53 protein-coding genes (1 of these 53 running past the window's edge) are annotated in these 55,709 nt (G+C 72.8%); 32 read left to right on the top strand and 21 right to left on the bottom strand.

Annotated features, from left to right (window positions below):
- Positions 1-820: the 5' portion of an ABC transporter substrate-binding protein gene (locus VIB11_RS14845; protein WP_332032108.1), read on the bottom strand. 476 nt of this gene lie to the left of the window's left edge; 820 of the gene's 1,296 nt are visible here — the first part of the coding sequence; it begins with the start codon at positions 818-820; its stop codon lies beyond the left edge, outside the window.
- A gap of 278 nt (positions 821-1,098) precedes the next feature.
- Here VIB11_RS14845 and rhaI point away from each other — a divergent pair, with 278 nt between their 5' ends.
- The 7 genes from rhaI (at position 1,099) to VIB11_RS14810 (ending at position 9,806) form a co-directional block, all read left to right on the top strand.
- Positions 1,099-2,265: an L-rhamnose isomerase gene (rhaI, locus tag VIB11_RS14840; RefSeq protein ID WP_332032106.1), complete on the top strand. Its 1,167-nt coding sequence runs from the start codon at positions 1,099-1,101 to the stop codon at positions 2,263-2,265.
- 90 nt (positions 2,266-2,355) lie between these two features.
- Positions 2,356-4,392, top strand: coding sequence for a bifunctional aldolase/short-chain dehydrogenase (locus VIB11_RS14835; RefSeq protein WP_332032104.1), 2,037 nt, complete (start codon positions 2,356-2,358; stop codon positions 4,390-4,392).
- A gap of 3 nt (positions 4,393-4,395) precedes the next feature.
- Positions 4,396-5,817 carry a rhamnulokinase family protein gene (locus tag VIB11_RS14830; protein WP_332032102.1) on the top strand — a complete coding sequence of 474 codons (1,422 nt, stop codon included), beginning with the start codon at positions 4,396-4,398 and terminating at the stop codon, positions 5,815-5,817.
- A 71-nt stretch (positions 5,818-5,888) separates the two neighbouring features.
- A complete protein-coding gene (locus VIB11_RS14825; protein WP_332032100.1) occupies positions 5,889-6,923 on the top strand; it encodes a LacI family DNA-binding transcriptional regulator in 1,035 nt (344 codons plus the stop codon).
- Entirely contained in the window at positions 6,920-7,663 is a 744-nt protein-coding gene (locus VIB11_RS14820) for a (Fe-S)-binding protein (protein WP_332032098.1), read from the top strand. The genes VIB11_RS14825 and VIB11_RS14820 overlap by 4 nt, the downstream gene beginning before the upstream one ends.
- Positions 7,660-9,177 carry a lactate utilization protein B gene (locus tag VIB11_RS14815; protein WP_332032096.1) on the top strand — a complete coding sequence of 506 codons (1,518 nt, stop codon included), beginning with the start codon at positions 7,660-7,662 and terminating at the stop codon, positions 9,175-9,177. Before VIB11_RS14820 ends, VIB11_RS14815 begins: the two co-directional genes overlap by 4 nt.
- A complete protein-coding gene (locus VIB11_RS14810) occupies positions 9,174-9,806 on the top strand; it encodes a LutC/YkgG family protein (RefSeq protein ID WP_332032094.1) in 633 nt (210 codons plus the stop codon). Before VIB11_RS14815 ends, VIB11_RS14810 begins: the two co-directional genes overlap by 4 nt.
- Before the next feature lie 5 nt (positions 9,807-9,811).
- Here the strand turns inward: VIB11_RS14810 and VIB11_RS14805 are convergent, their stop codons facing one another.
- From VIB11_RS14805 to VIB11_RS14795, 3 genes are all read right to left on the bottom strand, one after another.
- On the bottom strand, positions 9,812-10,312 hold the full coding sequence (locus VIB11_RS14805) for a GerMN domain-containing protein (protein ID WP_332032092.1): 501 nt from the start codon (positions 10,310-10,312) through the stop codon (positions 9,812-9,814).
- Positions 10,313-10,422: 110 nt separating this feature from the next.
- A complete protein-coding gene (locus tag VIB11_RS14800; protein WP_332032091.1) occupies positions 10,423-11,772 on the bottom strand; it encodes a HAMP domain-containing sensor histidine kinase in 1,350 nt (449 codons plus the stop codon).
- Positions 11,773-11,801: 29 nt separating this feature from the next.
- The gene (locus VIB11_RS14795) at positions 11,802-12,518 is read right to left on the bottom strand and encodes a response regulator transcription factor (RefSeq protein ID WP_332032089.1); all 717 of its coding nucleotides are present in this window, start codon (positions 12,516-12,518) and stop codon (positions 11,802-11,804) included.
- A 193-nt stretch (positions 12,519-12,711) separates the two neighbouring features.
- Here VIB11_RS14795 and VIB11_RS14790 point away from each other — a divergent pair, with 193 nt between their 5' ends.
- From VIB11_RS14790 to larC, 4 genes are all read left to right on the top strand, one after another.
- On the top strand, positions 12,712-13,047 hold the full coding sequence (locus VIB11_RS14790; protein ID WP_332032087.1) for a hypothetical protein: 336 nt from the start codon (positions 12,712-12,714) through the stop codon (positions 13,045-13,047).
- The gene (locus tag VIB11_RS14785) at positions 13,041-13,562 is read left to right on the top strand and encodes a hypothetical protein (protein WP_332032086.1); all 522 of its coding nucleotides are present in this window, start codon (positions 13,041-13,043) and stop codon (positions 13,560-13,562) included. The genes VIB11_RS14790 and VIB11_RS14785 overlap by 7 nt, the downstream gene beginning before the upstream one ends.
- A complete protein-coding gene (locus VIB11_RS14780) occupies positions 13,559-13,741 on the top strand; it encodes a hypothetical protein (RefSeq protein ID WP_332032084.1) in 183 nt (60 codons plus the stop codon). The genes VIB11_RS14785 and VIB11_RS14780 overlap by 4 nt, the downstream gene beginning before the upstream one ends.
- A 108-nt stretch (positions 13,742-13,849) precedes the next feature.
- Positions 13,850-15,073, top strand: a complete 1,224-nt coding sequence (gene larC / locus VIB11_RS14775; RefSeq protein WP_332032082.1) for a nickel pincer cofactor biosynthesis protein LarC — start codon at positions 13,850-13,852, stop codon at positions 15,071-15,073.
- A gap of 45 nt (positions 15,074-15,118) precedes the next feature.
- Here larC and VIB11_RS14770 read toward each other — a convergent pair whose 3' ends face one another.
- The 7 genes from VIB11_RS14770 to VIB11_RS14740 form a co-directional block, all read right to left on the bottom strand.
- On the bottom strand, positions 15,119-15,580 hold the full coding sequence (locus tag VIB11_RS14770; RefSeq protein ID WP_332032080.1) for a DUF1622 domain-containing protein: 462 nt from the start codon (positions 15,578-15,580) through the stop codon (positions 15,119-15,121).
- A gap of 85 nt (positions 15,581-15,665) precedes the next feature.
- A complete protein-coding gene (locus VIB11_RS14765; protein ID WP_332032078.1) occupies positions 15,666-16,070 on the bottom strand; it encodes a cupin domain-containing protein in 405 nt (134 codons plus the stop codon).
- Positions 16,071-16,174: 104 nt separating this feature from the next.
- Positions 16,175-18,199, bottom strand: coding sequence for a hypothetical protein (locus VIB11_RS14760; protein WP_332032076.1), 2,025 nt, complete (start codon positions 18,197-18,199; stop codon positions 16,175-16,177).
- 2 nt (positions 18,200-18,201) lie between these two features.
- A complete protein-coding gene (locus VIB11_RS14755) occupies positions 18,202-19,593 on the bottom strand; it encodes a magnesium chelatase (RefSeq protein ID WP_332032074.1) in 1,392 nt (463 codons plus the stop codon).
- 167 nt (positions 19,594-19,760) lie between these two features.
- Positions 19,761-20,444, bottom strand: a complete 684-nt coding sequence (larB, locus tag VIB11_RS14750; RefSeq protein WP_332032072.1) for a nickel pincer cofactor biosynthesis protein LarB — start codon at positions 20,442-20,444, stop codon at positions 19,761-19,763.
- Entirely contained in the window at positions 20,437-21,288 is an 852-nt protein-coding gene (gene larE, locus VIB11_RS14745; protein WP_332032071.1) for an ATP-dependent sacrificial sulfur transferase LarE, read from the bottom strand. Before larE ends, larB begins: the two co-directional genes overlap by 8 nt.
- Before the next feature lie 207 nt (positions 21,289-21,495).
- Entirely contained in the window at positions 21,496-22,797 is a 1,302-nt protein-coding gene (locus tag VIB11_RS14740; protein ID WP_332032069.1) for a lactate racemase domain-containing protein, read from the bottom strand.
- A 248-nt stretch (positions 22,798-23,045) separates the two neighbouring features.
- Here VIB11_RS14740 and VIB11_RS14735 point away from each other — a divergent pair, with 248 nt between their 5' ends.
- Positions 23,046-23,279 carry a three-helix bundle dimerization domain-containing protein gene (locus VIB11_RS14735; RefSeq protein ID WP_332032067.1) on the top strand — a complete coding sequence of 78 codons (234 nt, stop codon included), beginning with the start codon at positions 23,046-23,048 and terminating at the stop codon, positions 23,277-23,279.
- A 22-nt stretch (positions 23,280-23,301) separates the two neighbouring features.
- On the opposite strand, the gene VIB11_RS14730 is transcribed toward VIB11_RS14735, so the two are convergent.
- Both VIB11_RS14730 and VIB11_RS14725 read right to left on the bottom strand, forming a co-directional pair.
- Positions 23,302-24,612, bottom strand: a complete 1,311-nt coding sequence (locus tag VIB11_RS14730) for a M1 family metallopeptidase (protein ID WP_332032066.1) — start codon at positions 24,610-24,612, stop codon at positions 23,302-23,304.
- A complete protein-coding gene (locus VIB11_RS14725) occupies positions 24,609-28,454 on the bottom strand; it encodes a Pls/PosA family non-ribosomal peptide synthetase (RefSeq protein ID WP_332032148.1) in 3,846 nt (1,281 codons plus the stop codon). Before VIB11_RS14725 ends, VIB11_RS14730 begins: the two co-directional genes overlap by 4 nt.
- Before the next feature lie 215 nt (positions 28,455-28,669).
- Here VIB11_RS14725 and VIB11_RS14720 point away from each other — a divergent pair, with 215 nt between their 5' ends.
- From VIB11_RS14720 to VIB11_RS14665, 12 genes are all read left to right on the top strand, one after another.
- The gene (locus VIB11_RS14720; protein WP_332032064.1) at positions 28,670-29,134 is read left to right on the top strand and encodes a hypothetical protein; all 465 of its coding nucleotides are present in this window, start codon (positions 28,670-28,672) and stop codon (positions 29,132-29,134) included.
- 38 nt (positions 29,135-29,172) lie between these two features.
- On the top strand, positions 29,173-30,054 hold the full coding sequence (locus VIB11_RS14715) for a hypothetical protein (protein ID WP_332032062.1): 882 nt from the start codon (positions 29,173-29,175) through the stop codon (positions 30,052-30,054).
- Positions 30,041-31,447 (top strand): V-type ATPase 116kDa subunit family protein, encoded by a 1,407-nt coding sequence (locus tag VIB11_RS14710; RefSeq protein WP_332032060.1) that lies wholly within the window; start codon positions 30,041-30,043, stop codon positions 31,445-31,447. Before VIB11_RS14715 ends, VIB11_RS14710 begins: the two co-directional genes overlap by 14 nt.
- On the top strand, positions 31,444-31,878 hold the full coding sequence (locus tag VIB11_RS14705; protein ID WP_332032058.1) for an ATP synthase subunit C: 435 nt from the start codon (positions 31,444-31,446) through the stop codon (positions 31,876-31,878). Before VIB11_RS14710 ends, VIB11_RS14705 begins: the two co-directional genes overlap by 4 nt.
- Complete coding sequence (locus tag VIB11_RS14700; protein WP_332032056.1) at positions 31,875-32,114, top strand: V-type ATP synthase subunit F; 240 nt, start codon at positions 31,875-31,877, stop codon at positions 32,112-32,114. Before VIB11_RS14705 ends, VIB11_RS14700 begins: the two co-directional genes overlap by 4 nt.
- Positions 32,111-32,626, top strand: coding sequence for a hypothetical protein (locus VIB11_RS14695; RefSeq protein WP_332032055.1), 516 nt, complete (start codon positions 32,111-32,113; stop codon positions 32,624-32,626). The genes VIB11_RS14700 and VIB11_RS14695 overlap by 4 nt, the downstream gene beginning before the upstream one ends.
- Complete coding sequence (locus VIB11_RS14690) at positions 32,611-34,335, top strand: V-type ATP synthase subunit A (RefSeq protein WP_332032053.1); 1,725 nt, start codon at positions 32,611-32,613, stop codon at positions 34,333-34,335. Before VIB11_RS14695 ends, VIB11_RS14690 begins: the two co-directional genes overlap by 16 nt.
- Positions 34,332-35,744, top strand: a complete 1,413-nt coding sequence (locus VIB11_RS14685) for a V-type ATP synthase subunit B (RefSeq protein ID WP_332032051.1) — start codon at positions 34,332-34,334, stop codon at positions 35,742-35,744. Before VIB11_RS14690 ends, VIB11_RS14685 begins: the two co-directional genes overlap by 4 nt.
- 49 nt (positions 35,745-35,793) lie before the next feature.
- On the top strand, positions 35,794-36,426 hold the full coding sequence (locus VIB11_RS14680) for a V-type ATP synthase subunit D (RefSeq protein ID WP_332032049.1): 633 nt from the start codon (positions 35,794-35,796) through the stop codon (positions 36,424-36,426).
- Positions 36,423-36,866 (top strand): universal stress protein, encoded by a 444-nt coding sequence (locus VIB11_RS14675; protein WP_332032047.1) that lies wholly within the window; start codon positions 36,423-36,425, stop codon positions 36,864-36,866. The genes VIB11_RS14680 and VIB11_RS14675 overlap by 4 nt, the downstream gene beginning before the upstream one ends.
- Before the next feature lie 149 nt (positions 36,867-37,015).
- The gene (locus tag VIB11_RS14670) at positions 37,016-37,432 is read left to right on the top strand and encodes a VOC family protein (RefSeq protein WP_332032045.1); all 417 of its coding nucleotides are present in this window, start codon (positions 37,016-37,018) and stop codon (positions 37,430-37,432) included.
- 296 nt (positions 37,433-37,728) lie between these two features.
- Positions 37,729-38,877: a magnesium and cobalt transport protein CorA gene (locus VIB11_RS14665; protein WP_332032043.1), complete on the top strand. Its 1,149-nt coding sequence runs from the start codon at positions 37,729-37,731 to the stop codon at positions 38,875-38,877.
- Between the two features lie 46 nt (positions 38,878-38,923).
- On the opposite strand, the gene VIB11_RS14660 is transcribed toward VIB11_RS14665, so the two are convergent.
- Positions 38,924-39,550 carry a hypothetical protein gene (locus VIB11_RS14660; protein WP_332032041.1) on the bottom strand — a complete coding sequence of 209 codons (627 nt, stop codon included), beginning with the start codon at positions 39,548-39,550 and terminating at the stop codon, positions 38,924-38,926.
- Between the two features lie 161 nt (positions 39,551-39,711).
- On the opposite strand from VIB11_RS14660, the gene VIB11_RS14655 reads away from it, so the two are divergent.
- The gene (locus VIB11_RS14655) at positions 39,712-40,647 is read left to right on the top strand and encodes an acyl-CoA thioesterase (protein ID WP_332032039.1); all 936 of its coding nucleotides are present in this window, start codon (positions 39,712-39,714) and stop codon (positions 40,645-40,647) included.
- Between the two features lie 28 nt (positions 40,648-40,675).
- On the opposite strand, the gene VIB11_RS14650 is transcribed toward VIB11_RS14655, so the two are convergent.
- Positions 40,676-40,861: a hypothetical protein gene (locus VIB11_RS14650; RefSeq protein WP_332032037.1), complete on the bottom strand. Its 186-nt coding sequence runs from the start codon at positions 40,859-40,861 to the stop codon at positions 40,676-40,678.
- Between the two features lie 485 nt (positions 40,862-41,346).
- On the opposite strand from VIB11_RS14650, the gene VIB11_RS14645 reads away from it, so the two are divergent.
- The gene (locus tag VIB11_RS14645; protein ID WP_332032035.1) at positions 41,347-42,861 is read left to right on the top strand and encodes a M1 family metallopeptidase; all 1,515 of its coding nucleotides are present in this window, start codon (positions 41,347-41,349) and stop codon (positions 42,859-42,861) included.
- Between the two features lie 66 nt (positions 42,862-42,927).
- A complete protein-coding gene (ppsA, locus tag VIB11_RS14640) occupies positions 42,928-45,252 on the top strand; it encodes a phosphoenolpyruvate synthase (protein ID WP_332032033.1) in 2,325 nt (774 codons plus the stop codon).
- Between the two features lie 27 nt (positions 45,253-45,279).
- On the opposite strand, the gene VIB11_RS14635 is transcribed toward ppsA, so the two are convergent.
- Positions 45,280-45,906 (bottom strand): ATP-binding protein, encoded by a 627-nt coding sequence (locus VIB11_RS14635; protein WP_332032032.1) that lies wholly within the window; start codon positions 45,904-45,906, stop codon positions 45,280-45,282.
- A gap of 76 nt (positions 45,907-45,982) precedes the next feature.
- On the opposite strand from VIB11_RS14635, the gene VIB11_RS14630 reads away from it, so the two are divergent.
- Positions 45,983-46,393 (top strand): TIGR03668 family PPOX class F420-dependent oxidoreductase, encoded by a 411-nt coding sequence (locus VIB11_RS14630; RefSeq protein ID WP_332032031.1) that lies wholly within the window; start codon positions 45,983-45,985, stop codon positions 46,391-46,393.
- Between the two features lie 299 nt (positions 46,394-46,692).
- Complete coding sequence (locus VIB11_RS14625; RefSeq protein WP_332032029.1) at positions 46,693-47,028, top strand: carboxymuconolactone decarboxylase family protein; 336 nt, start codon at positions 46,693-46,695, stop codon at positions 47,026-47,028.
- 34 nt (positions 47,029-47,062) lie between these two features.
- Here VIB11_RS14625 and VIB11_RS14620 read toward each other — a convergent pair whose 3' ends face one another.
- From VIB11_RS14620 to VIB11_RS14610, 3 genes are all read right to left on the bottom strand, one after another.
- Complete coding sequence (locus VIB11_RS14620) at positions 47,063-47,680, bottom strand: hypothetical protein (protein ID WP_332032028.1); 618 nt, start codon at positions 47,678-47,680, stop codon at positions 47,063-47,065.
- Between the two features lie 205 nt (positions 47,681-47,885).
- Positions 47,886-48,755 carry an ABC transporter permease gene (locus tag VIB11_RS14615; protein ID WP_332032026.1) on the bottom strand — a complete coding sequence of 290 codons (870 nt, stop codon included), beginning with the start codon at positions 48,753-48,755 and terminating at the stop codon, positions 47,886-47,888.
- Positions 48,752-51,493: an alpha/beta fold hydrolase gene (locus VIB11_RS14610; RefSeq protein WP_332032024.1), complete on the bottom strand. Its 2,742-nt coding sequence runs from the start codon at positions 51,491-51,493 to the stop codon at positions 48,752-48,754. The genes VIB11_RS14615 and VIB11_RS14610 overlap by 4 nt, the downstream gene beginning before the upstream one ends.
- Positions 51,494-51,648: 155 nt before the next feature.
- Between VIB11_RS14610 and VIB11_RS14605 the strand changes: the two genes are divergently transcribed.
- The gene (locus VIB11_RS14605) at positions 51,649-52,254 is read left to right on the top strand and encodes a GNAT family N-acetyltransferase (protein WP_332032022.1); all 606 of its coding nucleotides are present in this window, start codon (positions 51,649-51,651) and stop codon (positions 52,252-52,254) included.
- 32 nt (positions 52,255-52,286) lie between these two features.
- Here VIB11_RS14605 and VIB11_RS14600 read toward each other — a convergent pair whose 3' ends face one another.
- On the bottom strand, positions 52,287-53,219 hold the full coding sequence (locus tag VIB11_RS14600; protein ID WP_332032020.1) for a sulfotransferase family 2 domain-containing protein: 933 nt from the start codon (positions 53,217-53,219) through the stop codon (positions 52,287-52,289).
- A gap of 233 nt (positions 53,220-53,452) precedes the next feature.
- Between VIB11_RS14600 and VIB11_RS14595 the strand changes: the two genes are divergently transcribed.
- Together VIB11_RS14595 and VIB11_RS14590 are read left to right on the top strand one after the other, a co-directional pair.
- Positions 53,453-54,238: a CPBP family intramembrane glutamic endopeptidase gene (locus VIB11_RS14595; protein ID WP_332032018.1), complete on the top strand. Its 786-nt coding sequence runs from the start codon at positions 53,453-53,455 to the stop codon at positions 54,236-54,238.
- A 49-nt stretch (positions 54,239-54,287) separates the two neighbouring features.
- Complete coding sequence (locus VIB11_RS14590; protein WP_332032016.1) at positions 54,288-55,037, top strand: hypothetical protein; 750 nt, start codon at positions 54,288-54,290, stop codon at positions 55,035-55,037.
- Between the two features lie 41 nt (positions 55,038-55,078).
- Here the strand turns inward: VIB11_RS14590 and VIB11_RS14585 are convergent, their stop codons facing one another.
- Positions 55,079-55,561, bottom strand: coding sequence for a hypothetical protein (locus VIB11_RS14585; protein WP_332032015.1), 483 nt, complete (start codon positions 55,559-55,561; stop codon positions 55,079-55,081).
- Between the last annotated feature and the right edge of the window lie 148 nt (positions 55,562-55,709).

Genomic DNA, 55,709 nt, shown 5'->3' with positions numbered 1-55,709 from the left:
GGTACTGGGCAGCCTTGCCGGAGGCCAACAGCTTCATGCCCTGGTCGAAGGTGGTGGAACCGGCGCCCCTGTTGAGCCAGCCCCTCTGCTGCGCCTCAGCCGTCTTCTCGAAGCCCTTCACCGCAGCGGGGTCTGTCGCGTACTTGACCTTGTTGGCGGTGTACTCGTCGGCGAACTCGGGGTTCGCGGTGGCGACGTTGTGGAAGTCACCCAGGACGAACAGCTGGGAGGTCCAGGTGTCCTTGAAGCTGCCGATCACCGCAGTGATCCCGGCGGCCTTGATCTTGTCGCTGTTCGACTCGAACTCGGACCAGGTCTTGGGAACCTGCAGCCCGAGCTTGGAGTAGACGTCCTTGTTGTAGAGGATTCCGCCACCCATCACGGTGCCGACCGGCGCTCCGTAGACCTTGCCGTTCTGCGTCACTGTCGGGAGGAACGACGGGTCGGTGTCCTTCAGGACCGGGTCGTTGGTCAGGTCGACCAGCGTCTTCTCCGGGCTCAGCGCCTGCAGGAGCGAGCCGGAGTTGTACCAGAACACGTCCTCCATGTCGCCGGTCGACAGCTTGGTCTTGACCAGGTTGTCACCGTCAGCGCCTCCCGGCCGGGACTCCAGCTTGACGGTGATGTCGGGATTGGCCTTCTCGAACGCAGTGATCACGGCCTTCGCGGGCTTGACCGTGGTCTCCGCGTTGTCGGTCAGCAGGGTGATCTCGGTCTTTCCGTCGCCGCCCGACCCCGAGGAACCTGCGCAGGCGGCGAGCGGGACAAGTGCAGCTGCTGCGACCAGGGCGGTCGCAAACCTCGAGCCGGGGCTCTTCATGGGGTACCTCCACAGCGTTGGGGCGTGTATCGCCTTGGTCGTTCCGAATTGAATCGCTTCATTCGATCGCTTCAAGGTAGAGGCCGCCTCTGCGAGTGTCAATAGCCTCGGACCATCTCTGCCTTGACGACCACGGCACGTGCTCAACGATGCGCCAACCGAGCCGGGCTCCCGGCCTGGGGATTGACCTGCGGTCAGAAGCTGCGCTTTACTCAGGGCCACTGTTATGAAACGCTTCATGCAGATCAGTGCCGGCACCACCCACAGACGGGATCACCATGACGACCTTCGATGACATCGCGCCGAGCCTGTCGCGTCAGGCGATCGAACTGCCCTCCTGGGCCTTCGGCAACTCCGGCACCCGCTTCAAGGTCTTCACGACGCCCGGCACGCCGCGCAGCATCGAGGAGAAGCTCGCCGACGCCGCTCAGGTGCACGAGCTGACGGGTCTCGCGCCCTCAGTCGCGCTGCACATCCCCTGGGACCGCGTCGACGACTACGACAAGCTCAGCCGCTTCGCCGCGGATCTCGGGCTGCGTCTCGGCACGGTCAACTCCAACACGTTCCAGGACGACGACTACAAGTTCGGCAGCCTCACGCACGTCGACGAGCGGGTCCGGAGCAAGGCCATCGCGCACATGCACGAGTGCATCGACATCATGGACGTCACGGGGAGCCGCGACCTCAAGATCTGGCTGCCGGACGGCACGAACTACCCCGGCCAGGGCGACCTGCGCGACCGCCAGGACCGTCTCGCCGACTCGCTCCAGCAGGTCTATGCCCGCCTGGGCGAGCACCAGCGGCTCGTCCTGGAGTACAAGTTCTTCGAGCCGGCCTTCTACGCGACCGACGTTCCCGACTGGGGCACCTCCCTCGTGCACTGCCTGGCTCTCGGGGAGCGAGCGGTGGTCTGCCTCGACACGGGTCACCACGCGCCCGGGACGAACATCGAGTTCATCGTCGCCCAGCTGCTGCGCCTGGGACGGCTGGGGTCGTTCGACTTCAACTCGCGCTTCTACGCCGACGACGACCTCATCGTCGGGGCCGCCGACCCGTTCCAGCTCTTCCGCATCCTCTACGAGGTGATCCGCGGCGGCGGGTACGACGACGACAGCGACGTGGTCTTCATGCTCGACCAGTGCCACAACATCGAGGACAAGATCCCCGGCCAGGTCCGCTCGGTGCTCAACGTCCAGGAGATGACCGCACGGGCGCTCCTCGTCGACCGCCAGGCGCTGCGCGAGGCCGAGCGCGCCGGTGACGTCCTCGCGGGCAACGGCATCCTCATGGACGCCTTCTACACCGACGTCCGCGCCGACCTCGCCGACTGGCGCGCCGGGCGCGGGCTGCCCGCCGACCCCATGAAGGCGTACGCCGAGAGCGGCTACCAGGAGCGCATCGCCGCCGACCGTTTCGGTGGCACCCCGGCCGGCTGGGGCGCCTGAACGGCCCCCTGCCAGAAGAGCCCCACCACCACCCCCACCACCCCGGACACGACCGACCCCGACCGACCACGGACCCAGAGAGACACCACCATGACGAACCCCACCGTCGCCGACCTGATCGCCCGCTCCAACCGCCTCGGCGCCGACCCGAGGAACACCAACTACGCCGGCGGCAACACCTCCGCCAAGGGCACCGAAACCGACCCGGTGACCGGCGAGCAGGTCGAGCTGGTGTGGGTCAAGGGCTCCGGGGGTGACCTCGGCACCCTGAAGGAGTCCGGCCTGGCGGTCCTGCGCCTGGACCGGGTGCGCTCCCTGGTGGACGTGTACCCGGGCGTCGAGCGCGAGGACGAGATGGTTGCAGCCTTCGACTACTGCCTGCACGGCAAGGGCGGGGCGGCCCCCTCCATCGACACCGCCATGCACGCCCTGGTCGACGCCGCCCACGTGGACCACCTCCACCCCGACAGCGGCATCGCCATCGCCACGGCGAAGGACGGCGAACAGCTGACCAAGGAGATCTTCGGCGACCGGGTCGTGTGGGTGCCGTGGCGGCGCCCGGGCTTCCAGCTCGGGCTCGACCTCGCCGCCATCAAGAAGTCCAACCCCCAGGCCGTCGGCACGATCCTCGGCGGCCACGGCGTCACCGCGTGGGGCGACTCCAGTGACGAGGCGGAGGCCAACTCGCTGTGGATCATCCAGACCGCGCAGGCCTACCTCGACGAGCACGGCAGGGCCCAGCCCTTCGGCGCGGAGGCTCGCGGGTATGCCGCCCTGCCGGAGTCCGAGCGCCGCGCCAAGGCCGCCGCGCTCGCCCCTCACGTCCGCGCTGTCGCCTCCCGGGACAGGCCGATGGTCGGCCACTTCACCGACGCCGACGTGGTGCTCGAGTTCCTGGCCAGCGAGAGGCTGGCCCCGCTCGCCGAGCTCGGCACCTCCTGCCCCGACCACTTCCTGCGCACCAAGGTCAAGCCCCTCGTCGTCGACCTCCCCGCAGGGGCGACCGTCGAGGAGACGGTCGCCCGCCTCGGCGAGCTGCACGCGGCCTATCGCGAGGACTACCAGGCCTACTACGACCGCAACGCCACGCCCGGCTCCCCCGCGATCCGCGGCGCCGACCCGGCCATCGTGCTCGTGCCGGGCGTCGGCATGTTCTCCTACGGCAAGGACAAGCAGACCGCCCGCGTGGCCGGTGAGTTCTACGTCAACGCCATCAACGTCATGCGCGGTGCCGAGTCGGTGTCCACCTACTCCCCCATCGACGAGTCCGAGAAGTTCAGGATCGAGTACTGGGCTCTCGAGGAGGCCAAGCTCCAGAGGATGCCCAAGCCGCGGTCCCACGCGGGGCGCATCGCGCTGGTCACCGGGGCAGCCTCGGGCATCGGCAAGGCCATCGCCACCCGGCTCGCGGCCGAGGGTGCCTGCGTCGTCATCGCCGACCTCGACCTCGCCACGGCACAGGCAGCCGCCGACGAGATCGGCACCACCGACGTCGCCGTCGCGGTGCAGGCCGACGTCACAGACGCCGACCAGGTGCAGGCCGCCATCGACGCGGCCCTGCTCGCCTTCGGCGGGATCGACCTGCTCGTCAACAACGCCGGCCTGTCGATCTCCAAGCCGCTGCTGGAGACCACCGAGGCGGACTGGGACCTGCAGCACGACGTCATGGCCAAGGGCAGCTTCCTCATGGCCAAGGCGGCAGCCAAGGCGATGATCGACCAGAGGCTGGGCGGCGACATCGTCTACATCTCGTCGAAGAACTCGGTCTTCGCCGGTCCCAACAACATCGCCTACAGCGCCGTGAAGGCCGACCAGGCACACCAGGTGCGACTCCTTGCGGCCGAGCTCGGTGAGCACGGCATCAAGGTCAACGGCATCAACCCCGACGGCGTGGTGCGCGGCAGCGGCATCTTCGCCGGCGGCTGGGGCGCCAAGCGGGCCGCGGTGTACGGCGTCCCGGAGGACCAGCTCGGCGCCTACTACGCCCAGCGCACGCTGCTCAAGCGCGAGGTGCTGCCCGAGCACGTGGCGAACGTCGCCGCCCAGATCACCTCCGACGAGTTCAGCCACACCACTGGGCTCCACATCCCCGTCGACGCCGGCGTCGCCGCGGCCTTCCTGCGATAAGCCATGACAGCAAGGGTGTTCGGCGCCGTCGACATCGGCGCATCGGGTGGCCGCGTCATTGCGGGCGTCGTCGACGGCGACCGGACCACGCTGCACACCCTGCACCGCTTCCCGAACGGAGCGGCGCACCGAGAGGGCCACCTGCGCTGGGACCTCACCGGCTTGTATGCCGAGGTCCTGGCTGGGTTGCGCAGCCTCGCCACGGCCTACCCGCAGGTGGAGTCGATCGGGATCGACACCTGGGCCGTGGACTACGGGCTGCTCGACGCCGACGGACGCCTCCTTGCCGAGCCGGTCTCCTACCGCGACAGCCGTACCGAGGCCGTTCTGGACCAGGTGCACGCCCAGCTGGGCCCCGCGCAGCTGTATGCCATGAACGGACTGCAGTTCCTGCCCTTCACCACGGTCTACCAGCTCGCCGCGGAGCGGCTCTCGCCGCTGTGGGACAGGGCGGCCCATGTGGTCCTCCTCCCAGACCTGCTCGCCTACTGGCTCACCGGAGAGCTGGCCACGGAGGAGACGAACGCGTCCACGACGGGCCTGCTCGACATCCGCACCGGCACGTGGTCCACGGAGGTCCTCGCCCTCCTTGACCTCCCGGCCGGCGCCCTGCCGCCCCTGCAGCGTCCAGGCGAGCTGCGCGGGACGCTGCGTCCGGAGGTGTTGGCCGCGACAGGGCTCCCGGCCACCATCGTGGTGACTGCTGTGGGCTCCCACGACACGGCGTCGGCCGTGGTGGCCGTACCGGCCACCGACAGGAGCTTCGCGTACGTCTCGAGCGGGACCTGGTCGCTCGTCGGGATCGAGCTGGACAAGCCGGTGCTCACGATGGATGCCCAGCGCGCGAACTTCACCAACGAGGGCGGGGTGGATGGCCGCACCCGCTTCCTGCGCAACGTGGGCGGGCTCTGGCTGCTCCAGGAGTCGCTGCGCGAGTGGAAGGCCCAGGGCCTGCGCCTGGACCTGGACTCCCTCCTGACAGAGGCCGAGACCCTCCCCCCGGGAGGGCCCATCGTCAACGTCGACGACGACCGTTTCATCCCCCCCGGAAAGATGCCCGCACGGATCGCCGCGGCGGCGGTGCGCGACGGGCACGACGACCCGCAGACCCCCGCGGCAGTCGTGCGCTGCGTCCTCGACTCGCTGGCGACGTCGTACGCGCTCACCGTCCGCCAGGCCGTGGAGCTGGGCAGCCAGGAGGTCGACACGATCCACATCGTGGGCGGCGGCTGCCAGAACCGGCTCCTGTGCCAGCTCACCGCCGACCTGTCCGGAATCCCCGTGACTGCAGGCCCCGTGGAGGCCACGGCCCTGGGCAACGTGCTCGTGCAGGCGAGAGCCCATGGCGCGGCGCCGGAGACCCTGGAGGAGATCCGCGCAGGGCTCGCGCGCACCGAGGACCTCCGCCGCTTCCGTCCGTCATGAGCGCCGACCCGAGGCCGAGGAGCACGGCCAGGCGACGCCCGCGGTACCTTGCATCGACGAACGGAGGTCGGATGGCATCGGTGAGCATCAAGGACGTGGCGGCCAAGGCGGGTGTGTCGCTCGGCACGGTGTCGAACGTGCTGAACCGGCCCGACACCGTGCGCCCGGCCACGCGGGCGCGAGTGGAGGCGGCCATTGCCGAGCTCGGTTTCGTCCCCAACGCCTCGGCCCGTCAGCTGGCCGCCGGGCGCAGCCGCACCATCGCCTATCTCGTCCTCGATGCGGGCAACCCGTTCTTCACCGACGTCGCCCGGGGTGTCGAGGAGGTCGCCCGCGCCAGCGGGCTCTCGCTGTTCATGTGCAACAGCGACCAGGACGCAGACCGGGAGGACCAGTACCTCGAGCAGCTCGCCGAGCTGCGCGTCCGCGGAGTCCTCATCACGGCCATGGACTACACGAACCCGCGTCTCAGGAAGCTCCGGAGGCAGGGAGTCCCGGTCGTGCTGGTCGACCGCGCCCCCGTCGACGCCGAGGACTGCTGCACCGTCGGGGTGGACGACGTGGCCGGTGGCGAGCTCGCGATCAGCCACCTCGTCGAGGCCGGGCACCGCCACCTGGGCATGGTCGGCGGCCCAGCCGACATCCCCCAGGTCGCCGACCGCCACGCCGGCGCCCTGAACGCCATGTCTGCCGCGGGGCTCGACCCCCAGGGCCTGGTGTGGATCCAGACCGACGCGCTCACCATCGCCGAGGGTCGCCGGGCCGGCGAGAGGCTGCTCGGGCTCTCGAAGCGACGCCGTCCCACAGGGATCTTCTGCGCCAACGACCTGCTTGCCCTGGGCCTCCTGCAGCACCTGACCCAGCACGGAGTCCGCGTGCCGGAGGAGGTGGCCATCGTCGGCTACGACGACATCGAGTACGCCGCGGCCGCCGCCGTCCCCCTCACCTCCGTCGCCCAGCCACGGCAGCTTCTCGGACGGACGGCCGCGCGCCTGCTCGCGGAGGAGAGCGACAGCGGCGCAACCCACGAGCACCAGCACGTGGTCTTCCCCCCCGAGCTCATCGCCAGGGCGTCCACGGCGGCACCGCGGACCGTGGCCTCATGAGGATCGCCCTGTTCGTGACGTGCCTCGGCGACGTGCTCTTCCCCGAGGTCGGGAAGGCCACCGTCGCCGTGCTGGAGCGGCTCGGGCACGACGTCCTCTTCCCGCAGGCCCAGACCTGCTGCGGCCAGATGCACACCAACACCGGCTACCAGGGCGATGCCGTCGGGCTGGTGCGCCACCATGTCGACGTGTTCGAGCAGGCCCTGGCCGACGGCGCCGAGGCGGTCGTGGCCCCCTCCGGGTCCTGCGCCGGCTCGGTGCGCCACCAGCACGCGGTGGTCGCCCGCCGCGCCGGCGACGAGTCCCTCGCCGAGCGCGCGGAGGCTGTCGCGGCGAGGACCTACGAGCTGTCCGAGCTGCTCGTCGACGTCCTCGGGGTCACCGACGTGGGGGCGTCCTACCCGCACCGCGTGACCTACCACCCCACGTGCCACTCCCTGCGCATGCTGCGGGTTGGCGAGAAGCCGCTGCAGCTCCTGCGCCGAGTGCGTGGGATCGACCTGGTGGAACTGCCTGCCGCGGACTCGTGCTGCGGCTTCGGGGGAACGTTCTCGGTGAAGAACGCCGACACCTCCACAGCGATGCTGGCCGACAAGATGAGCGCGGTCCTCGCCACGCGTGCGGAGGCCGTCACTGCCGGCGACGCCTCCTGCCTGATGCACATCGGCGGCGGGCTGTCCCGCCTCCGGACCGGGGTGCGCCCGGTGCACCTCGCCGAGATCCTGGCAAGCCAGTCATGAGCACCTTCCTCGGTATGCCGTCCGGCCGCGTTCCCGGGCCGCCGGCGGACGTCTCGGTGGGCCAGCTGACCGGCGACCGACCGTTCCCGTCGGCGGCCCGCGACGCGCTGGGCGACTCCCGCCTGAGGCGCAACCTGGCCCACGCCACCTCCACCATCCGCGCCAAGCGCGCCCACGTGGTCGACGAGGTCCCCGACTGGGAGCGCCTGCGCGATGCCGGATCGGCGATCAAGGCCGACACCATGGCCCGGCTGCCCGAGCTCCTCGAGCAGCTCGAGGCCAACGTGACCGCCCGCGGCGGCGTGGTGCACTGGGCGCGCGACGCCGCCGAGGCCAACGCCATCGTGACCACCCTGGTGCGCGAGACCGGGGCCGACGAGGTGGTCAAGGTGAAGTCGATGGCCACCCAGGAGATCGGGCTCAACGAGGCGCTCGAGGCCGCCGGCATCACCGCCCTGGAGACCGACCTCGCCGAGCTGATCGTCCAGCTCGCCGACGACAAGCCGTCCCACATCCTCGTCCCGGCCATCCACCGCGGCCGCGCCGAGATCCGCGAGATCTTCACCCGGCGCATGCCCGGACTCGACCTCGACGCCCTGACCGACGAGCCGGCAGTCCTCGCCGCGGCAGCCCGCGCCCACCTGCGCGAGGCCTTCCTGCGCGCTCGCGTCGCGATCTCGGGAGCGAACTTCGGCGTCGCCGAGACCGGCACCCTCGTCGTGGTCGAGTCGGAGGGCAACGGGCGCATGTGCCTGACCCTGCCCGAGACCCTCATCACCGTCATGGGGATCGAGAAGGTCGTGCCGACCTGGCACGACCTCGAGGTCTTCCTGCAGCTGCTTCCCCGCTCCTCGACCGGCGAGCGGATGAACCCGTACACCTCCACCTGGGCCGGCGTCACCCCGGGCGACGGACCCCAGGAGTTCCACCTCGTCCTGCTCGACAACGGCCGCACCCGGGCCCTGGCCGACGACCTGGGGCGCACCGCCCTCCACTGCATCCGCTGCTCGGCCTGCCTGAACGTCTGCCCGGTCTACGAGCGGACCGGCGGCCACGCCTACGGGTCGGTCTACCCCGGCCCCATCGGCGCGGTGCTCACCCCCCTGCTCACGGGAATGACCGGTGGCGACGACCCGAACGACTCGCTGCCGTATGCCTCCTCGCTGTGCGGCGCGTGCTACGACGTGTGCCCGGTCAAGATCAACATCCCCGACCTGCTCGTCCAGCTCCGGGCCGAGCACACCGAGGCCCACGCCGAGACGCACACCCTCCCCACGGCCGAGGCCGGCGCGATGCGGGCCGCGGCCTGGGTGATGCGCGACGCCGACAGGTTCGCGCGGGCGGGCCGGGCCGCGGCGGCTGGTCGGCGCGGCGTACGGAAGGGAAGACCAGTGCTCCCGCTGCCCCCGCCGCTGAGCGGGTGGACGGCCTCGCGCGACCTGCCCACACCCCCGCCGGAGACGTTCCGCGACTGGTGGGCGCGCACCCGGCCTGACCAGGACGATCGGCCATGAGCGACGCGCGCGAGGAGGTCCTGGCCCGGGTCCGGGGCGCGCTCGGCGACGCCTCGGCCGTGACCAGCCTGCCCCGCGGCTATCGCACCCGCGGAGAGCACGCTCCGGGGTCTACTGAGGCCCTCGAGCAGCTCGCGGACCGGCTCGAGGACTACCGGGCCCGCGTGCTATGCGTCCCAGCCGGCGACGAGGTGATCGGGGACGCCATCGCAGCAGCCCTGTCCGAGCTGGGGATCCGCGAGGCGATCGCCGCCCCCGGCGTCCCGGCGGACTGGCTGCGAGGTGTGCCGCGGGCTCGCACGGACGACGGCAGCACCACGGCCCGCGAACTCGACCGAGCTTCCGCGGTGGTCACCGGTTCGGTCACGGCGGTGGCCGAGACCGGGACGATCGTCCTCGACGGGAGCCCCCTGTGCGGTCGTCGGGCCATCACGCTGGTGCCGGACGTCCACGTCTGCGTCGTGCTGGCCTCCGACGTCGTGCAGACCGTCCCCGAGGGGCTGCGTCGCGTCGACCCCACCCGCCCCCTGACCCTCGTCAGCGGCCCGTCGGCCACGAGCGACATCGAGCTCAGCCGCGTCGAGGGCGTCCACGGCCCCAGGACGCTCGTCGTCGTCCTGGCGGGCTGACCCGATCAGCCCGTCGTGGGCTGGGTGCCCTCGGGCCTGCTGCCGACCAGGCTGCGGTAGTCGGCTGCGGTCAGGGGGTTCGACGTGAGCGCGCCACCCGGCAGCGGTGCCTCGAGTGGCCGCCCGGCCTCGGTCAGCACGACTCGGGACACCCCGCCGACCGACGTCACGCTGAGCACCACCTGACCGACGGCCAACGGCAGGCGTCCGGCCGACGCCACGGAGGCACTCGCCCCGACGTCGACCTCCGCCGTGTCGCCGACGAGCCGGCGCAGGCTGACTGTCACCTCCGGGCCCAGGGCTGTGGCCAGCCCCGCCGCTCGCTCCTGCTCGGACGGTCCAGCGGAGAGCTGCGCGAGGACCGCCCGGACCGCCTCCTGCGCGCCAGGGCCCGTGGTGCTCACCTCGACCGGCTCCAGACGGTCGTCATCCTGCAGCAGGTAGACGGATGGCCCCGGCCCGGCGGCCGCCGACGGCCGCGACGTCGCGGTCTCCCCGGGGCTCAAGAGGCCATAGGGTACGGCCGCGATGGGCCGCGGCTCGGACTCCGAGGGGACGCCGCAGCCCGCCGGCACCGCGACCGAGACGGCGAGCGCGAGCCGCACCAGCGCGGGCCTCACCTGCCGTCCTCCGGTCTCGTGGCGCCGGCGAGCGGCAGCGACAGGACGAACCTCGCGCCGCCGCCCGGGCTCGCTTCGCACCAGGCGGCTCCGCCGTGGGTCCTCGCCGTCTCGGCGACAAGGCTCAGGCCGAGGCCGGTGCCCGTCCGCGACCCGCGCGAGCCCGCCCGCGCGAACCGCTCGAAGATCCGCTCCCGCTCCTCGGGCGGCACGCCCTCGCCCCCGTCGTCGACCAGCACGCGCGCGGACCCGCCCCACGCGAGCACCTCCACGGCCGTGAGTCCCCCGCCGTGGAGGTCGGCGTTGTCGAAGAGGTTCAGCAACGCTCGCCTCAGCTGCATCTTGTCCCCCCGTACGCTGACCCCGGCGTCGCTCCGGGCCACGTGGACGCCCGCGCGGCGGCTGTCGAGGAGCGTGTGGGCCACCAGGTCACCGATCTCCACGACGGACTCCTCGCGGCTGGAGGCCCCCGCCTCCAGGCGCGCCAGCTCGAGCAGGTGCTCCAGGGACCGGCGCAGCCGGGCGACCTCCCCCGCGACCAGTCGCAGCGCCTGCCGGCTGGCCTCGGGGAGCTCCCTCTCGGCGGCCGACAGCACCTCCACGCTGGTCATCAGCGTGGTCACCGGCGAGCGCAGCTCGTGGCTCACGTCGGCGGCGAAGCGCGCATCCCGCTCGACGCGCTCCTCGAGGGCCTCCACCATGGCGTTGAAGGACCCGACGATCACGGTGAGGTCCGGATCCTCGGTCGGCGCCAGGCGCGTGTCCATCTCGCCGGCGGCGATCCGTGCCGCCGCGGTGGCGATGTCGTCGAGCGGCGAGACGACCCGGGCCGTGGCAGCCCTGCCGATGAGGGCCCCACCCACGGTGGTGAGGAAGGCGAACACCGCGAGCACGCTGCCCAGCGTCGTCAGGGTGGAGTCGAGCTCGGAGGTCGGCGCCACCTCGAAGAACTCCCCGTCGATCGCGGGGAGGGGCAGGCCGACCACCACCACCGGGCCGGCCCCCGTCCGGCCCCAGGAGACGGCTGCGCCCCCACCCTCGACCTCCTGCCGCAGGGTCGGCGGCACGGCGTCCGCCCCGACGCTGAGCGACGAGGAGTACCACTGGCCGTTGCGGTGGAGCAGGACGACGGACCCCGCGGCCGGGGAGATGGACCCGAGCACCTCGCTGACCTCCGCCCCACTGGTGAGGAGCCCGTCGCGCACCACGGAAGCGTCGGCGAAGGCCTGGCGTGCCGCGCTCTGCTCGCGCTGCCCGATCAGGTAGTGCCGCGCCGTGAGGTAGGTGCCGTACGCCAGGATCGCCGAGACCGCCAGCGCCAGCCCTGCGAAGGAGAGGGTCGCCACGGTGCGGAGCCCGAGGGGGCCGCGGCGCCTCACCGTGGGTCGAGCCGGTAGCCGAGCCCGCGCACGGTCACGAGGAGCTCGGGGTGGCTGGGCACCGGCTCGATCTTGGTGCGGAGTCGGCGGATGTGGACGTCGACGATGCGCTCGTCGCCGAAGTAGCCGTGCTCCCAGACCCGCTCGAGCAGGCCGCGACGGCTGAGCACGCGTCCCGCCGGGCGCGCGAACTCGCACAGCAGCCGGAACTCCGTCATGGTCAGGTGCAGGGGTTCCTGCCCGCGCCGGACCAGGCCTGCAGCCACGTCGAGAACCAGCCCGCTGCGCGAGTCGATGACGATCCGGTCGGGGTCCTCGCGGCTGCCGTCCCGGGTGATCCCCTGCGGGCGCCGCAGCAGGGCACGCAGCCGTGCGCTGACCTCCTTGACCTCGAACGGCTTGGTGACGTAGTCGTCCGCGCCCGCCTCCAGGGCGGCCACGATGTCGTGCGTGTCGGTGCGCGCGCTGACCACGATGATCGGAGCATCGCTGACCTGCCGGACCTCGCGGATGAAGGTGAAGCCGTCCATGGCACCGAGCATGAGGTCGACCAGCATGAGGTCGACGGGCCGCTCGTGGACCGCAGCGAGTGCGGACTCCGCGGTGCCGTGGGGCACAGGGTCGTACCCCTCTCCGCCCATGGCCAGCGCCAGCGACGACCGGATCCCGTCGTCGTCCTCCAGAACCAGGATGCTGACCGACACGCTCGGCATTCTGCCACCGGCCGAGCGGCCCCCGACGCACCCGAGGGCCGGCAGAGGGGGTTGTCATGAAACCGCAAAGAAAACCAGCGAGGTCCTGTCACACAGCGCTGGCAGCCTTCAACACGCAGGGGGTCGCAGCCGCAGAGAGCGGCGGCGCAGGGCGCCAGGCACCACAAGGAACGCTGACCGGTGAGGGGGCGGCATGACCATCCAGGCGACGGGCAGGGCGCACCCCGCCGACCACGACGGCGACGGCCTGGTGGCCCTGCGCGACCACTCCCTCGCCCAGGACCTCCTCACGCTCCGGGCGCGCGTCGGCGAGTGCCTCGTCCACCGCCGGGGCCGCGTCGCCGTCGACGTGTCGGCCCTGAGTCGGATGTCGTCGGTCACCGTCGCAGCCCTGCTCTGGTCGCGGCGCACCTGCGCGGCGGCTGCCGTCCCCTTCGCGGTCGAGGAGGTCGGGGCCGCCGCCCACCGACAGGTGCTGCAACGGTGCGGGCTCCTGGACGACCCAGCGGAAGGAACCCCACGATGGTGATGCAGCTGACCGAGCGCGACGTCCTCCGCACCGACCATGCCGTGGGCGGGTGGCAGATCACCGCGATCGAGTGCCGGCGCGGCCTGGCGCAGGTCGAGAGCCACCACCCCCACCTGACGGAGATCGTGGTCGCCGATCTCCCGCGGGGTCGTGCCTCGGGCCGCGACTGCTTCACCGCGGTCGCGTGCACCGATGACGGCGACGCCCTCGTCATGTCGCGACAGGCGCCGCCAGCGGTTCTCGTGACCCGGAGCGGCCACCGGCCGGTGCCCGGCCACGGCGAGGGCCAGGAGCTCGTCCACATCGGCGGCGACCAGCGCCTGCTGATCCTCTCCGCGGCGGCCTTCGACGCCCTGCCCGAGAGCCTCGGCCGGACCCTCCACGGGCCACCGAGCATCGTGCTGGATGCCGACCCCTTCACGCTGCTGCACAGCCTGTTCCGCGAGATCGGCGCGGGTTCGGGCGCCATCATCGGCCGCTACCCCCACTCACCCGGACGACAGGAGAGACCATGAGCGTCATGACCGCCTTCGCCGCCGCCCTCGAGGAGGAGCGCTTCCTGGCCATCGCCGAGCTCAGGGCTGCCGAGGCGACGGGCGACGAGTCGGCCATGGCCATGGCGGCGGCGCGCCTGGCCGACCTGCGCGAGCTCGCAGCCCGCAGCCTGGAGCGGCTCACCCCGTCGCCGGGCTAGCCGACGCATCGCCCCACGACGGATCGGCGCACGACGGATCGGCGCACGACGGATCGCCGCACGACGGATCGCCGCTGACCGGCAGCGCGGTCCACTACGTTGGGTCCCATGCCGCAGACCGCCGGGAGCGCCGACCTGCACGCGTGGCTCGACCTCGGCGCGGGGGTGGCCGGCGACATGCTCCTGGGGGCCCTGGTCGACGCGGGTGCCCCCCTGGACGACGTCCAAGGGGTCATCGACACGGCCCTGCCCGGGGCGGTGCGACTGACGTCCTCCACTGTGAGGCGAGCCGGTCTGCGTGCGACCAAGGTCGAGGTCGAGGTCCTGGCCGGTGACCAGCCGCACCGGCGCTGGTCCGACATCCGCCACCTCCTCGAGCGGTCCGGCCTTGCGGACCGGGTGCGCGACAGCGCCCTGGCTGTCTTCGCCTGCCTGGCCGACGCGGAGGCTCGTGCCCACGGCATCCCTGCCGAGGAGGTCCACTTCCACGAGGTCGGCGCGTGGGACTCCATCGCCGACGTCGTGGGGTCCTGCGCTGCGCTGGACCTGCTCGGCATCACGTCCGTGACTGCCGGGCCGCCGGCCCTCGGCTCCGGGACCACCCGCTCCGCCCACGGCGAGATGCCCGTGCCCGTGCCCGCCGTCCTCGAGCTGTCCCGCGGCTGGGACGTCGTCTCCGGTGGCTCCGGCGAGCTCGCCACCCCCACCGGCATGGCCCTGGTCCGGGGCCTGGCCAGCGAGTGCCGGCCGCTGCCCCCGCTCCGGGTACAGCTGACCGGGGTCGGGGCGGGGACACGGGACACCCCCGGCCGCGCCAACGTCGTCCGCGTCGTGGTGGGCACCCCGGCCGACCGGCTGACGGGGGAACGCCTCTGGGTCATCGAGGCCAACGTGGACGACCTGGACCCGCGGGTCTGGCCGGACGTCCTGGCCCGGCTCATGGCGGCTGGGGCTGCGGATGCCTGGCTGACGCCCATCCTGATGAAGAAGGGCCGGCCCGCACACACCGTCTCCGTGCTGTCCGCGCCGTCGCTGGCCCCGTCCCTGCGTGACCTGCTCCTCACGCTGACGACCACCTTCGGCGTGCGCGAGTATGCCGTGAACCGCCTTGCGCTCGAACGCGACTGGCGCTCGGTGACGGTGCGTGACGGCTCCGTGAGGGTGAAGCTCTCGCTGGACGGCAACGGCCTGATCCGCCATGCCACACCCGAGCTCGAGGACGCCGCCGGCCTGGCCGAGAGACTCGGCCTTCCCCTGCGCCAGGTGCTGGACGAGGCTGGGGCGGCCGCCCAGGCGAAGGGCCTGGGGCCCGGCGGGTCGCTGCCGAGGTAGCTGTCACGGCGGAGCCGGCGTCGAGGCCCGCCCAGGTCGGGTGCGTCAGCCCCGTCCCTCGCCGGCCGCGGTCTGCCCGGTCGCGTCTCGCGGGTCCACGCCGTGGTCCTGCGTCCGCCCCCGGCCACCGGCTGTGGTGCGGGCGAGGAGGCCGGCGCCACCGCCCAGGGCACGGCGCCAGGGCAGGGTCCCCTCGATCTCCACCTCGAGCGAGAAGCTGAGGAAGGTGCGGATGAGCACGATCAGGCCCAGCACGACGACGTTCTCCAGAGTGGTCGCGACCGCCACGGTCTTGATCAGGTCCGCGGCCACGAGGATCTCGAGGCCGAGGAGCAGCGCCGCGCCGAACGACGACCGGAGGACGCGGTAGGCCTCCTGCCCGTGCCGGGTGGCCCGCCAGACCCTGCCCGCGAGGGCCAGCGACCAGAGCAGGCCGACCACGAGGACGAGGACCCCACAGGCCTCGAAGGCACGCGTGACGTCCTCCATGAGGGTGGTGAACGACATGACACCTCCCGTGGGTACGCGGCGCAGGTCCCATGGTCCGCCTTCTCACCGCCTCCGGAAGCGTCCGATGACGTAGGCGCGGGACCTACCGGGCCGCTGGCCCGTCGACGTTGAACACCGCCTCCCCGCTGCCGGCGCGCACCACGATGAGGGTGGACTCGACGTCGGTGGGGTTGCCCTCGCGGTGGATGGCGTGCGGGGCAACGTAGACGAAGTCGCCCGGGGCGGCGTCGAGCGCGCGGTCCCCGCCCGGGCCGAACTCCATGTGCAGGGCCCCCGACATCACGTAGATGCTCGACTCGTGGTCGCCGTGGTGATGCCAGCCCGACACCATGCCGGGGCCCGTGGTCACGTAGCCGGCCCACATCCCCTCGGTCGACACCGCCTGCTCACGCAGCATGCCCGGCGTCGGCTGCCCCTCCGTCCGCTCCGATGGCGTGACCCGCCACACTCGCTGACCGTTGTCCACCACCTGGTCGTCGTCGCCCATCGCGTCCCTCCCATCCACAGGCACCGAGAAAGCCGGGACACAGCCAGCATCATCCCTGCGTCGGGTCCGGTCAACGATGCCGGAGCCCGCCCGCCGGGGCCGCGTCAGCGCCGCCCGCGCCGCGTGCTGAGGTAGTCCGCGACGACGTACTCGCCCAGCCGGTCGAGGCTCGGGGTGAAGACCCTCCCACCGGCGCGCCGGGCCACCGCGTCGACGAACCGCGCCAGCCCGGGGTCGTCCCCCAGCATGAAGATGTTGAGCACTGCACCGGCGCGGCGCAGCTCGTCCACCTGGGCGATGGTGGCACGCAGGGTCTGCTCCGTGGTGGGCCACTGGAACACCGGGTCCCCGTCCTCCCCCAGGTGGGCTGTCGGCTCCCCGTCCGTGACGACGAGCACGACCGGCTCGGCATCGGGGTGCCGGCGCAGGTGCCGGCCCGCCAGCATCAGGGCGTGCTGCAGGTTCGTGCCCTGGACCCACTCCGGCTCGACCTCCGCGAGCTCGACCGCCGACAGCCGCCGGGCAGTGCGGTCGAAGCCGATGATCTGCAGGGCGTCCTGCCGGTAGCGCGTCTGCACGAGGTGGGTCAGGGCCAGGGCGGTCTGCTTCATGGGTGCCCACCGGCCCTCCTGCACCATCGAGAACGACATGTCGACGCAGAGCGCGACCGCCGCCGTGGTGCGCCGCTCGGTCTCGACCACCTCGAAGTCGTCGACCACCAGCCGCACACCGCCGCGCGCTCGTGGGCCGCCGGCCCGGGGCGGTGCCCCGGCGGCCGTGACGCCTTTCGGGAGCCCGCCGCGGCGCAGGGCGTTACCCACGGTGCGGGGCGCGTCGAGCGGCAGCTCGTCCCCGAACTCCCACGAACGGGTCAGGCCGGTCGGCTCGTCCGCCTGGCCGGGCCGGTGCTCGTCGTGGTCACCGCGTCCGGATGCCTCGAGGTGGGCGAAGACCCTGCGCAAGGCGCTCTCCCCGAGGCGGCGCACCGCGCGCGGCGTGAGGCGGAGCCCGTCCTCCCCTCGGGAGAGGTAGCCCTGCCGCTCGAGCTCCCGCTCGAGCTCCCGGAGCGCCTCGAGGTCGCGGACGGCGCTGCCGCCGAGGCGCTGCTCGAGCCGCTCGACGTCGACGTCGTCGAGGGATGCCCCCGCATACGCCTGCCCGATCTGCTGCCCGAGGGCCTCGAGGTCGGCGAGCTCGGCCACGGCCTCGACGGCAGCGGTGTACCCGAGAGGTTCGCCGCCCCCGCCCGGCGCCATCCGCACCGGCCCCTGCCGGTCCATGCCGGGCCGAAGGGCCCGCAGGTTGTCAGCGAGCGCGGTCATCTGGGCGGCGAGGTCCCGGTCGGCCAGGGCCTGGGCCATGAGCTGCTCCAGCTGCTCACGCTGCGCCGGGCTGAGCGAGGCCAGCAGCCGCTCGGCCGCCGCCTGGCGTCGGGCCAGGGCGTCGACCAGCTCGTCGACATTGCGGGGCTGCTCGGGGAAGAGCTCGCCGTGGCGGTCCATGAACTCGCGGAACCGGTCGGTGGTGTCCTCGGCGCGCGCGTGGGCGGCCAGGAGGGCGTTGAGGTCCGCGAGCATGTCCTTGACCCGCGCCATCGCCTCGGGGGCCTGGCCGGCGAGGGCCTGGCTCAGGCCGGCGAACTGGGCGTCGAGCACCTCGCTGCGCAGCATCGCCAGGATCCGCTCGTATGCCGCGCGCGCCTCCTCCGAGTGCCAGGCGTGGGGCGCGAGGGCGCGAAGCGCCCCGGCCACGTCGTCCGGCAGGGTGGCAAGGTCCATCTCGGCCAGTCGGGCCTCGTCGCCGTCCTCCGCCGCCAGCGCATCCCGCTCCGCGGCCAGCGCCTGGTCGAGCATGGCCCGCACCTGGTCGAGGGTCCCGCCGAGGGCGCCTCGCCTCCGGGCGGCCTCGCGCATCCGGCGCACCCTGTCGGCGAGGTCGTCAAGACCGTCGCGCCCGCCCAGGCCTCGACGGAGCAGGTCCCGCAGGGCGTCGCGCGCGCTCGCGCCTGCCAGGACGTCGCGCCCGATCTCGTCGACCGCCGCGCGCACGTCGTAGGGCGGCTCGAGCGGGTCCGGGCCGCCACGCCAGGGGCCGTAGCGGAAGCGGCCGTGGGGCGACGGGCGGGCCATGGCTAGGCGCCGTAGACGGTCCGGCCCGCCACGGAGTCCTTCTGCAGCCGCCGCGTGAGGTGCAGGCCCTCGAGCGTGAACTCCACGGCCGAGGCCACGACGCCCGGAGAGGCGTCGTCGCCGTGGCCGAGCCGGTCGAGCACCTTGGACAGGCCCGAGACGGTGCCCACCTGCTCGAGCAGCCGCACCGCGGGCACGAGCTCCCCGGTCTCGACGACGGCGCCCTCGGCGAAGAGCCCGGTGAAGCCGCCCAGGTCGAGCCCCGCGAGCCGCTCACGGAAGGTCTCGGCCATGGCCAGGCGCAGCAGGTGCGAGAGCACGTCGCGCTCCCGGCCCTCCTCTCCCATCTCGAACTCGACCTTGCCGAGCAGGGTCGGCACGACCGCGGGCAGGTCCCCCGCCCGGGCCACGGGCTCGGGCTCGCCGGCACGGGCGGAGCGACGCAGTGCGGTCGCGGCCACCCCCTCGAGCGCGGCGATGCCGAACCGTGCCGAGATCCCGGACCGCTGGTCGACCGACGGCGACTCGCGCAGGGCGCGGGCCAGCCGCGCCACGACCTCCACGAGGTGCTCGGGCACGGTGGCAACCAGCCCGGCCTCCTGGGTCAGCAGACGTGTCTCGTCGGCGACCTCGAGCGGGTAGTGGGTGCGGATCTCGGCACCGAACCGGTCCTTCAGCGGGGTGATGATCCGCCCTCGGTTGGTGTAGTCCTCGGGGTTGGCGCTGGCGACCAGGAGGAGGTCGAGGGGCAGGCGCAGGGAGTACCCCCGGATCTGGATGTCGCGCTCCTCGAGGACGTTGAAGAGCGCGACCTGGATCCGCTCGGCGAGGTCGGGCAGCTCGTTGAGGCCGAAGACGCCGCGGTTCGTGCGCGGGACGAGTCCGTAGTGGACGGTCTCGGGATCGCCCAGGGTTCGCCCCTGGGCCACCTTGACAGGGTCGACGTCACCCACGAGGTCACCGACGCTGGTGTCCGGCGTGGCGAGCTTCTCGGCGTACCGCTCCGACCGGTGGCGCCACGCGACCTGCAGCTCGTCGCCGCGCTCGGCCAGCAGTCGTCGGCACCGTGTGCAGACCGGAGCGATCGGGTCGTCGTTGATCTCGCAGCCGTGCACGACCGGGCTCCAGTCGTCGAGCAGCCCCGCGATGGTCCGCATGAGCCGGGTCTTGCCCTGCCCGCGCTCGCCCAGGAGCACGAGGTCGTGGCCCGCCAGGAGTGCGCTCTCGAGCTCGGGCAGCACGGTGTCGTCAAAGCCCACGATCCCCGGGAAGGCCGGCTGACCCGCGCGCAGCCGGGACAGGAGGTTGTCGCGGAGCTCCTGCTTGACGGTGCGGTGCTGGTGACCGTTGGAGCGGAGCTCGCCGAGGGTCGTGGGACGCGGTGTCTGGCTCACCCGTCCCACGCTACGTCCGGCACCGGCCGGTGGCACAGCAATGGACCGGGCCGTCAGCCCTGGCGGGCGCGCGTGGGCGGAGGCGAGCGTGGCCCGCGTGCGGGAGCGGACGGCCGCCGCCGCTCCCACCGGGCCGGACGTGCAGCGGTGACCGGGGCGGCGAGACGCTAGACGGGCGCGGCGATCTGGGCGGCCATGTGCCCGGCGCCGTACCCGTTGTCGATGTTGACGACGGCCACGCCGGGCGCGCAGCTGTTCAGCATGGTGAGCAGCGGGGCGAGCCCCTCGAAGGCCGCGCCGTACCCGACCGAGGTCGGCACGGCGACCACGGGAGCGGAGACCAGCCCGGCGACCACGCTCGGCAGCGCCCCGTCCATGCCCGCGACCACCACGATCACGCGGGCCGCGCGCAGCTGCGCCAGCCGGCCGAGGATGCGGTGCAGCCCGGCGACCCCCACGTCGGCGACGAGGTCGCCCTCACGCCCGAGGTGACGTGCGGTCAGCAGCGCCTCCTCGGCGACCGGGAGGTCGGAGGTGCCGGCCGTCACGACGAGCACCCTGCCGCCCTCGGCCGCGGGCGGTTCCGGCGGCCACGCGAGTAGCCTCGCGCCTTCCGCGTAGTGCGCGTCCGGAAGCGACGCGAGCACCGCCTTCGCGTGTGCGGGTGCCGCCCGGGTGAACAGGGTGCGCAGGCCGAGTCTGGCCACCTCCGCGGCGATGGCCGCCACCTGCTCCGGCGTCTTGCCCTCGCAGTAGACGGCCTCGGGGTATCCACGACGCGCGGCACGGTCGTCGTCGAGCTCCGCCAACCCGCGCAGCGCCTCCCCCGGCTCCCAGGCTGCGTCAGCCATGGGAGACCGACACCAGTGGGAGCGTGAACGCGCCGGACTGGATCCCCGCCAGATCCACGGCCACGAAACGGAACCCGGCGCTGCGCACTCCGGCGTGGACCGCCTCGCGAAGGTGCGGGCCGACCGCCCGCTCGAGGTCGTCGGCGAGCAGCTCGACGCGCGCGACCTCGCCGTGGTGGCGCACCCGGCACTCGTGGAACCCGAGGCTGTGCAGTGCCGCCTCGGCCGCCTCGACCTGGGCGAGCTTCTCCGGCGAGACCTCCTCGAAGTGCGGGATGCGCGAGGCCAGGCAGGGGGCCGCCGGCTTGTCCGCGCAGGGCAGCCCGAGCACTCGGGCGATCCGGCGCACCGCCTCCTTGTCCAGGCCCGCGTCGGCCAGCGGCCGCAGCACCCGGTGATCCTGCGCCGCCCGGGACCCCGGCCGGTCGGGCCGTCGAGCATCATCGGCGTTCTCGCCGTACGCCACCGCGTCGAGGCCGTGTGCCGTCACGACCTCGTCGTCGATGCGGCTGAACAGCTCGTCCTTGCAGTGGAAACAGCGGTCCGGGCCGTTGGCGCGGTAGGCGGGGCTGTCCCCCTCCAGCGTGCGGACCTCGACCACCGGGACACCGATGACCCCCGCGACCTCATGGGCCTTCTCGCGTTCCGACGACGCGAGGCTCGGCGAGACGCCCAGGATGGCGAGCACCCGCCCGCTGCCCAGCGCCCGCACGGCCAGCGCCAGCAGCGTGGCTGAGTCCACACCCCCCGAGTAGGCGACGCCGAGGCGGTCGATGCCGGCCAGCCCGGCTGTCAACGCTGCCACACGGGGGCCGTCCGCGCCGAACGTCGCGTCGTGCGACATCACTGCTCACCTCACCTGGGGGCCGTCATCTGGTTCTCGGACCTGTCGAGCGACCATTGTGTGTGGAACACGCCCTCCCGGTCGACCTCGCCCCAGCCCGTGGGAGCACACCGGCGGCCACGTGGCACGCACAACGCTCGTGCCCATCCCCCATCTCTGCGCCGCTGGGTCCTGCTGACCCGGCTAGTGGTGCGGGGGATCGCCTGTTCATCGGAGCCGGAAGAGGACCTCCCCCGCCTGGGGGACGACGAGGGTGTCCGGGTCGGCCTCGAAGGCCGCGACATCCACCTCGCGTGGGTCGAGGTAGTCGAGGTTGGCTGCGCGCACGACGTCCTCGGGGATGCCCGTGGCCAGGGTCACCGTCAGCCGGAGCCTCTCTCCGCCCACCTCGTCATAGGTGCCGGCCCCACGCAGGTGCGTGGAGTGGGCGAGGACGCCCCAGTGCACGTGCTTGAACCGGTCCCACTGCTTCACGAAGTAGTCGCGGCAGTGGTAGCCGATCTCGTTGATCTCGGGGTGCATCGCGGCGATCTCGGTGACGTGCGGCGCGTAGAGGATCACCTCGCCGCCGTCGGCCACCACGGGCTCGAGCTTGTAGAACCCCTTGGCCGCGGTCCAGATGTCCTCGTACTTCTCCGGCATGATGGACAGCACCCGGCGTACCGGCGCGTCGAGGTAGCGCACATGGGTCTGCGCGGACACCTCCGCCGCGGCAGCCCACGCCGACTCGGGATCGCCGAACGAGATCGCATGCAGGACGCTGCTGCCCGACTTCACCACGAGGCAGAGGGCCAGACGCTCCGATGGGATGAGCGAGGCGGCCTCGTTGATCAGGGCCCGCACCGGCGTGATGCCGCGGGTGCCGATGATGTCGGCGCTGGTGATGAGGGCGCCCAGCCAGTGGGAGAGGTCGATGACCTCCTGCCCGGCGACGCCGGGGAAGAAGTACTTGTTGCCGCCCGAGAACCCGACCACCTCGTGGGGGAAGACCGGGCCCACCACGAGTGCCACGTCGTGCTCCACGACGTGGCGGTTCAGCCGGACGTCCACCGCCTGGTCGAGCCGGCCCTCCGAGAGCTCACTGATCCTCTCGGACGGGATCGTGCCCACGGACACGAAGGTCTGGGGGTCCCACCACTCGTGGTTCATCACGGTCACCCCCGGGTATGCCGTGTCGAGGCCGCCCTCGGGGTGGCCCAGGTGCCGGGCAAGGGCAGCGTCGTCCATGGCGGCATGCGTGCCGAGGGCGATGAGGACAGTGGTCCGGGTCGCCCGCCCCGCCAGGGCTGCGTGAATCGCCTTGAGCAGCAGAGGGAGGGGACAGCTGCGCGTCCCATCGGGCACTACCAGGCACACACTGCGACCGTCGAGGTCCACCCCTGCCAGGGACTCGGCGACGAACGCTGTCACCTCGTCCTCGCTGAGCGAGGTGCCCGCCCCACCGACCCTGCGGGCTCGGGCGGCGAGCTCGGCCGTCTCGGCGAGGTCCTGGGCTCTGGTGGGGGTCATGGCGGCACCATGCCTGCTCGCCCCGCAGGCCGGCAACTCGGTCCGCAACAGGTGGCGAGGGTGAGGGGGCGCCGCTGGCGTCGGGTGCGGACGCTCCCGCCGCTGCTGTCGTCGTACGAGGCCGTCGCCGGCCTCTTCACGCCGGCGCCGGTCACGACCGTGGCCGCGGGCGGGCCAGCCTGAGCAGGGGCACGGACTAGTCCCCCTGGGGGGGTGTCAGCACTGCCCCCGTGGGGGACAGTGCTCCCATGTCGAAGCTGGATGAGCGCCAGGCCCTCGAGGAGGTCTGCCAGAGGCTGGGGACGCGTTTCCCCCATCTGCCCGCCGCACAGGTGCGGGCCACGGTCGAGCAGGTTCACGCCCGCTTCGACGGGCCGGTTCGCGACTACGTGCCGCTGCTGGTCGAGAGAGAGGCCCGCGCCCAGCTGACGGCGATGGGCCGCCGGGGAGAGGAGGCCCAGGAAGAGGTCGTCGCCGGGTAGCCCGTGCGCCGCGCGGCCGCCGTCACGACCCCGGCAGCGCAGGCAGCGGGCCGGCGAACAGCCAGGGGTCGAGCAGGCCACCCACCGGGCGGCCGGCGTGCTGCTGGACGTGTGCCACGAACATGCCCGTGGTCACCGTGCCGTAGGCGTTGGCGCCCACCCAGGCGCGCAGCATCTCGAAGAAGGTCTCGTCCCCCAGGGTGAGCCGCAGGGCGTGGAGCACGAGTGCGCCCCGCTTGTAGACCCGGTCGTCGAACATCAGGTCTGGGCCCGGGTCGGCGAGGATGAGCTCCTGCGGCAGCCGGGCCAGGCGCCGCCAGTGCTGCTGGGCGTGCGCGTCTGCGGGGCGTCCGCCGGACTCCTCGGACCAGAGCCACTCGGCGTAGCAGGCAAAACCCTCGTGCAGCCAGATGTCGCGCCAGGACCGGACCGTCAGGCTGTTCCCGAACCACTGGTGCGCCAGCTCGTGCGCGAGCAGGCGCTCCGAGTCCCAGTCCGTCGTGGCGTAGTTGGCGCCGAAGGTGGCCAGGCCCTGCGCCTCCAGGGGGATCTCGAGCGCGTCGTCGGTGACGACGACGGTGTACCCGGCGAAGGGGTACGGCCCGAAGCGCCGTGTGAACACCGCCATCATGTCGGGCTGGCGCGTGAGCGCGGTGTCGGCCCGACGGGCCAGCGCCGCGGACCTCAGCGCGTGGATGGGCACCGGCTCGGTGGCGAGCAGGCGGCTGCCGTAGCGGCCGATCTGCACCGTGGCGAGGTACGTGGCCATCGGCTCCGGCTGGTCGTAGACCCACGTGGTCCGGCTGGCGCCCCGGTGCTGGTCGACCAGCCTGCCGTTGGCAACGACGTGGTATGCCGTGGCTGCCGCCACCGAGATCCGGTAGCTCGCCTTGTTCGACGGCCTGTCGTTGCACGGGAACCACGACGGGGCTCCATGCGGCTGCGCCGCCACGATGACGCCGTCGTGCAGCTCCTCCCACCCCGCCTCGCCGTCGATGCCCGGGACGGTGGTCGGGTGCCCCTGGTAGGTGACGGTGACCGTGAACTCCTGACCACGCGCCAGCGACTCGCGGGGATGCACGACGAGCTTGCCGGCGCGGTGCGTGTACCTGGCGCGGGCGCCGTCCACGACGACCTTGGCCACGTGCAGCGCATGGAGGTCGAGGCCGAACCAGTCGACCTCCTCCACGGCGACGGCGGTGAGAGTGGCCCGCGCCGACAGGTGGTTTCCGACGACCTTGTACTCGAGGGCAAGGTCGTAGTGGCGGACGTCGTAGGTGCAGTCGCCGTGCCCCGGGAGGTAGTCGTCGACGGCGGTCGCGGTGGGCGTCACTCGTCGTCGTCCTCGGCCCACGGACCGATGGGGTTGCCGATCCAGCGCGTCTTGTCCGGAACGGTCTCGCCTCTCATCACCAGTGACACGGGTCCGACGGTAGCGTGCCTTCCGAGGACGGTGGCCGGCAGAATGACGCCGTTGGGTCCGAGCGTCGCTCCCGAGCGCAGGGTCACGGTGCCGAGCTGGAGCCTTCGGTCGTGGAACAGGTGGGTCTGCACCACGCAGCCGTGGTTGACGGTCGAGCCGTCCTGCAGGTCCACCAGGTCGGGCTCCGGCAGCCAGTAGGTCTCACACCAGACGCCCGTGCCGATCCGCGCCCCCAGGGCCCGCAGCCACACGTTGAGCACCGGGGTCCCTGTCGCTCCGCGGGCGAACCATGGTGCGGCGACGACCTCGATGAAGGAGTCGGCCAGCTCGGTGCGCCAGACGAAGGAGCTCCACAGCGGGAAGTCGCGAACCCTGACGCGCCCCACGAGCACCCACTTGGCCACGGCGGCCACCGCCGCGGCGACGGCACCCGCGGCCAGGAGCACCAGCCCGGTCAGCCCGGCAGGCAGCCACCAGCCCGTCTGCGCGAGCAGCTCGATGGCGAGGACCACACCGAGGAAGAGCGCAACGTGGGCGAAGACCGCGAGCAGCCGGCACAGCTCCACGAGGGCGCGGGCCACCCTGAGCCGCGTCGCCGGGTGGTAGGTGCGGCTCGTGTCGCCCTCCTCGACGGGCCGTCGCAGCTCCGTGGGCGGGCTCCCGAGCCACGACGTGCCAGCCTTGGCCTTGGTCCGGCGGGGAGCGGCGGAGAGCACCGCGACCAGGCCTCGCTTGGGCACGCGGCGGCCGGGCGCGGTCATCCCGGAGTTCCCGACGAAGGCGTGCTTGCCGACCTTGACGTGCTCGACGCGCAGCCATCCGCCGCCCAGCTCGTAGCCGCCGAGCAGCGTGTCATCGGCGAGGAAGGCGCCGTCGTTGACCCACGTGAGCTTCGGGATGAGAAGCACGGTGGAGGCCTCGACGTCGGCCCCGATCCGGGCGCCGAGCGCCCGCAGCCACGCCGGGGTGAGGGCGCTCGAGTACAGCGGGAACAGCCAGGTGCGGGCCTCGTCGAGCACCCTGATGATCGACCACGCCTGCCAGGCCTGCCGTCCGTGGATGGGGTGGTGGCCGCTGGTGAGGCCCAGCTCGAGGAGCCGGACCAGCGCCCAGACGAGCAGTGCCAGCACGGCCAGGCCGACCACCACCGCGACCGGCAGCCACACCAGCGCGGCACGCGCGCCCTCCCCCAGCGACCCGGTGGCACCGAGCCAGGGCCAGACCGCCGCCAGGCCGGCGACCACCGCGAGCACGGGCAGGGTCGCGATGACGACGGCCATCGCGGCATACGCCCACAGCCACCTCGGGCGGTTGAGCGGACGGGCGTCGTCCCACGGGCCCCGGGCCCGGCCGGTGCCGCGCGCCGGGGAGCCCGCCCACGACTCCCTCTCGGGCACCTCCCCGAACACCGCACTGCCGGGCGCCACCTCCGCCCGCGCCCCGATCGAGGCGCCCGGGCAGAGCATGCTCCGTGCGCCGACGCGCGCCCGCGTGCCGACCGCCATGTGTCCGAGGTGCAGGATGTCACCGTCCAGCCAGTGGCCGCTGAGGTCGACCTCCGGCTCGATGGAGCACTCGTCGCCGAGGCTGAGCATTCCCGTCACCGGCGGCACGGCGTGCAGGTCGACGTGCTTGCCGACCCTGGCCCCGAGCGCGCGGGCATAGAGGCGCATCCACGGGGCGCCTGCGATGTTGGCCGCACCCATCTCGTCGGCCAGGCGCTCGGCGGCCCAGAGACGCAGGTGCACCTGCCCTCCGCGGGGATGCTCCCCCGGCTCGACGCCGCGCAGCAGCACCCGGGCGCCCAGGACCGTGACCAGCATCCGGCCCACCGGGGTGACCAGCGCCAGCCACCCGGCCGCGACCGCCCACCAGGGGGCTGTCGGCACCCAGGCCACCCCCAGCCAGGCCGCTGCGACGTTGTTGCCGGCCGCCACCCAGGTGACCCAGCGCAGCCCGGTCAGGGTGCGCAGCGGGACCGTGAACGCGACCTGCCCGAGCTGGGTCCGGAGCGGCACCGGGCGCACGCTGCGGTTGGTCGTGGCGGCAGGCTTTGCCATCTCGTCGAGCGCGGAGGCCATGGCGCCCAGCGTGGGCCGCTCGTAGATGTCGGCCACGGTGGCCTCGGGGAACTGCGAGCGCAGCCTGGAGACCAGGTGGGCCGCCGTCAGGCTGCCTCCACCCACGTCGAAGAAGTCGTCGGACAGGTCGGTCACGACCGCCCCGAGGATCTCCAGCCACAGCTCCTGGAGCCAGGCCGCAGTGCCGCTGAGCACCAGCGGCTCCGCCCGGGTCGCCCCCAGGGTGGGCACCGGCCAGGGCAGCGCGTCGCGGTCGATCTTCCCCGAGGTGCGCGTCGGGAGGACCTCGACCTCGGCGAGCCGTGGCACCAGCGGGGTGGGGAGCCGGGCGCGCAGCACCTCGAGCGAGGCGTCGACGTCGAAGCCGTCCTCGAGGGCGAGGTAGCCGACCAGGACGGTGTTGCCCGAGCCGGTCCTGCGAACGGCGGCCGCCGCCCCCACGACACCGGGAAGGGAGAGCAGCGCACTGTCGATCTCACCGAGCTCGATCCGGCGGCCGCCCACCTTCACCTGGTCGTCGGCCCGTCCCACGAAGACCAGCCCGGCCTCGTCGTAGCGGACCAGGTCGCCACTGCGGTAGGCGCGCTCCCAGCCCAGGGACTCCATGGGCGCGTACTTCTCGGCGTCCTTGTCGGGGTCGAGGTACCGCGCCAGCCCGATGCCGCCGATCACCAGCTCGCCGGTCTCCCCTGGCGCGACGTGTCCGCCCTCCGTGTCCACCACCGCGAGGTCCCACCCGTCCAGGGGCAGGCCGATGCGGACAGGTGGCACGCCGTCGAGCCGGGCGGCGCACGCCACCACCGTCGCCTCGGTGGGCCCGTAGGTGTTCCAGACCTCCCGCTCGGGCGACGCGAGCCGCTCCCCGAGCTCCGGGGGGCAGGCCTCGCCGCCCAGGATGAGCAGGCGGACCTCGGCCAGCGCGTCCTGCGGCCAGAGCGCGACCAGGGTCGGCACGGTGGAGACGATGGTGATCTCGTTGGCGACGAGCCAGGGACCGAGGTCCATTCCGCTGCGCACCAGCGAGCGGGGAGCGGGCACCAGGCAGGCACCGTGGCGCCACGCCAGCCACATCTCCTCGCACGACGCGTCGAAGGCGACCGACAGCCCCGCCATGACCCGGTCGTTCACCCCGATGGGGCGGTCCTGCAGGAAGAGGCGCGACTCCGCGTCCACGAACCCCGCCGCGGAACGGTGGGACACCGCCACGCCCTTCGGCAGGCCCGTGGAGCCCGAGGTGAAGATGATCCACGCGTCGTGGTGGGGTTCGGGCTCCGCCGCCGCGAGCGCCGACGTGCGGCCCCGGACGCCCGTGATCTCGAGGTCGTCGCCGATGACCGCCGCGACCTGCGCCTCCCCGAAGACCGTGCGGGCACGCTCGTCCGGGTCGTCGGCGTCGACGGGCACGTAGGCGGCGCCGGCGAAGAGGATCCCCAGGATGGCGGTGTAGAGCTCGGTGGTCCCCGAGCGGATGCGGACCCCGACCCTGGCGCCGATGCCTATCCCGAGCGCGTTCAGCTCGGCGGCCACGTCGTCCGCGGCCTCGGCCAGCTCGGCGTACGTCAGCACGTCCACGCCGTTGTCCAGGGCCGGGTGCTCGCCGCAGTCGCGCGCCGTCTGACGGAAGATCTCGACCAGCGTCCTCGGGGGTGCCGCGCGGTCGCCGCGCAGCATCGTCACCGCGCGCCCCGTCCACGGGCTCGGAGGGCAGCTCTGCTCACCTCCGCAGTATCCCGCCGCGAGGGGAACGGCGGGTGGTGTCCCTGCGGGCGGGGGACCAAAGCCCCCAGACGTCCCCTGCTCCGCCGCCTACAGTCGTGACAGGTGGGCCGGGCACCGGCGTCGCCCACGGAGCACGCAGGTCGGCCGCTCGATGACAAGGGGTGTCCATGCCTCGGGTACGTGACCTGCTGTACCGCTTCCGTCCGTCCGGGGCGCCCGGCGCCGCGACCGCAGCAGGCGTGCCCGCAGACCGTGCCCTCGAACAGGCGGTCGAGCTCGAACCGGTCTTCGGCAGCCTGAGCCAGACCCAGCACGACTGCGCCGAGATCGTGCGGTGGGCGCACCGGGAGGCTGACGCGATCCGGGCACGCGAGGCCGACGCCGCTCGTGTCGTCCTCGCCACGGCCCACTCCCTCGAGGCAGCGGAGCGCGCCGATGCAGCGGCGAGGGTCGTCGGGCTCGGGAGGGCACGGCTCGGCTCCACGACCGCCGACGCGGAGCGCCAGGTGGCGGCGGTTCGCCAGCACGCGGCCGAGGCGATGCCACGGTACGTCGAGCAGGTCGTCGCCTCCGTCCGGTCGGTCCTGGAAGACGGCGTCCCCGCCCCGCAGCACCGCGCTGGTGCGACGTGAGGGCCGGCTGGGTGGCCGCGGGTGTCCGAGCCCGCGCCATGACCAGGCGCCGCCTCGGCCGGGCCGGCTGCGTCCGGCTCGCATCGCACCCGTCGGTCGAGGCAGCGGTGGTGGAGCTGGCCCGGTCCACCTACGGGCGCCAGGTCCGCCCCGGACAGACACTGTCCGAGGTCCAGCGCGCGGTGGTCGATGTGACCGCCTGGAACGTACGGGTCCTGGCAGGCTGGGTGCCTCGCGAGGGCGTGACCGTCCTCCGGGTGCTCATCGCGGTGCTCGAGGCGGCCAACGTCCAGGACCACCTCGAGCGGCTCGCCGGTGGGCAGCCGCCCGCCCCCTTCCGCCTCGGTGGCCTGGCCACGGCCTGGCCCCGGCTCCAGCGGACCACGAGCGCTCCCGGCCTCCGGAGGGCCTTGGCGGCCTCCGCGTGGGGTGACCCCGGAGGAGAGTCCCCGCGCGAGATCACGCTGTGGCTGCGGACCACGCTCGCCGACCGGGTCGTGGCTGCGGTGCCCGAGGCCGGTGCCTGGGCGTCGGGGGCAACGGCGCTGCTCGTGGCCCGGGAGGTGGTCCTCGAGGGCCGTCGCCTGCCCGAGCGCGCGCGTCTGGCCGCCTCCCGTGTCATCGGCCCCGCAGCCGTGTCCGCGACCTCCCTTCCCGAGCTGGCGGCGGCGCTACCCGCCAGGGCCCGGTGGGCCCTGGCCGGCGTCGAGCGCCCTGACGCCCTGTGGCGTGCCGAGGCGCGCTGGTGGGCACGGGTGGACGCAGACGCGACGGCGCTCGTGCGCCATGCCGGCACCGGCCGTGGCGTGCTGGTGGGCGCCGTGGCACTCCTGGCCGTCGATGCGTGGCGGGTGCGCGCCGCCCTGGAGGTCGCTGCACGCGGTGGCGGACCCACGGAGGCCCTCGATGCGGTGGCGTGACGCCCTGGAGCCGATCGGCATGGAGCGGGTGGCCCTCCTGGCACCTCGGGACGCACTGCGACAGCTCCTGGTCGCAGTGGCCGACGAGGGGACCGTCGGACTGGCCGAGTACCCCTCCGACAACGGCTCTCTCGCAACGGGTTCGGCCACCGAGCGGCTCCGGCGAGCGCGCACCGACGCCGCGGTGGCGGCCGCGCTCGCGCCCGCACCGCCGGACCTGGACCGCTGCGAGCAGGCCGGGCGCTTCGACCTGGTCGCCGGGGAGGCGCAGCTGGAGCAGCGGGCGGCCCAGGCCGTGACCCAGGACAACGTGGTCGGGCTGGTCGGCTGGATGCCCACCAGGGACATGGCCCACCTGTCCGAGAGGCTGGCCGGCGTCGGCGGCGCCGTCGTGCCGCTGGCCCGCCCACCCGGGGTCCAGCCGCCCACCCTGCTGTCGTCGAGGGGGGTGGCCCACCAGTTCGCACCCCTGGTGGACACCTACTCGACCGTCCCCTACGCGGACGTGAACCCCTCGATCGTGGCGGGACTGGCCTACGTCGTCATGTTCGGCATGATGTTCGCCGACCTCGGGCACGGGGCCCTTCTCCTGGGGGTGGCCGTCGCCGCCCGGCTCCAGTGGTGGTCCCGTCTGGAGCCCCTGAGGCGGGTGTGGCTCTTCCTCGCCGGCGCTGGCGCCTCCAGCATGTTCTTCGGCGCGCTCTACGGTGAGTTCTTCGGGCCGACGGGTGTCATCCCCACCCTGTGGCTCGAGCCTCTGGAGCACCCCGTGGAGCTGCTCGGCGCCGCGGTGGCCGTCGGCGCGCTGCTGCTCGCCGGCGCGTACGCGCTGGGCACCGTCAACCGGTTCCGGGAGGGTGGCTGGCGGCGGGCCGTCTACTCCCCGTCCGGCCTTGCCGGCGCCACCCTCTTCCTCGGCCTCGGCGCAGTCGCCGCGGGCGTCTACCGCGAGTCCCAGTGGGTCGCGCTGTTCGGCGGTGCCCTCGCCGCGGCCGGGATCGCCATCTCGTATGCCGGCCTGCTGGCTGCCGCCGGCGGCGGCGCCTCAGGCGCCGCGGAGGCGGGCGTCGAGCTGTTGGACCTCGTCCTGCGGCTGGGGGCCAACCTCGTCAGCTTCGCCCGTCTTGCGGCGTTCGGGTTGACCCATGCCGCCCTGGGGGCCGTCATCTGGCAGGCCACGACCGGGCTGTGGGAGCAGGGTCCGCTCGGAGCCGTGGCTGGTGTCCTCGTCTTCCTTGCCGGCAACGCGGTGGCCTTCGCGCTCGAGGGCCTCGTGGCTGCCGTCCAGGCGCTGCGGCTGGAGTACTACGAGCTGTTCTCGCGGGTCTTCGAGTCCGAGGGCGAGCCGTTCCGACCCTGGCGCGTACCCCTCGACCCCACGGAGGTCCCATGATGACGTGGACGGCTGTCCTGCCCGCCCTGGTCGCAGCCCTGCTCCTCACGTCGTGGCTCATCCGACGGCGTGGTCGCCCCGCTCTACGCGTGGCGTTGGCCGCGAACGGCCTCCTGCTGGGCGCGGGGCTCGTGCTCCTGGTCGTGGCAGCCCTCGCCGAGCCGTCGTCGGCGGTGTCGTTGTCGACCACGCCCGCTCCTGCCGCGGTCGCCGCGACCACCAACGGCTCCGCCCTGATCGGTGCCGCCATCGCGGTCGCCGGCTCGTCGATCGGTGCCGCCATCGCGGTCGCCTACACCGGGTCCGCCGCCCTGGCCGCCATGAGTGAGCGTCCCGAGCTGTTCGGCCGTGCGATGGTCATCGTCGGGCTGGCCGAGGGGATCGCGATCTACGGGCTCATCGTCTCCATCATCCTGATCGGGAAGGCATGAATCCCCCGGCCGCCCGCACCGCGGTGGTGGCCATCGGCGACCAGCCGCAGATCGCCGGATTCGCCCTCGTGGGCGTCCGCCTCAGCCCGGCGGCCACTCCGGCCGAGGTCCAGGACGCCTGGCGGGCGGCCTTCCCCACCGCCGCGGTCGTGATCCTGACGGACGGGGCCGCCAGCTCGCTGGGCGACGAGCGGCACGTCCCCGACGCGCCGCTGACGGTGGTGATGCCCGCATGAGTGACCTCGTGACCAGACAGCAGACGGCGCTCCAGCCGCTTCGGCAGGCGCTGCTTGCCCGGGCCGGCGCCGAGGCAGACCGTGTGCGCGCGAGTGCCGAGGCCGACGGCGAGAACGCCGTCACAGCCGCCCGCGGCCAGGCGGACGCCGTGCTCTCGGCGGCCCGCGCCCAGGGCGAGGTGGATGGTGCAGAGGCGCTCGCGGCCGAGCAGGCCACGGTCCGGCGATCGGCCCGTGCCGCGCTCCTCGCAGCCCAGCGCGCGGCATACGAGGAGCTGCGCAGCGGCGCGGTCCGGGCCGTGCACGAGCTCCTCCGAGAACCCGGGAACCGGAGCCTCCTCTCCGCGGCGGTGCAGCGCGGACTGGGTGGGTTCGCCAGTGTGAGCGACACGGAGGACGGGGGCCTCTTCGCCCAGGCGCCCGACGGGCGCAGCATCGACGCGTCCATCGGCACGCTGGTGGACAGCGCCCTCGCGAAGCTCGACCTGGAGCCGCTGTGGACGCCCAGCTGAGTCCGCGGATCGTGCGGGTCAACGGCCCTCTCCTGGAGGTCGAGCCGCTGACCGATGTCGCCATGTCCGAGCTCGTGGCGCTCGGCGCGCAGGGCATCACCGGAGAGGTCGTGTCGATCCGGGGCTCGGCTGTCACCGTGCAGGCCTACGAGCACACCGGTGGCCTCGCTGCAGGGGACCCCGCTGCAGCCCTGGGCCACCCGCTGTCCGCGCGGCTCGGCCCCCACCTCCTGGGCGGGGTGTTCGACGGCCTGCTGCGTCCACTGTCCGGCGCCCCGACCTGGCTCGTCCCCGACGGCGGTCGGCGTGAGGCCGCCGGCACCTGGCGGTGGCAGCCCTCGGTGGTCGAAGGCGCCACCGTGACCGAGGGAGCCACGCTGGGGACCCTCCGGGGCCCAGCGAGCCTGGAGCTCCGCGTGCTGGTACCGCCCGCGGTCCGTGGCCGGGTGGACTGGCTCGCACCGCCCGGCGAGCACGACTCGCGTGACCACGTGGCCTCCGTCTCGGGGCTGCGCGTCTTCATGACGACGGAGTGGCCGGTGCGCCACGCCCGCCCGGTTCGAGAGCGCCTCGCCGCCGGCGAGCCCCTGCTCACGGGGCAGCGCGTGCTCGATGCCGTGTACCCGCTCGCGCGGGGCAGCAGCGCGGCAGTCCCGGGCGGCTTCGGCACCGGCAAGACGATGCTGCTCCAGCAGGTCGCCAAGTGGTGCGCAGCGGACGTGATCGTCTACGTCGGCTGCGGGGAGCGTGGCAACGAGATGGCGGACGTGCTGGAGGAGTTCGGTTCCCTGTCCGACCCGCGCACCGGCCGGCGGCTGGCCGAGCGCAGCGTGGTCATCGCCAACACCTCGAACATGCCCATGATGGCTCGGGAGGCGAGCATCTACACCGGCGTGACCGTCGCCGAGTACTTCCGGGACATGGGCTACGACGCGGTGGTGATCGCCGACTCGACCTCCCGGTGGGCGGAGGCCCTGCGGGAGTTCGCCTCACGCTCGGGCGCCCTGCCCGCCGAGGAGGGCTACCCAGCGTCGCTGCCGTCGGCGCTCGCCGCGTTCTACGAGCGCGCCGGCCGCGTCACCACCCTCGGGGGAGAGACGGCCTCCGTCACCATCATCGGCGCGGTGTCGCCACCCGGCGGCGATGTCACGGAGCCGGTCACCGCACAGACCGAGCGCTTCGTCCGCGGGGTGTGGACCCTCGACCGCGACCTTGCCTATGCCCGCCACTACCCCGCTGTCGCCTGGGCAGGGTCCTTCACCCGTGACGCCGACACGATCGCACGCTGGTACGCGCGCCACGGCGACCCGGAGTGGGGCCACCGCCGGGCCCGGGTCACGAGCCTGCTCGCCGAGGCGGACCGGCTCGGCGACCTCGCGGCACTGGTCGGCACCGGCTCGCTGCCCGGCCACGAGCGCGTCGTCCTGCTCGGTGGCAGGCTGGTGCGCGAGGCCGTCCTCCAGCAGAGCGCGCTCTCTGCGAACGATGCGCACTGCACCGCCGCCAAGACGGCGTCGCTGGTCGACGCCGTCCTCGCCGTCGTCGACGAGTGCGACCAGCTGGTCGGCCGCGGCGTGACCGCCTCCGAGATCGAGGAGGTGGACTTCTCCCCGCTGCTGCGCGCCGCGGACGAGACACCCCCCGACGGGGTGGATGGCGTGCTCGCCCGCCGGCAACAGGTCCTGGAGCGCCTGCGGAGCCTGCCATGACCAGCGCAACCGCCCGGGGCCGCGCCACGGGTCTCGGGGTCGTGTACTCCGACGTGGAGGAGCTGCACGGTCCGCTGCTCCTGGTGCGTGGGGTCGCTGGCGTCGGCTGGGACGAGGCGGCCCTCATCCGGGTCGGTGGAGAGGGCGCGTCCGCACGCCACGGCGTCGTCCTGGAGGTCGACCACGACCTTGCCGTGGTCCAGGTGCTGGAGGGAACCGAGGGGCTGGTCCCGCGCAGGGCCAGCGTCGCCTTCTCCGGAGAGCCGGTGCGGGTCCCCGTCACTGCGAGCTGGCTGGGCCGGGTCTGCAACGGGCGGGGGGAGCCGGTCGACGGTGGCCCGCCGGTCTCTGCCTCCCTGCGGATGCCGGTCGCCGGGCACCCCCTCAACCCGACCCACCGCGACCGTCCCGGTGACCCCGTCCTGACCGGCATCTCCGCCATCGACGCCCTGACGACCCTCGTGCGGGGGCAGAAGCTGCCCATCTTCTCGGTCGCCGGACTGCCGCACCTCGAGCTCGCGGCCCAGATCGCGGCACAGTCCCACACGGGCACGGACCCGTTCAGCGTCGTCTTCGCGGGCATGGGTCTCACCCACGCCGATGCGGATGCCATCCGCGGCGCGCTCGAGGAGCGCCTCGGCGCCGGCGAGCTCCTGCTGCTGGTCAACACCGCCGACGACCCGGTGATCGAGCGGATCCTCACCCCCCGCATCGCCCTCACCGTCGCCGAGCACCTCGCCTTCGAAGGAGGCCGCCACGTCCTCGTCGTGCTGGCCGACATGACCAGCTATGCCGAGGCACTGCGCGAGGTCTCCGCGGCTCGAGGTGAGCTCCCCGGCCGGCGCGCCTACCCGGGGTATCTCTACAGCGACCTCGCCACGCTGTACGAGCGCTGCGGGCGGGTCCGAGGCAGAGCCGGCTCCATCACGATCATGCCCGTCCTGACGATGCCTGCCGGTGACATCACGCACCCGGTCCCCGACCTCACGGGTTACATCACCGAGGGCCAGATCGTGCTGGCTGCCGACGTGCACGCGCGAGGCATCTACCCCCCCGTCGATCCTCTGGCGTCGCTGTCCAGGCTGATGCGCAACGGGGCAGGGGCTGGTCGCACCCGGGAGGACCACCTCGACCTCGCCGCGCAGCTGCTCGCCGCCCTGGCCCGCGCCCGCCAGGTGCGCGAGCTCGCGGAGATCGTCGGCAGTGCTGCCCTGAACAAGACCGACCAGCTCTACCTGGAGTTCGCCACCGCGTTCGAGCGCGGGCTGCTCGACCAGCAGCGCCATGAACACCGCTCGATGGACCAGACCCTCGACCGGTGCTGGGAGGTCGCCACCGGCCTGCCCCGCCGTGAGCTCACGATGCTGCCGGCCCGCCTGCTCGACGCCCGCGACCGGAGAGGCGGCTAGCGCCGTGCCCGGCCTGCCAGGGGTCCCCCCCGGCCGCGCTGGCCGCAACGTGCTGCGGCGACGCCTGACGGCGGCCGAACGCGGACGCGAACAGCTGGACCGCAAGCTTCGGTTCCTCTTCCCGGAGCAGCAGCGGCTCAGCATCAAGGCTGCCCGCGTCCACGCGGACTGGGAGTCGGCGTGCAGTGCCGCCCAGGCGTGGTTGCTGCGAGCGGCCGTTCTCGGCGGGCAGGACGCGATCCGCGGAGCCAGCCCGACGGAGCAGACGCGCGTCGAGGTGGAGTGGACGACGACGATGGGTCTGGGTTACCCCCGGGAGGCCACGCTGGCCCCCACGCTCGCGGCGGGCGCCTCGCCAGGGCCGGCCGCGCTCCGAGGGGCCTGCGCGCCGTCGGGCAATGCCGCGATCGCGCCCGCGACCGCCGCGTTCCACACGGCTCTCGCAGCGGGCGTACGCACGGCAGCGGCCGAGGAAGCCGTGCGACGGGTCGACGCAGAGATCGCGGTGACCCGGCGACGCCTGCGTGCGCTGGACCGGCGATGGCTTCCCCGACTCCAGCAGGAGCTGACACGCCTCGACCTCGGGTTGGAGCAGGGCGAGCAGGAGGACGGGCTCAGACTGCGTCGCGCGGCCGGTCCGCAGGCTGGAGAGCAGCAGCCCGGAAGGAGATCCCTCCCATGATCGAGCGCATCCTCCTCGCTGTCGACGACTCCCCGGACTCCCTCGCCGCCACCAGGCTGGCGCTCCTCCTGGCCAGTGAGCTGCACGCCAACGTGCGCGCTGTGCACGCCCTCGCGGACCACGAGCTCGACGCCGCGCTGGAGGCTGCGACCGGGCGTCCTCTCGGGGGCCGACGTGAGCAGTCGGTGACCCGGCTGCTGGCGCGGGTGTCGACGCTGGCACAGGCGGAGGGTGTCGAGGTCGACACGATGGTGCTGGCCGGCGGCATCGGGTCCGCCATCCTCGACGCGGCGCGCGCCTGGTCCGCGGACCTCATCGTCATCGGGAAGTCGGCCCGGCTCGCCACCGGTGAGCCGTACGTGGGTGCCCTCACCCGCCACGTGCTCGAGTTCGCGGACCAGCCGGTCCTGGTGGTGCCCTCAGCGCGGCACCGACGATGAGCGGCGGGGCTGGTGGACCTCACGTTTTGGCCCGCCCCCGGCGGCAGCCTGCCGGGCACAGCGGAGCGGTACCGTCCATCGGCCCGACGGCGCCCCGCTCGTCCCGGGGCTAGGGTGCCGACGTACCCGTCTCCCACCAGGAGGAAGCCGTGGCCTCTCGACTCAACCCGTACATCAGCTTCACCGACAACGCCCGCCCTGCCATGGAGTTCTACAAGGACGTCTTCGGGGGCACCCTCACCATGAACACCTTCGGGGAGTACGGCGCCCAGGGCTCCCCCGACGCCGACAAGATCATGCACGCACAGCTCGAGACCGAGCGCGGCTTCACCCTCATGGGCGCCGACACCCCCACCGGGATGGAGCACACTCCCGGCACGAACATCTCCATCAGCCTCAGCGGCGACGACCCCGACGAGCTGCGCGGCTACTGGCAGAGGCTGGCCGACGGCGGCACCGTCTCGATGCCTCTCGAGAAGCAGATGTGGGGAGACGAGTTCGGTATGTGCGTGGACCGGTTCGGCATCGGGTGGATGGTCAACATCGCCCAGCCCCAGGACGCGTGACGGCCCCGACGTCTTCCTGACCTCCCAGCGGGCCCGCCCCGAGAATGCCTCGGGGGCGGGGTCCGCTGGCGTCCGACCTTGGGCGTCATCGTGTTTCACCTTCCGGGCGCCGACCGGCGGGTTATGCTGTGACTGCGGCGAGGATGCGCCTGCCGCTGGACGAGCAGGAGGTGGTCGCCATGAGCGGTGAACCTCCCAGTCATCGATCCAGCCACTGAACGACCAGCCTGTGACCTGACCCCTTCCACGGGTCTGCTTGTGTCGTCTCCCATCTCAGCGCAGTTCCCGGAGCCGTCATGTCTGAGCGCAGCTTCAAGCCCATCCGCACGCTCGCGGACCGTGTGACCCGCCGCACCGGCCCGCCTGCGGGCGCGCCCCTGCGACCGGTGCCTCCTGCCGACCACGACGGGACCGGCCAGCGGCGGTCGAGCGTGGTTGACAGCGCCATCTACGTCGACGGCGCCCGCACGGTCTCACCGGAGAGCCTGTCAGAGACCTTCAGGAGCCTCCGCGAGCTGGAGGGCGCTGTTGCCTGGATCGGCCTGTACCGTCCCAACCATGACGAACTCGCCTCTCTCGCAGCCGAGTTCGACCTTCACGAGCTGGCCGTCGAGGATGCGATCGTGGCTCACCAGCGCCCCAAGCTGGAGCGGTACGGCGACACGCTCTTCGTCGTCCTGCGCGCGGCGCGCTACCTCGACGAGGCGGAGGAGGTCGAGTTCGGCGAGGTCCACGTGTTCGTCGGACCCGACTTCGTCATCACGGTGCGCCACAGCGAGGCGCCCGACCTCTCCGCGGTCCGGCGCCGGCTGGAGAGCAACCCGGACCTGCTGGCCCTCGGCCCGGAGGCGATCCTCTACGCGATCCTCGACCGGGTCGTCGACGGCTACGTCCCGGTCGTGGCGGGCCTGGAGAACGACATCGACGAGATCGAGACGGAGGTCTTCCACGGCGACCCGGAGGTCTCGCGCCGCACGTACGAGCTGACCCGTGAGGTCATCGAGTTCGAGCGCGCGACCAAGCCGCTGGCGGCCGTGACCCAAGCGCTGAGCGCCGGCTTCGAGAAGTACGGGACGGACGAGGAGCTGCGGCGCTACCTGCGAGATGTGGAGGACCACCTCATCCAGGTCATCGAGCAGGTCGACGGTTTCCGTCACCTGCTGCGCGACATCCTCACGGTCAACGCGACCCTCGTGGCCCAGAAGCAGAACGAGGAGATGAGGATCCTCACCGAGGCCAGCAACGCCCAGAACGAGGAGGTCAAGAAGATCTCCGCGTGGGCGGCCATCCTCTTCGCGCCCACCCTCATCGGGACCGTCTACGGGATGAACTTCGAGAACATGCCGGAGCTGCGCTGGCAGCTCGGCTACCCGTTCGCCGTCGTGCTCATGGGCCTGGTCAGCGTCGGGCTCCACGGGGTGTTCAAGCGCCGCGGCTGGATCTGAGGCGCGTCGCCCGCCCAGCCGCTGACAGCCGCGTGGGACGGCCGGGTCAACCGGTGCCCACGGAGTCCACGACCTCGGTCGTCGGCCTGCGCGTGATGTGCGTCGTCCCCGGGACGCCGTCCACGCACCCGAGCAGGACCTTGAAGCGAGCGACCTCGGGCAGCGCGAGGCCAACGGACCACATGCCCGCGCTGGCGCGGTGCTCCTCGTCCGTCACGAGGAGGGAGGCCGCGTCCACGTCAGGGAAGCCCTCCTGCACCCGCAGCCGAGCCTCGGCAATGGCCTCCGCGTGGTCAGGGGTGTGGCCGTTCACGAGGTCGACGCGTCGCAGCACGTCCCGGAACGCGGACAGGACCGCTTCTCTCGTCGCCGGGTCGACCGCCCTCCCGCCTGCCGTGGACAGGCCGACACTGATCTCCGCCTCGCCATGGGTGCCCGACTCGCTGCGGTGCGTCCGTGTCAGGCGCACCACGCACGGCTCCGGTCGGGGCCCATGTGTGTGCAGCACGGGCTCGAGCGCCTTGAGGTACACCGACTCCTCGAAGGGGCCGGCCCCGGGCGGGAGGTGCGTGTCGAGGAGGAACACCTCCAGCGAAGGGCCTTCGGGTGCGCTGCTGCAGGCGACTCTGATGCGCAGGACATCCACCGCGTCGAGGTCGATCGGGCCGAACATGGGGCCAGCCTCCTCCGGGCGCCATGGACGGTCAACGCCGCCATGGACGGTCAACGCCGCGGGCTGCCGGTGCCAACCGGTGTCCTCGCAGGCCGCGTGGTTGGCACACTCGGTCTGGGCGCGCAGTGCCCAGCGGACCGACGACCGGGACAGGAGACGGCATGCCCACCGGCCAGCCCGAGATCACCCTGAGGTTCCTGGCCGCCCCCACCGATGCCGGCTACTCCGGCGGGGTGAGCGGCGGCAGGGTCCTGGAGTGGATCGACAAGGCGGGATACGCGTGTGCGGTGGGCTGGAGCGGCCGCTACTGCGTCACGGCCTACGTCGGGAACGTGCAGTTCTCGCGCCCCGTCGCCGTCGGGGAGCTGGTGGAGGCAACGGCCCGGCTGGTCCACACCGGCCGCAGCAGCATGCACATCCTCGTGAGCGTCCGCTCCGGCGACCCGCAGACAGCCCGGCTGTCGAGCGCGACCGAGTGCCTCATGGTCTTCGTCGCCGTCGACGGCGAGGGCCGTCCCGTCGAGGTGCCGGCCTTCGAGCCCCAGACCGAGGCGGACGCGCGCGCTCAGGAGCTCGCCATGAGGCGGATCGCGCTGCGCCGCGAGATCGAGACCGCCATGGCGGCGCAGACGTACAGCGACCTCGGCACGGCGCCGCGTGTCGTGCTGCGTTTCCTGGCGGCCCCCACCGACGTGAACTGGGGCGGCAAGGTCCACGGCGGGATCGTCATGCGGTGGATCGACGAGGCGGCGCACGTGCTGGCGACGAGGTGGACGGGCAGCGCCGCGAACGTGGCCGTCTATGCGGGTGGCGTGCGGTTCTACCGACCCCTGCGCATCGGTCACCTCGTGGAGGTCGACGCACGGCTGCTGCACACCGGGAGCAGCAGCCTGCACGTCAGCGTCCACGTGCGTTCCGGAGATCCCGCCACGGCGGACATGGAGCTCACCACCCACTGCCTGATCGTCTTCGTGCCGCTCACGCCGGACGGGCAGGCCGCCCCGGCCCCGACCTGGGTGCCGGCCTCGCAGGAGGACGTCGCGCTGGAGCGCCACGCCCTGCACCTGATCGAGCTGCGGAAGTCGGTTCCCCGCTAGGCGCACGCGCTCCCCCTCGCAGGAGTCCCTAGCGGCGACGGCCCCCGACGACCGCGAGCAGCAGACCCGCGAGCGCGACCAGTGGCCCGACCACGGCCCAGAAGGTCACTCCGGTCATCACGCTGCCGCCGAGGTGGCCCAGCCCCTGGAGGGTCCACACGACACCCACGAGCGCCAGCACGGCGCCCGCGCCGATCGACAGACCCCTGCGCATGGGTCGAGCGTAGGACGCCGCTGCCCCGGTGCATCGGGTGGAGTGACTAGTCCGTTCGGCGTGACCGAATGACCCAGGTGGGCTCTGTCGCACGACGCACCGGACCCGCCATCATGGAGGAAGCGCCGCGGACCAGGCCCGGGGGAAGCTTGGCCCGCGGCGCTTCCATGTGCCTGGCCGGGGGTTGACGCAGGCAGACCCGCTGTTCTCGGTCATGCGGTGACTCTCGGAACGGCGGCTGTCAGAAGAATGCCACCGGCGACTTCGGGGCACCTCAGCCGTTCAGGTGGGAAGCACTCATGTGTTTGTCGACGACAGACCCCGTTCACCCCCGGATGGCGCGGCCGCTGCGGGGCGTCGACGCGACCTTTCCCCGCTGCTAGCCTCGACTGGTCGGCGTGTGACTGCAGGACCTCGTGTCATCCCGCATCGGGGCCCGGCCTTCTGGAAGTGCTTGTGGTGGGGACCACGCTAAGGGGGCACCAATGAGTGCTCGTACACGGACCACCGGAGCCGTGCTGGCAGCCCTGGCGGCTGCAGCAGTGGCCGTTCCCGGCGCGACGCCCGTCGCCGCCCTTGCGGCCGAGCCGAGGGGGGAGGCAGCGACGCCGGGCGACTCCGGTGCCGGAGATCCGTACTTCCCCTTCGCCGGCAACGGCGGCTACGACGTGAGGCACTACGACCTCGACCTGACCTACCAGCCGCCCGCACCTGAGCCGGCTCCCCTCGTCGGCCGGCTGAGCGGCGTGGCCACGATCGACCTGACAGCCACCCAGAACCTCGACCGCTTCAACCTGGACCTGCGGGGACTGGACGTGCACGAGGTCGAGGTGAACGGGAGGTCCGCGGAGGAGGTCGACCCACCGAGCCCCGGCGAGCAGGTCGAGGGCGCTGCCTACTGGCGGGTCCAGAACGACGCGCAACGCCAGTGGGAGCTGACGATCCAGCCCCGGCCACGGCTGACGAAGGGAGAGCGCGCACGGGTGGTCGTCACCTACGGCGGCGACACGACCCGGCCGACGGACATCGAGGGCGCGCTCTACGGCTGGGTGACCACCCGCGACGGCGCCATGGTGGTCAACGAGCCCGAGGGGGCCATGACGTGGTACCCCGTCAGTGACCACCCCACCGACAAGGCCACCTACGGCTTCGAGATCACGGTGCCCGAGGGAAAGGTCGCCGTGGCCAACGGGCTGCCGCGCCGGAAGCCCGTCACCAAGGACGGCTGGACCACGTGGTTCTGGAAGGCCCCGGACCAGCAGGCCAGCTACCTGACGACGGCGTCGGTCGGCGACTTCACGCTCCACACCTCGAAGACGGACCGCGGCCTGGCCGTGGTCAACGCCGTCGACAAGGACCTGACGGCCGCCAACGCCGCCACCACGAGCGCCAGCCTGGCCAGACAGGCCGACATGATCGCCTTCTTCGAGGACACCTTCACCCGCTACCCGTTCAACTCCTTCGGCGCGATCGTCGACGACGACAGTGTCGGGTACGCCCTCGAGACACAGACCCGCCCCGTGTACTCCCGAGTGGCCAGCGAGTCGACGGTCGCGCACGAGCTGGCCCATCAGTGGCTGGGCAACGCGGTGAGCCCGGAGCTCTGGCGGGGCATCTGGCTCAACGAGGGCTGGGCGTCGTACGCCGAGTGGCTGTGGGCCGAGGAGAGCGGCGGCCGGTCGGCGCAGGCGAGCTTCGAGGAGGTCATGGCCATCCCCGCCGACGACCCGTTCTGGACCGTCGTCGTCGCCGACCCGGGCCCGCTGGGACTGTTCGTCGCGCCCGTGTACGACCGCGGCGCGGCCACGCTCCACGCCCTGAGGCTCGAGATCGGCGACAGGGCCTTCTTCGCCAGCGCCCGCCGGTGGCTCCAGCGTTACGACGACAGCACGGCGACCACGGAGGACTTCGAGGCGGTGTGCGAGAAGGTCTCCGGCGAGAGCCTCGACGCCTTCTTCGACACCTGGCTGCGGACCCCCAGCAAGCCCCCGACCCCCTGACCCACCTGCCGCGTCTGGGACCTACGGCCCTTGGCTGCCGCCTCGAGGGGTGGCGACGCTGGAGCCATGAGCGAGCCCGGCGTTCCCACCGCGGTGGCGGCCCGGTCGGACCTGGTCGCGTGGTTCGACACCCTGTCGCGAGCCGACGTGTCCCGCGTGGGCGGCAAGGGCGCCAACCTGGGTGAGCTGACCGCGGCGGGCCTGCCCGTTCCACCGGGTTTCGTGGTCACCGCGCAGGCCTATCTCGACGCCATGGAGACCGGCGGGGTCCGCGCAGCACTGCTGCGGTCGGTCGAGGGCGCCGACGTCGACTCCCCCGACGGCCTCACCCGCGCGGTGCGCGAGCTCCAGGCGCTCGTCCACACCGCCGGTATGCCGCCAGTGCTGCGGCGGGCGGTCCTCGACGCCTACGCGCGGATGGGCGACGGGACGCCCGTGGCCGTGCGCTCGTCCGCGACCGCCGAGGACACGGCGTCGACGTCCTTCGCAGGGATGAACGAGACCTTCACGAACGTGCGGGGCGGTGACGAGCTCGTCGAGCGCATCGTCGACTGCTGGGCCTCCCTGTGGAGCGCCCGGGTGGTCGCCTACCGCGCCTCGCAGGCCCTGACGGCCGAGCCGGCGATCGCCGTGGTGGTGCAGCAGATGGTCGACTCCGACGCGTCGGGCGTGATGTTCACCGCCGACCCCGCCTCCGGCGACCGGGGCACCCTCGTGATCGAGGCCTCGTTCGGCCTCGGCGAGGTCGTGGTCGGCGGGCAGGTCGAGCCCGACACCTACGTGGTGTCCAAGGACGGACCGCGCGTCACGCACGTCCACATCGGCACCAAGTCCGAGCAGGTCGTCCGCGGCCCGGACGGCCACGACCAGCGACTGCCCGTGCCCACGTCGCGGCAGCACCAGCGGGTCCTGGACGACACCACCCTCGTGGACCTGGCCCGGATGGGCCTGGAGATCGAGCGCCACTACGGCGTCCCCCAGGACGCCGAGTTCGCCATCTCGGACGGACGCGTGTGGATCGTGCAGTCCCGGCCGATCACCACCCTGGAGACGGGGCCCGCGTCACCCGAGGAGGACCGCCAGGGCGGGGTGCTGGTGAGCGGCCTGGGCGCCGCGCCGGGCATCGCCACCGGCCCGGTACGCATCCTGCGCAGCCCGGCGGACGGCGCCCGGCTGCTGCGGGGCGAGGTGCTGGTGGCAACGATGACCAACCCGGACTGGGTCCCGACGATGCGTCGCGCCGCCGCCCTGGTCACCGACGGCGGTGGTGTCACGTGTCATGCCGCGATCGTGGGTCGCGAGCTCCACCTGCCCACGATCGTCGGTACCCGCACCGCCACCACCGTCCTGCGCGACGGTGAGGTCGTGACGGTCGACGGCGCGAAGGGCACCGTTCGACCCGGGGCCGGGGTGGCGGCACCTGCCGTCGACGCCGTCCCCACGGTGGTGTCGGGCGCCGCGGCTCCGGCCTCCGCTCCCCCGGCAGAGACGACGGCAACCCTGCTCTACGTCAACCTGGCGATCGCCGACCACGCCGAGGAGGTGGCGGCCATGTCTGTCGACGGGGTCGGCCTGCTCCGGGCCGAGTTCATGATCACCGACGCGCTGGCCGGCGAGCACCCGAAGCACCTGCTCGCCACCGGCAGGCGCGCCGAGTTCGTCGACCGCATGGCCGCCTCGGTGCGTCGCATCGCGCAGGCCTTCGCGCCACGCCCTGTCGTCTACCGGGCGGTGGACTTCCGCACCAACGAGTTCCGGGGGCTGACCGGCGGCGCGGAGCACGAGCCGGTCGAGGCCAACCCGATGATCGGCTACCGCGGCTGCTACCGGTACGTCCGGGACCCCGAGATCTTCGCGCTCGATCTCGACGTCCTGGCGAGGGTGCGTGAGGAGTCGCCCAACCTGCACCTCATGATCCCCTTCGTGCGCACCCGGTGGGAGCTCGAGGCCTGCCTCGAGGCGATCGACGCCCACCCGCTCGGCCGGCAGCGCGGGATGCACCGCTGGGTCATGGCCGAGGTGCCCTCCGTCGTCTACCGCATCCCCGAGTACGCCGCCATGGGCATCGACGGCGTCTCCATCGGGTCGAACGACCTCACCCAGCTCGTGCTGGGTGTCGACCGCGACTCCGAGATCTGCGCCGAGCTCTTCGACGAGTCCGACGCCGCCGTGCTCGACGCCATCCGGCGCATCATTTCCGCCTGCTCCGACGCGGGCCTCACCTCGTCCCTGTGCGGGCAGGCGCCGTCGAACCGGCCGGAGTTCGCCGAGTTCCTGGTGCGCCAGGGCATCACCTCGATCTCGGTCAACCCCGATGCCGTGCCGCGGGCACGCGCCGCGATCGCCCGAGCCGAGCGGCGGATGCTGCTCGAGCACGCTCGGCACGGCTGAGCCCGCCGGGCACCGGGCACAGGCCGGTCAGGCGCCCAGCGCAGGTCCGTGGGAGCAGCACGCGGGCAGCTCGGCGTGCAGGATCTCGATCGCGCGCGCCGCCTTGTCGAGGAACCTGTGGGAGGGCTCGACGACGAACCGGCGGGGGTGGTCGGCCCACGCCTCCAGGATGCGGGCGTCGACCTCGGCTGCGGCAGAGGGCGACTCCGTGCGCAGCGGGTTGCTGTGGTCGTAGCCCTCCCCCGGAGGCGGCGTGCGCAGGTGGATCACCGCGTCATACCGGGCGAGCTCGCGGCGGGCCTCGGTGCCGAGGGAGGACCAGAACCCGGCCGGCGGACCCGGCCAGTACGCCACCCCGTCGACGGTTCCCCGGTCGCACAGCACGATGGCCGGGTGGTGGGTGTCGGCGATGACCTCCAGCTCGCACTGCACATGGTCGATCGCCCGCTGGGCCGACTGGCGGCACACCGGGTCGTCCTCACGGGGGAACCCTCCACCGAAGACCACACCTGCCGACTCGGCCAGGATCCGCACGTGGTGACACGTCGACTGGCGGACCAGCTCGAGCAGCGCGGTCTTCCCCGCCCCCGGCCCGCCCGTGACCACGATCCGTCGGGGGGCGTGGACTCTGGTGCAGGGGCAGGGAACCGTCACCTCGCAACGATACTCAGAGGCGCGCCCCGGCCCGGGCCCGACAGCGGGGGCCGCCGGCGCGGCATACGGTGGCGGTGTGCAGTCCTGGGCCAGGGAGCGGTTCGCGGCAGCCCCGGTGGCCCGGCTGGCCACCGTCACCGCAGCCGGGCGTCCACACCTCGTGCCGGTCGCCTTCGTCCTCGTCGGGGACACCGTCTGGACGGCCGTCGACCAGAAGCCGAAGACGACGCGGTCACTTCACCGGCTCGCGAACATCGAGGCACACCCGAGGGTGAGCCTGCTGGCCGACCACTACGACGACGACTGGTCCCGGCTCTGGTGGGTGCGCGCCGACGGCCACGCGTCCGTCGTCGAGCTGGCCGGGACCGATGCCACCGCCGCCCTCTCCTCCCTGGTGGCCAAGTACCCCCAGTACCGGGCGGACCCGCCCACCGGCCCCCTCATCCGCATCGCCGTCGACACGTGGAGGTCCTGGAGCGCCGGCTGAGCAGAGCCCATCGGCCGATGGCCCGGACTGACTAGCCTCCCCCTCCCGTGGCGCGCCCCCGGCTAGTCACCCCGACGCGCCCGCGCACCGCCGCGGGCCATCCTCCCGGGCGCGGTCGGAGGAGTTACCCACATCGACCGTGCGGCCCCGCGGATGTCCACAACCTCCCCTGTGGACGGCCGCGGGACTAGTCACCACGGAGGTCAGGGAAAGGGCCCGGTGCCCGCGTCGCACGAGGACTAGTCCGTGGTTCCCGCAGTAGCCTTGTCGGCATCCCGTCGACAGAGAGGGCAGCTCACATGGGCGAGTACCTGCCGGAGGTCTACCGCGACTTCAGGGAGCGGTACGCGGCGGTCGCCGCCGCCCAGGGCGAGCTCTCCCGCACGGTGCGTGACAGCACGCCCTTCGACGAGCGCACGACCCACCTGCTCAAGTTCGCCCTCGCCCTGGGGGCGGAGGCCGACGGCGCCGTGCGCTCCAACGTCCGCAAGAGCCTCGACCACGGCATCACCTCGGACGAGCTCCGTGGGGTGGCACTCCAGGCGATCACGACCTGCGGGTTCCCGACCGCGATGGCGGGGCTGAAGTGGATCGACGAGGTGGTGGCCGGGAGGGCTCCCTCACCCGAGGAGTGAGTCGACGCCGGTGCCCCACCTCGCGGCGGGTCGTTCAGGCCGGCCCGGGCTGCTGGCCCGTCGTCGTGCTGCGTGGGGCTGGGCCTGCGACGCGGCCCAGCCATCGGCGCGTCGCGCGGGGCGACCGGAGCCGCACCACGGCCAGGTGCTGGTTCTGCGGCTCGGCGAACATCCTGGGGTACTCACGACGCTGGCCCGCGTGGGACCGGAGAGCCGTCAGCACCCCTGTCGCGGCCCGGAGCAGCTGCCTGGGCAGTCCTGCCCTCCCGCCCGTCCCCGCGGCCTGCGCGGTGAGGGTGGAGGTCCGCCGGACGGCGCGCTTCGCAAGCCTCCACCAGGAGACCACCACGCGGTAGTCGAGCCAGAGGACCGTGTCCGCCCGTGGCCAGACCAGGTCGCGCACCGCGCTCTTGTTGCCGTCGGTGACCCAGCGGTCCCCCGCGATCGCTGCAGACGTCCTCTCGCGCAGCACGGACAGCGGCACCGTGCTCAGGTCGGCCGCGAAGTACAGCGAGTCGAGCTCCACGTGCGGCGCGCCGACGGCGGCTGCCAGCTCGCGGGCCAGCGTCGTCTTCCCCGACCCGGTCCGCCCCAGGACGAGGATCCGCTCGCACCCGTCCAGGGAGGTGGCGGGATCGCGTTGCGAGGTCATCCGTGGCGCTCCTCCGGTCGGGCCCGCCGGTTCGAAGGGTTCACCGGCTCGGGCGGGCAGCCTGTGCACAGCATCCACGCGCCGCCGCCGGCGGCGCCTCCCCCAGCCGGCGGAGGGCCGGCACCTCGGCGACCGGTCCCGGACTACGCCTTCGGTGCCAGGCCGGTCCGGGTCCCCGGCGAGCGGGGCCGCGCCGGACAGCCCGCTACGACACCACGTCCTTGCGCTGGAAGTGGTGGAACGCGAGCACCAGGAACACCACGGCATACCCGAGGGCGAACAGCACGCCGCGCAGCATGTCGGCGGTGTCGGGCGGGTCCTGGAGCATCCCCACCCAGGCCATGGTGTAGCGCGTCGGCAGCCAGTCGCGGACGGCGCCGAGGGCGTCGATCTGGTCCAGGATGCTCGACACGATGACGATGAGCACCGTGCCCCCGACCGCCGCGAGCGGCGCGTCCGTGCGCACCGAGAGCATGAACGCGAGCGAGCCCACCATGGTCATGCCGACGACGAGGTATGCCGTGATGCCGGCGAGTCGCGCCAGCGCCTCGCCGGGCTCGAGCTGGAAGCCGACCGGCGTCGTGACCGGCGACCAGCCGTAGAAGACCGCGCCCACCGCCATGGACATGAGCACCAGCGTGACCAGCGCTGCCGCGGACAGGAACAGCGCGACGAGGAGCTTGCGGGCGAGCAGCCGCGGTCGCGGCACCGGGATGGCGAGCAGGTAGCGCAGCGTGCCCCAGCCGGCCTCGCTGGCCACCGTGTCGCCGAAGAACAGCGCGAAGACCACGACCAGCAGGAAGCCGGTGCTGACGAACAGCACGAACAGCACGAAGTTCAGGGAGCCGTTGGTCGCCACGTCGATGAGGCTGACGCCGCGACGCCCGTCGGGCTCGTCACCCACCGCGAAGGCCAGCACCAGGAGCAGCGGAAGGGCGAGCATGACGGCGAAGATGCCCACGGTCCGGCGCCGCCGCAGCTGGCGCCGCACCTCCACCCAGAAGCGCAGGGTACGGCCGGGGTCGAACCCAGCGGCGGCGCCCTCGGCCGCCAGCTGGTCGGCCCGCGCGGTCATGACCGCACCCCGGTGCCGGTGCTCATGCCAGTGCCGGTGCCTGTGCCTGTGCCTGTGCCGATCATGGCCAGGAAGGCGTCCTCGAGCCGGTGCCGCGAGCTCTCCGGCACCGCGGCCGAGACCTGCGCCACCGTCCCCGAGGCGATCACCGTGCCGCGGTCCATGACCACGACGTGGCTGCAGGTCTGCTCCACCTCGGCGAGCTGGTGGCTGGAGAGCAGCACCGAGCGACCCGCCACCGCGTAACCGCGCAGCACCTCGCGCATCTCGGCGATCTGCGGCGGGTCGAGCCCGTTCGTCGGCTCGTCGAGCACGAGCAGCTCGGGCAGGCCGAGCATCGCCTGCGCGATGGCGAGGCGCTGCCTCATGCCCTGGCTGTAGGTGCGGACAGGGCGCTCGATCGCGTCGCCGAGCCCGGCGATCCGCAGCACCTCCTCGAGCCTCGCGTCCGCCTCGGGACGGCCGGTCGAGGCCCAGTACAGCGTGAGGTTGGCGCGGCCCGACAGGTGCGGTAGGAACCCGACCCCCTCGACGAAACACCCCATCCGGCTCAGCACCGGCGCGCCCGGGGTGACCGCGTGCCCGAACACCCGGATCGTGCCCTGCGTCGGCCGGATCAGGCCCATGAGCATGCGCAACGTGGTCGTCTTGCCGGCCCCGTTGGGGCCGAGCAGGCCGACCACCTGGTCTCGCTCGACGCGCAGGTCCGCGGACCGTACCGCCACGAACCCGTCGGCGTACTCCTTGGCCAGCCCGTCCACGGCGACCGGCACATCCACCAGCGACGGGTCCGTGTCGGCGATGGTGCGGCGCAGGCCGAGCCGGCTCCAGACGGCCACGGCGAGGGCAGCCAGGGCCGCGAGACCGGCGACGGCCAGGGCGAGCCAGAGCCAGGGGGAGGTGTCCGAGCCGGAGGCCTCGGAGGGCACCTGCCGCACGGTGAGCCCGCCGTCGGCGAGGGCGACCCGCACGACCTGCTGGAAGGAGGGCGAGGCGTACGCGCGGTCGGTGGTGGCCACGGCCACGACCATGCGGTGGCCCGTCTCGAACCGGTGGGCCAGGGCGGGGAGCACCACGTCGACGGTCGTCGCGTCGGCGGAGGCCGGCACGGAGAAGGGAACGACCTGCCCGTGCGGAAGCCGTGGCCTCCCGTCCGGCGGGACGTCGTACACCTTGGCGAAGAGGACCGCGCCCCTCGCCGTCCCGGCGATCGTGAAGGAGACGGTGGCGCTCCCCACGACGTCGACGGGCCCGTCCAGCGGGGCCGTGGAGAACAGCGCGGCCTGCCCGGGCGGGTCGAAGGCGAGGGAGCCCAGGGCAGAGCCCACACCGGGCAGGCTGGAGAGCGAGGCGGGCGCACCCCCGGCCGGGCGGACGACGGGCTGCTCAGGGCCGCTGAGTGCGACCCGCGCCGTCGACACCTCGTCGCCGAGGGGGTAGGACGCGGCCGTCCGGGTGCGGGTCGTCGCCCGCGAGCGGGTGCTCGACAGGCCGGTCTGCTGGTCGAACGCGAAAGCCGCCGGCGAGCTGGACGGATCGGGGCCGTTGCGACGCAGGTGGTGGTCGAACCATGCCGCGATGTCCTCGCGCAGGTCCGCAGCCGCGGCGTCACTCTCCGTCGTGCCACCGGCGTCGTGCCCGCCGGCGGTCCAGCGCACCGCCACCGGGGTGCCGCGCCCGCGGATCTGGCGCGCCGTCACGTCTGCCTCGGAGAGTGGGAAGAGCGTGTCCTCCTCCCCCTGGACCAGGAACGTCGGTGCGGTGACGGCCCCGGCCACGCTCCAGGGACTGGAGGCGTCAAGGCGCCTGCGGGCGGCTTCGTCCAGGGTCCCGGTCGCGGCGGCCGCGGTGTAGACGCGGCAGATGTCACGGGCGAACCGGCCGCACACCAGCGCCTCCTCGCTGCCGGAGGAGCCCTCCCCGGCAGTCGCTCCGGGCGTCCCCGACCCCCGGGGTCGCCCGTTCTGAGCCCCGTCCGGAGCCCCGTTCTGAGCCCCGTTGAGAGCCCCGAGACCGGTGATGCTCCCGACCCCGGGCAGGCCGCCGGGGTCGAGGTCCTTCCCGACGCCGAAGAAGATGCCGGCCCACTCGCGCTTGAAGGCCCCGGGCGAGGCGTCGCTGTCCGCCGGGGAGGCGGGGCCGCCGCCCTGGGGCACACCTGCCCCGTTCGGGAAGAACACGCGGGAGAGCCGGTTCCACGTGATCTGCGGGACGATCGCGTCCACCCTCCGGTCGGTGCCCGCTGCCATCAGCGCCAGCGCCCCTCCGTACGACTCCCCCGCGATGCCGACCCGCGGGTCGCCGGCGCCGTCCCGCGCGACCTCAGGCCGGCCACCCAGGAAGGTGATGAGGTTGCGGGCGTCCGCGACCTCCCCGTCGAGCGCGTTGAGGCCGATGAGCCCCGTGCTCCTCCCGAACCCTCTGGCGCTGTAGGTCAGGACGACATAGCCCCGATCTGCGAGGTCGGCCGCGTCGCCCCGCACCGACAGCTTCGTGCCGCCGAAGCCATGGGCCAGCAGGACCGCCGGGGCGGGCGACGAGGCGCTCACGCCGTCCGGGAGGTAGAGCCGGGTGTCGAGGGAGACCGTGCCGGCCGGGGTGCGGCTGTCGACGAGCCGGTCCTCGATGCGGTAGTCGGCGCTGCGGTTGTCCGCGATCCGCCAGCCGGCGAGACCGCCGACCAGCCCCGCCAGGACGGCACCGGTCACGAGCCGGCGGCGCAGAGCAGGTCGGGCCATGGGCGCTCCGGGGGTGCGGCGCGGGTGGGCGCAGGGCAGGGGTGGTCAGCGTCTCAGCTCCACCTGAGACTCCGCTGAGCCACCAGGCGGTCCCGCGGCGTCGTCGTGGGGCGTGAGGCCTGCGGGCGGAGCCGTCGGACGGCAGAATCCCGGGCATGACGAGCGTGGAGCCGGCGATCTCGGTCCTGCCTGCCAACGAGGCGCGCTGGGAGGACCTGCAGACCGTCCTCGGCACGCGCGGCCCGGGGTCGAGGTGCCAGTGCCAGCGGTACAAGCTGCGGCGGCGGGAGTCGTTCGCCTCGTTTCCCGTCGAGGACCGTGCCGACCGGTTGCGACAGCAGACCGACAGCGGTTCCCCGGGGTCGGGCACGACCAGCGGCCTCGTCGCGTACCTCGACGGCGAGCCCGTCGGCTGGTGCGCTGTCGAGCCGCGCGCCGCCTACGAGGGCCTGCTGCGCAACTGCCGCGTCCCCTGGGAGGGACGCTCGGAGGACAAGGGTGACGAGAGCGTGTGGGCGGTGACCTGTCTCTTCACGCGGGCGGGATTCCGCCGGCGCGGCGTCAGCCGGGCGCTCGCGCGCGCCGCGGTGGACTTCGCCCGGGAACGCGGCGCCCGCGCGCTCGAGGGCTACCCGATCACCACGACGGACGTGCTCCTCGAAGAGCTGCACGTCGGCACCGAGGGCGTGTTCGCCGATGCCGGCCTCAGGGTGGTCAGCCGTCCGACCGTGCGACGAGTCGTGATGCGGGTCGACTTCTGACCCGCCGCCGGCGCTCCCGGGTCCCGGGACGGCTAGCGCTGCAGCAGGCGGAGCCTCGTGGCCACCCCGGCGAGCGCCGGCCTGCCGCCACTGGGCGTGCTCGGCCTCGTGGCCGCGGCGTGCAGCACCTCGGCCCGGACGTTGTGCTCGATCTCGCGGTTGAGCACGGGCAGCAGCGTATCCGCGAGGTTCGCGGTCAGGGTGACAGCGTCCCGGTCGAAGCCCAGGAAGTCGAAGTCTGCCGCGTACAGGTCGTGGATCCGACTCACGGTCCGGGGGCTCACCATCGTGAGGTCGACGTCGACGGGCGAGTCGTTGTCGTGCCCGACCTCGTGCAGCTGGACGCCCTCCGAGGCGAGGCGGCCTCCCAACCAGTCGATCGTCTCGCCCAGCCGGTCGGTGCGGCCGACGTGGTCGAACCGGCTGAGGTCCCGCCGGAGCAGCTCGTACTGGGACACCAGGTGCACGTCCCGGTGGACCAGCGAAGGGTCCGCGCTCAGGTGCTCGACCAGCTGGTCCAGATCCGCAAGCACCTGCTCGACGTCGTCGAAGCGACGCAGCCCCGGGTCCGGGAGACCCAGCCTGGCCCGGTAGTAGGGCGCTCGCACGAGGTACTTGCTCGACCACGTCGTCAGGAGCCGCTCGACCGGGTGGCGCACAACGGTGAAGACGTGGCGCAGGCCCGCACGCATCAGCCGCTCGTAGTCCGCGTCGCCGAGCGAGTCGACCATGGGCCGGCCACCCGCCTCCCCGTCCCAGATGGTCTGGCTGACCAGCGACTCCTCGCCCAGCGACTCGACGAAGCGGCCGGGGAACGGGACGCCGGCCGTGCGGGTCAGCGCCACGTTCAGCGACGTCCCGGCAGCCTTGGGGATCGACACGTAGAGCAGGCGCCACCCGGGGTGCAGGAACGCCAGGCCGTTGTAGCTGCGCACCCACTGGGTGAATTCCGGCGTTTCCGGCATCGTTGGTCCTCCCGGGAGTGGCTGTGGACTCGCCTCGACTGGCGCACACGCTGGCGCCGCGAGGTGTCCGCCCGGTGTCGCGCGGGCGTCCCCGAGGTGGCCGTCATCGGTCGCGTCCCCACCTCCGGCCCGGCCGGCGCCGCTCGCGTCCTTGTACCGGCCAGCCCGCTGCGGTGATACTGCGCCAAGGGGGTGCACGCACCTGCCGACCGCCCGTCGCCCCTGGAGCAGCCATGCGCGTCCAACCCCGCTTCCACGTCGGAGTCGTCGCGGTCGTCGTCTACGCGGTGCTCGTCGTCACGGCCTGGGGGCTCCTCGGCGTCGACTACACGACCATCTCGAGCACCACGGAGAACGTCCTCAGGGGAATCGTCGTCCCCGTCGGCGCCGGCACCGTCTTCCTGGCCGGCTACGCCTCATGGCTGGGCTGGTGGCAGCCGGCCCTGCGCGAACGGGAGCGCGTCGCGCCGAGGTGGACGCTGGTCGTACCTGCCCTCATGGTCGTCACCGCGTCGCTCACCCTCGTCTCGGCTGAGCTCTCCGTCCTCAGCGCCGGCCACCTCGCCGTGCTGGCGGTCGGCACGCTGCTGGTCGGCTTCTCGGAGGAGCTCCTGACGCGAGGGCTGCTGCTCGTCGGATTCCGCGGCAGCGTCTCCGAGGCGCTGTCCTGGTTCTGGACCTCGTTCCTGTTCGGCCTGATCCACGCCGTGAACCTCTTCTTCGGCCAGTCGGCGCTGGACACCATGCAGCAGGTGGTCTCCGCCTTCCTTTTCGGCTCGGCCCTGTACGTGACGCGGATGGCCACCGGGGCGCTGGTCGCGGCGATGCTGGTGCACGCGTTCTGGGACTTCGCGAGCCTGTCGTTCACCGGGTCGGGCGCCGAGGCGACGACCCTGACCGCGGTCGGTGGCATCCTGAACTACCTGACGATCGTGCTCGCGCTGGTCTCGGTGGTGGTGATCCTGCGCGCCAGGCGGGCGGCGCCCTCAGGCTCCTCGACGACGCGGGTCGCCGCGTGACGGGGCCGGCCGGCGGCCGGCGGTCCCGGCGCCGGGCACACCGGGGAGCTTGAGCGCGGCGGCGATGGACGACTGGTACCAGACCACCCTCGTCGAGACCGGCCGCTCGGCGGCGCTGTGGCTGCTCGTCGGCTTCGTCGTGACGTACGCGGTCACGCGCTGGGTCACGTTGCGGATCCGTGCCCGGTCGGTGAGCGGCGCAGACGCGGGGTCCTCACCGCTCAAGGACGTGCACATCGGTGGCGTCCACATCCACCACCAGGTCTGGGGGATCCTCCTGGTCCTGCTCACCGGCGTCCTGGAGTTCCGCTTCCAGCCCGAGTCGCCGTGGGTGGACGTCCTCGCGGCGCTGTTCGGCGCCGGGGCCGCCCTGGCCCTCGACGAGTTCGCCCTCTGGCTGCACCTCGAGGACGTGTACTGGTCCGAGGAGGGCCGCAAGTCGATCGACGCCGTGATGCTGGCGGCCGTGGTGGGCCTCGTGCTCCTGGTGGGGTCCTCCCCCATCGGGGTCGACCAGGAGACGGTGGCGACGACGGGGGTGTGGGGCACGGCGGTTGCCATCGTCTGCCACATCGCCTACACGATCGTGTGCCTGCTCAAGGGCAAGATCGCCACGGGGCTCGTCGGCCTGCCGGTGCCCCTCCTGGCGCTCGTGGGAGCCGTCCGGCTCGCCCACCCGTCGTCGTTCTGGGCCCGCCGGTTCTACTCGCAGGCCAAGACCGCCAGGGCCGCCAGGCGCCACCAGCGCACCCTCGCCCGCCGGGACAGGGTGCGAGACCTCTTCTCCGGCGGGCGGTGACCGCAGACCCGTTGGAGACCACGCTCAGCAGCCGGCCCGCGTCACGGCGCGACCGGGATGCGGTCGGCGAACGACTCGACCTTCGTCCGCCAACCGTCCTCCAGCGGTCCCTTGAGCCCGGTCACGAGGACCTTGTCCTCGGCGACCTTCGCGAGCCCCTTCGCCTCGAGGATCTCGTTCATGATGGGGATGACATGCTGCCACCTCGCGATCTCCTCCTCCGTCGGCATCCTCCCGGTGTTCTTGTCCGGCTTGGGTGCCGCCTCGGTGGTCAGGATTGCGTACCTCGTGCCGGACGGCAGAGCCACCTTCTTGAGGAAGCGGCGCATGCCACCGATCGGCTTGCCCAGGCGGCCGGGCGAGCTGAACACGTACAGGTCGGCCGACGGCGGCTCCTTGGGCTGCAGCTCCCGGATGTGGTGGACGACCACCATGACCCCCTTGGCGGCCATCTGCTTCTTGAACTCCTCGGCGACCATGGCGCCGTTGCCGTACTTCGACGCGTGCAAGTACTCGATCTTCATGCTGAGTCCTTCGCGACGGTGCGACGGGTCTCGCGGACCCGCCCGCGCTGACTTTCTGACGTCTCCATGACGCGACGTGCGGCCGAGGAAGGTCAGAGGCGAAGGGCCCCTCCGCAGCGTCAGCCCCGGCAGTGGCGAGCCGCGGGGC

It is taken from the genome of Pedococcus sp. (assembly GCF_036554925.1).
Classification (GTDB): Bacteria; Actinomycetota; Actinomycetes; order Actinomycetales; family Dermatophilaceae; genus Pedococcus_A.
Note: the sequence above shows the minus strand (reverse complement) of the source record. Positions and strands in the feature narration are given on the sequence as shown.

Bases quoted from the DNA above. Each gene is read 5' to 3' on its own strand.
- rhaI (WP_332032106.1), top strand. From the start codon at position 1,099: ATGACGACCTTCGATGACATCGCGCCGAGCCTGTCGCGTCAGGCGATC.
- VIB11_RS14835 (WP_332032104.1), top strand. From the start codon at position 2,356: ATGACGAACCCCACCGTCGCCGACCTGATCGCCCGCTCCAACCGCCTC.
- VIB11_RS14830 (WP_332032102.1), top strand. From the start codon at position 4,396: ATGACAGCAAGGGTGTTCGGCGCCGTCGACATCGGCGCATCGGGTGGC.
- VIB11_RS14825 (WP_332032100.1), top strand. From the start codon at position 5,889: ATGGCATCGGTGAGCATCAAGGACGTGGCGGCCAAGGCGGGTGTGTCG.
- VIB11_RS14820 (WP_332032098.1), top strand. From the start codon at position 6,920: ATGAGGATCGCCCTGTTCGTGACGTGCCTCGGCGACGTGCTCTTCCCC.
- VIB11_RS14815 (WP_332032096.1), top strand. From the start codon at position 7,660: ATGAGCACCTTCCTCGGTATGCCGTCCGGCCGCGTTCCCGGGCCGCCG.
- VIB11_RS14810 (WP_332032094.1), top strand. From the start codon at position 9,174: ATGAGCGACGCGCGCGAGGAGGTCCTGGCCCGGGTCCGGGGCGCGCTC.
- VIB11_RS14795 (WP_332032089.1), bottom strand. From the start codon at position 12,518: ATGCCGAGCGTGTCGGTCAGCATCCTGGTTCTGGAGGACGACGACGGG.
- VIB11_RS14790 (WP_332032087.1), top strand. From the start codon at position 12,712: ATGACCATCCAGGCGACGGGCAGGGCGCACCCCGCCGACCACGACGGC.
- VIB11_RS14785 (WP_332032086.1), top strand. From the start codon at position 13,041: ATGGTGATGCAGCTGACCGAGCGCGACGTCCTCCGCACCGACCATGCC.
- VIB11_RS14780 (WP_332032084.1), top strand. From the start codon at position 13,559: ATGAGCGTCATGACCGCCTTCGCCGCCGCCCTCGAGGAGGAGCGCTTC.
- larC (WP_332032082.1), top strand. From the start codon at position 13,850: ATGCCGCAGACCGCCGGGAGCGCCGACCTGCACGCGTGGCTCGACCTC.
- VIB11_RS14770 (WP_332032080.1), bottom strand. From the start codon at position 15,580: ATGTCGTTCACCACCCTCATGGAGGACGTCACGCGTGCCTTCGAGGCC.
- VIB11_RS14765 (WP_332032078.1), bottom strand. From the start codon at position 16,070: ATGGGCGACGACGACCAGGTGGTGGACAACGGTCAGCGAGTGTGGCGG.
- VIB11_RS14760 (WP_332032076.1), bottom strand. From the start codon at position 18,199: ATGGCCCGCCCGTCGCCCCACGGCCGCTTCCGCTACGGCCCCTGGCGT.
- larB (WP_332032072.1), bottom strand. From the start codon at position 20,444: ATGGCTGACGCAGCCTGGGAGCCGGGGGAGGCGCTGCGCGGGTTGGCG.
- larE (WP_332032071.1), bottom strand. From the start codon at position 21,288: ATGTCGCACGACGCGACGTTCGGCGCGGACGGCCCCCGTGTGGCAGCG.
- VIB11_RS14740 (WP_332032069.1), bottom strand. From the start codon at position 22,797: ATGACCCCCACCAGAGCCCAGGACCTCGCCGAGACGGCCGAGCTCGCC.
- VIB11_RS14735 (WP_332032067.1), top strand. From the start codon at position 23,046: ATGTCGAAGCTGGATGAGCGCCAGGCCCTCGAGGAGGTCTGCCAGAGG.
- VIB11_RS14725 (WP_332032148.1), bottom strand. From the start codon at position 28,454: ATGCTGCGCGGCGACCGCGCGGCACCCCCGAGGACGCTGGTCGAGATC.
- VIB11_RS14720 (WP_332032064.1), top strand. From the start codon at position 28,670: ATGCCTCGGGTACGTGACCTGCTGTACCGCTTCCGTCCGTCCGGGGCG.
- VIB11_RS14715 (WP_332032062.1), top strand. From the start codon at position 29,173: ATGACCAGGCGCCGCCTCGGCCGGGCCGGCTGCGTCCGGCTCGCATCG.
- VIB11_RS14710 (WP_332032060.1), top strand. From the start codon at position 30,041: ATGCGGTGGCGTGACGCCCTGGAGCCGATCGGCATGGAGCGGGTGGCC.
- VIB11_RS14705 (WP_332032058.1), top strand. From the start codon at position 31,444: ATGATGACGTGGACGGCTGTCCTGCCCGCCCTGGTCGCAGCCCTGCTC.
- VIB11_RS14700 (WP_332032056.1), top strand. From the start codon at position 31,875: ATGAATCCCCCGGCCGCCCGCACCGCGGTGGTGGCCATCGGCGACCAG.
- VIB11_RS14695 (WP_332032055.1), top strand. From the start codon at position 32,111: ATGAGTGACCTCGTGACCAGACAGCAGACGGCGCTCCAGCCGCTTCGG.
- VIB11_RS14685 (WP_332032051.1), top strand. From the start codon at position 34,332: ATGACCAGCGCAACCGCCCGGGGCCGCGCCACGGGTCTCGGGGTCGTG.
- VIB11_RS14675 (WP_332032047.1), top strand. From the start codon at position 36,423: ATGATCGAGCGCATCCTCCTCGCTGTCGACGACTCCCCGGACTCCCTC.
- VIB11_RS14665 (WP_332032043.1), top strand. From the start codon at position 37,729: ATGTCTGAGCGCAGCTTCAAGCCCATCCGCACGCTCGCGGACCGTGTG.
- VIB11_RS14660 (WP_332032041.1), bottom strand. From the start codon at position 39,550: ATGTTCGGCCCGATCGACCTCGACGCGGTGGATGTCCTGCGCATCAGA.
- VIB11_RS14655 (WP_332032039.1), top strand. From the start codon at position 39,712: ATGCCCACCGGCCAGCCCGAGATCACCCTGAGGTTCCTGGCCGCCCCC.
- VIB11_RS14650 (WP_332032037.1), bottom strand. From the start codon at position 40,861: ATGCGCAGGGGTCTGTCGATCGGCGCGGGCGCCGTGCTGGCGCTCGTG.
- VIB11_RS14645 (WP_332032035.1), top strand. From the start codon at position 41,347: ATGAGTGCTCGTACACGGACCACCGGAGCCGTGCTGGCAGCCCTGGCG.
- ppsA (WP_332032033.1), top strand. From the start codon at position 42,928: ATGAGCGAGCCCGGCGTTCCCACCGCGGTGGCGGCCCGGTCGGACCTG.
- VIB11_RS14625 (WP_332032029.1), top strand. From the start codon at position 46,693: ATGGGCGAGTACCTGCCGGAGGTCTACCGCGACTTCAGGGAGCGGTAC.
- VIB11_RS14620 (WP_332032028.1), bottom strand. From the start codon at position 47,680: ATGACCTCGCAACGCGATCCCGCCACCTCCCTGGACGGGTGCGAGCGG.
- VIB11_RS14615 (WP_332032026.1), bottom strand. From the start codon at position 48,755: ATGACCGCGCGGGCCGACCAGCTGGCGGCCGAGGGCGCCGCCGCTGGG.
- VIB11_RS14610 (WP_332032024.1), bottom strand. From the start codon at position 51,493: ATGGCCCGACCTGCTCTGCGCCGCCGGCTCGTGACCGGTGCCGTCCTG.
- VIB11_RS14605 (WP_332032022.1), top strand. From the start codon at position 51,649: ATGACGAGCGTGGAGCCGGCGATCTCGGTCCTGCCTGCCAACGAGGCG.
- VIB11_RS14600 (WP_332032020.1), bottom strand. From the start codon at position 53,219: ATGCCGGAAACGCCGGAATTCACCCAGTGGGTGCGCAGCTACAACGGC.
- VIB11_RS14595 (WP_332032018.1), top strand. From the start codon at position 53,453: ATGCGCGTCCAACCCCGCTTCCACGTCGGAGTCGTCGCGGTCGTCGTC.
- VIB11_RS14585 (WP_332032015.1), bottom strand. From the start codon at position 55,561: ATGAAGATCGAGTACTTGCACGCGTCGAAGTACGGCAACGGCGCCATG.